This window comes from Pseudomonas xanthosomatis (assembly GCF_019139835.1).
Classification (GTDB): domain Bacteria; phylum Pseudomonadota; class Gammaproteobacteria; order Pseudomonadales; family Pseudomonadaceae; genus Aquipseudomonas; species Aquipseudomonas fakonensis.
In genome coordinates, this window is record NZ_CP077075.1 from 2,337,420 (window position 1) to 2,393,232 (window position 55,813).

The window sequence follows — 55,813 nt, forward strand, 5'->3', positions numbered from 1 at the left end:
ACGTCTGTGCTGGTGCGCGTATCGGCAAAGGCGTGTCGCTGGGGCAGAACGTGTTCGTCGGTAACAAGGTCAGCATTGGTGACCACTGCAAGATTCAGAACAACGTGTCGGTGTACGACAACGTGACCCTCGAAGAGGGTGTGTTCTGCGGGCCGAGCATGGTGTTCACCAATGTCTACAATCCGCGTTCGCTGATCGAGCGTAAAAGCGAATACCGCGACACACTGGTGCGCAAGGGCGCCACCCTTGGTGCCAACTGCACCATCGTCTGTGGCGTGACCATCGGTGAATACGCGTTCGTCGGGGCGGGTGCTGTGGTCAACAAGAATGTGCCGGCCTATGCCCTGATGGTCGGGGTGCCGGCGCGACAGATCGGCTGGATGAGTGAGTTCGGCGAGCAGCTCGATTTACCCTTGCAGGGGCAGGGTGAAGTGGCGTGTGCACATAGCGGCGCGCGCTACCAGCTCGAAGGCAATTGCTTGCGCAAGCTTTGCCAGTAACCGCCCTGCGTTAACGGACCAATGGATTCAAACTGCTTTGGGTGCGTGCGCGGCGTCAGCCGCCTGCGCACTGAAAGCCCTTGACAGGACTTTGCGAGTCTCATGGATTTTATCGACCTAAAAACCCAGTACCAGCAGCTGAAGAGCCAGATCGACGCTGGTATTCAGCGAGTGCTGGCCCACGGGCAATACATCCTGGGGCCGGAAGTGGCTGAGCTGGAGCAAAGGCTCGTCGCGTTCACTGGCGCCAGGCATTGCATCAGTGTGGCCAATGGTACCGATGCTCTGCAGATCGCCCTGATGGCACTGGGGGTCGGGCCGGGCGATGAAGTCATCACTCCGGGCTTTACCTACATCGCGACGGCCGAAACCGTGGCGCTACTGGGTGCCAAGCCGGTTTACGTCGATGTCGACCCGCGCACTTACAACCTCGACCCATTGTTGCTGGAAGCGGCGATCACGCCTCGCACCAAAGCCGTCATCCCGGTTTCGCTGTACGGCCAGTGTGCCGATTTCGATGCGATCAACGCCATCGCCGCCAGGCACGGCATTACCGTCATCGAGGACGCGGCGCAGAGCTTCGGGGCCCGCTACAAGGGCAAGCGCTCTTGCAACCTGTCCACGATCGCCTGTACCAGCTTCTTCCCCAGCAAGCCGCTGGGCTGCTACGGCGATGGTGGGGCGATCTTCACCAGCGACGATGAGCTGGCGACCATCATGCGTCAGATCGCACGACATGGGCAGGACCGCCGCTACCACCATGTTCGGGTAGGTGTGAACAGCAGGCTGGATACCCTGCAGGCGGCGATTCTGTTACCGAAGCTTGCGGTGTTCGATAGGGAGTTGGCACAGCGTCAGCAGGTGGCAGCCGCTTATGCCGAGGCGTTGCAGGCCGTCGGCATGGCATCCCCCTTCGTCGAGGCGCACAACAGCAGTGCCTGGGCGCAATACACTGTTCAGGTCGACGAGCGCGACAAGGTACAGGAAACGCTGAAAACCTTGGGGGTGCCGACCGCCGTGCATTACCCTATACCGCTGAACCGCCAGCCGGCCGTGCGTGACGATACGGCTTGCTTGCCCATTGGCGACCTGATTGCTAGCCGGGTCATGAGTTTGCCGATGCATCCGTACATGACCGCTGAAAACATCAGCCTGGTTGTTTCGCATCTGGCTGCCAGCCAATAACGATTGTTCGAGCCTGTTGCCGCTGCGTATCGCGCAGTGCGATGGGTTCGATTCTTATACTTTTATGGAAGTTTTTGAGGTGCCGTATGCGGGTTATCGCAAAGCTGGACGTCAAGCCGCCTCAGGTGGTGAAACCCGTTCATTTCGAAGGGTTGCGCAAGATCGGGCTGCCAGAGCAATTGGCCCGTACCTACTACGAGCAGGGGGCTGACGAGGTCTTCTACGTGGACATCGTCGCCAGCCTGTATCGCCGCGAAATCCTGCTTGAGCAAATTGCCGCAACTGCCCGCAACCTGCTGGTACCCTTTGCCGTGGGCGGCGGGGTGCGCACTGTCGAGGATTTCACCCGGCTGTTCCATCATGGCGCTGACAAGGTCGTGATCAACACAGGCGCCCTCAGCGACCCAGGCATCATTGATGCTGCCGCCCGTGTGTTCGGCGGGCAGTCGGTGGTACTTAACGTCGAAGCCAAGCAGCTGCCCCAGGGCGGCTGGACGTGCTACAGCGACTGCGGGCGCATTCCCTCCGGGCGCGACCTGCTGGCATGGGTCAAGGAAGCCGAGGACCGTGGTGCCGGTGAGATCCTGCTGCAGTCGGTCGACACTGATGGCCGTCGCCGCGGTTTCGATGTCGAACTGGTCGGTGCGGTAGTCGATGCGGTGCGTATTCCGGTCGTCGCTGCCAGCGGTGCGGGTAACCTCGATCACATTCTGGACGTGGTCCTGCAGGCCAAACCCAGTGGTATCGCCGTGGCATCCGTGTTGCACTATGGTCAGGCCGACATTGGTCAGATCAAGCGTCATCTGAAAGAGAACGGTGTGGAGGTAGCCCTGTGAGTCAGTGTGTAGGCGTAGTCGATTACGGTTCGGCGGGGAATACCTTCAGCATCGTGCGTGCACTGGAACTTGCCGGCGCGCAGCCACGCGTCGTCAAAACCCCGCAAGAGCTGGCCGGCGTAGACAAACTGGTATTGCCAGGTGTCGGTAGCTTTACCGACGGTATGGCCGAACTGAATGCTTCCGGCATGGCCGGGGCGGTACGTGAGTGGGCGGCAAGCGGGCGCCCTCTGCTGGGTATCTGCCTTGGCATGCAGATCTTGTGTGATGTCGGTTTTGAGTTTGGGGAAACCCAGGGCCTGGGCCTGATCCGCGGTGAAGTCCGTGCGATGCAGTGCAAGGGCGTTGTGCCTCACATGGGGTTCAGCCGCGTAGCGGTACAGGGTGAATCCCCACTGTTCAAAGGGCTCGCCAGCGACGAGGCCCTGTATTTCATGCACACCTTTGAAGTACAGAACTACACCAACATCATCGCCTTGACCGAGTATGCCGGGCATCAGTTCGTGTCTGCGGTGCAACGCGATAACGTGTTCGGTGTGCAATTCCATCCGGAGAAAAGCCGCGAGGTCGGTATCCGGATTTTCCAAAATTATCTGTCGCTGTGAGCCCGGTATGACTGATCAAGCACGCTATGGCCGCTACGGCCTGCCATTGGATATCCAGTTCTGCAAGAAGTGCGCGATGAACAACCAGCGCCCTTCTTCCACGGTTGAGTTCAAGAACAAACCGGGTGAAATCAAGAAAGCCATTTTCTTCGATGAACACGGCGTGTGTGATGCGTGCAACTTTGCCGAAAAGAAAAAAAGCATCGCCTGGGCGGATCGCGAACGCGAACTCAAGGAACTGTGCGATCGCCACCGTCGCTCCGACGGCCGCTACGATGTGGTCGTGCCGGGCAGTGGCGGCAAAGACAGCGTCATGGCCGCGCACGTGCTCAAGTACAAGTATGGGATGAATCCCATTCTGGTGACCTGGCCGCCGGCCATCTACACCGATATCGGCCGTCGCAATTTCGATGCCTGGATCAACGCAGGCTTTGCCAACTACACCTATCACCAGAACAAGAAGGTACACCGGACCCTCACCCGTCTGGCCTTCGAAAAGCTCTGCCACCCTTTCCAGCCTTTCATCCTGGGGCAGAAGAACCTGGCACCGAAAATGTCGGCGTTGTTGGACATTCCGCTGGTCATCTTCGGTGAAAACGAGGCCGAGTATGGCAATGCCATTCAAGACAACGACAAACCTACCCGTGACCCCAAGTACTACACCGCGCAAAACCAGATGGCGGACCTGTACCTGGGCGGCGTAAGCGCTCAGCAGCTCATGGAAGAGTACAAGTTCACCCTGGCAGACCTTGAAGCCTATCTGCCGGTGGACCCGTACCGCATCGAAAAAGTCGGCACCGAGGTGCACTACCTGGGTTACTACCTCAAGTGGCACCCCCAGGAAACCTATTACTTCTCGGTCGAAAACACGGACTTCATGCCCAATGACTTCCGCACCGAAGGCAGCTTCAGCAAGTACAGCTCCCTCGACGACATGATCGACTGGCTGCACTACTACACCACCTACACCAAGTTCGGCATTGGCCGTGCCACCTATGATGCGGCCCAGGAAATTCGCAACGGCGACATTACCCGTGACGAAGCGATCGCCTTGATCAAGCGCTTCGATGGCGAGTTCCCGGAGATTTACCAGCAGCAGTGCCTGGATTACATGGGGATTACCCAGGATCGCTTCCTTGAAGTGATCGAGGAATTCCGCACGCCGCACCTGTGGGAACAGACCTCTAGCGGGTGGGCGCTCAAGAAGCCTATCTGGAAAGCCTGAATCAGCGAAATAGGAACGTCATGAAAGCATTAGTTACCGGCGCCGATGGGTTCATCGGCTCCCACCTCACCGAACTGCTGGTTCGTGAGGGTTACACCGTCCGCGCACTGTCCCAGTACAACTCCTTCAACAATTGGGGCTGGCTGGAAGACGTCGACTGCCGCAATGCGATCGAAGTGGTCAATGGCGATGTGCGCGACCCGCATTTCTGCAAGCACATCACCCGCGATGTGGATGTGGTTTTCCACCTCGCCGCCCTGATCGCCATCCCGTATTCCTACGTTGCACCCGACAGCTATGTCGACACCAACGTCAAAGGCACGCTGAACATTTGCCAGGCGGCCAAGGAAAACGGCGTCAAGCGCGTGATCCATACCTCCACCAGCGAGGTCTATGGCACTGCGCTGTATGTGCCGATCGACGAAAAGCACCCGCTGCAGGCCCAGTCGCCCTACAGCGCATCAAAGATCGGTGCCGACGCCATGGCCATCAGTTTCTTTAACGCGTTCGATCTTCCTGTCACCATCGCCCGCCCGTTCAATACCTACGGGCCGCGCCAGTCTGCCCGGGCGGTGATTCCGACCATCATCACGCAGATCGCCAGCGGCCAGAAGCAGATCAAGCTTGGCGATGTATCGCCCACCCGTGACTTCAACTACGTGGCCGATACCTGCCGTGGTTTCCTCGAACTGGCGCGCTGCGACCAGGCCATTGGCGAGACCGTCAATATCGGCTCCAATTTCGAGATATCCGTCGGCGACACGCTGAACCTGATCAAGGACATCATGGGCAGTGACGTCGAGTTCCTGACCGACGACCAACGCCTGCGCCCAGGCAAGTCCGAAGTGTTCCGGCTGTGGTGCGACAACAGCAAGATCAATGGCATGACCGGTTTCAAGCCGGCATACAGTATCCGTGAGGGGCTGGAGAAAACCATCGAATGGATGGTGCGCCCGGCAAACCTGAGCAAATACAAGGCCGACATCTACAACGTCTGAGTGCACACCATGTTTGATGCCCTTGTCCGCTTCGTTCGCGAGCAATACCGAACTCAGGATTTCATCCCGCTGCATGCACCGGTTTTCAAGGGGCAGGAGTCGGGCTATGTCCAGGAAACCATCGAGTCGACTTTCGTTTCCAGCGTGGGGGCCTTCGTCGACCGTTTTGAAAAGGACGCAGCGGCCTATACCGGCGCTGCCCGTGCGGTCGCCACCGTCAACGGGACGGCCGCCCTGCACGCGGCACTGCTGCTTGCCGGCGTACAGCGTGATGAGCTGGTGATTACCCAGGCATTGACCTTCGTCGCCACCTGCAACGCCATTGCCTATTGTGGTGCGCAACCGGTGTTCGTCGACGTCGACCGGCACACCTTGGGCATGTCGCCGAAGGCGTTGCAGGGCTGGCTGGAGGAGCATGCGCGGCTCGATGTGGACGGCAATTGCCGCAGCAAAGCCGATGATCGGCGCATCGCGGCGTGCCTGCCGATGCACACATTTGGCCACCCGGCAGACCTGGACGGCCTGGTTCGCGTCTGTGAGCGCTGGAACCTGCCGCTGGTCGAAGATGCTGCCGAAAGCCTGGGCAGCCTCTACCGAGGCAAGCACACCGGCTCGTTCGGTTTGCTCGGCACGCTGAGTTTCAATGGCAACAAGATCATCACCACCGGTGGTGGAGGGATGATCCTGACCAATGAGGCGCTCGGCGCGCGGGCCAAGCACTTGACCACCACGGCCAAGCGCCCGCACCCGTTCGAGTACGTGCACGACGAAGTCGGCTTCAACTACCGCCTGCCCAACCTCAATGCGGCACTGGGCTGTGCCCAGCTTGAGCAGTTGGAACATTTCATCGCCTCCAAGCGCGAGCTGGCGTTGCGGTATGCTGCACATATGGCTGGCAGTGAGCTGACCTTCGTGCAGGAGCCTGAGCATTGCCGGTCCAACTACTGGCTCAATGCCGTGGTCTGCCCAAACCGCGAGCAGCGTGACAACCTGCTTCAAGCCAGCAATGGCGCCAACGTGATGACCCGGCCGATCTGGCAGCTGATGTGCGACCTGCCGGCGTACGCCCATTGCCAGCATGATGGCCTTGAGCAGTCGCGCTGGTTGGCCGAACGCATCGTCAACCTGCCGAGCAGCGTGCTGCCAGAGCACCTGTCGTGACACGCAAGGTCGCCGTCTTCACTGCTACACGGGCCGAATACGGCCTGTTGTACTGGTTGATGAAAGACATCCAGGCGAGCCAGGCGCTGCAGTTGCAGGTGCTGGTCAGTGGTATGCACCTGTCCCCTGAGTTTGGCGAAACCTGGAAAGACATCGTTGCAGATGGCTTTGCCATCGATGCCAAGGTCGAGATGCTGCTGTCGTCCGACACGGCGGTGGGGGTGGCCAAATCCATGGGCCTTGGCGCGCTCGGCTTTGCCGATGCCTTGGAACGCCTGGCGCCGGATATGCTGGTGGTGCTGGGCGACAGGTTCGAAGCCTTGGCCGTGGTGCAGGTCGCTGCGGTGATGCGCATCCCCGTGGCGCACCTGCATGGCGGGGAAATCACCGAAGGTGCCTATGACGATGCGTTCCGGCATGCCATCAGCAAACTGTCGTACCTGCATTTTGTCGCAGCCGAGCCCTACCGCCAGCGCGTGATCCAGATGGGCGAGGCGCCGCAGCGGGTATTCAACGTTGGTGCCTTTGGCCTCGATCACCTGCTGCGTACGCCGCGCCTGAGCCTTCAGGCGCTTTCCGAAAGCCTGGGGTTCACGCTGGACCGGCCGTTCCTGCTGGCCACCTATCACCCGGAAACTGCTGTCGAAAGCGATGCCACCGCGGTGTTCAGCGCCATGCTGGCGGCCTTCGATGCATTTGCCGGGTATCAGGTGATCCTGACCTACCCCAATGCAGACAACGGCGGGCGGGCGATCATCCCCCTGCTCGAGGCGTACGCGGCCGCCAATCCCCGGCGCGTGCTGGCCATTCCTTCGCTGGGCTTCAGGCGCTACCTCAGTGCCGTGGCCCTGGCCAGTGCAGTGGTCGGCAATTCATCCAGCGGTATCATCGAGGTGCCGGCATTCGGTGTGCCGAGCGTGAATATCGGTGCGCGCCAGCAGGGCCGGCTGGCCGCCGATTCAGTTGTGCATTGCCAGGCCGAGGCTGTTTCGATTCGCGAGGCATTGGCCAAAGCCTTGAGCCCGGACTTTGCCGAGCAATGCCGGCATGTCGTCAACCCTTACGGGCAGGGCAGGGCTGCGGCAAGCACGGTCCAGGTGCTTGAGCAACTCGATGCGGTTACCCCAAAATCCTTTCACGATCTGGTTTGAGCAATGAATTATTTCGAGCGCGGCGGTGTGTACATCATTGCCGAAGCGGGTGTTAACCATAACGGTGACTTCGACAAGGCGATGGCGCTGGTGGACGCGGCGGCGGCGGCCGGTGCCGATGCCGTCAAGTTCCAGACCTTCAATGCCCGCTTGCTGGCCTCGGCCAGCGCCCCCAAGGCCGCTTATCAGAAGCGCAACACCGGTGAACAGGACAGCCAGCTCGAAATGCTCCTGAAACTGGAGCTTCCCCACGCCTGGCATGCGCCATTGCAGGCGCGCGCCCGTGAGCTGGGGTTGGATTTCCTGTCCACGGCGTTCGATCACGAAAGCCTGCAGTTTCTCAATGGCCTGGATCTGCCGGTCTACAAGATCGCCTCCGGCGAGATCATCAACGGCCCGATGTTGTGGCATGTTGCCCGGGCCGGTCGGCCGATGATCCTGTCCACGGGCATGTCCACGCTTGGGGAGATCGATCAGGCGCTGGCGGTGCTCGCCCATGGCCTTGAATTCGATCAGCCACCGGCCAGCCTTGAGGATGTGTGGGTCAACTGGGCGCGCCCTCAGGCCCGTGCGCTTGTCGCCGAGCGGGTTGCGCTGTTGCACTGTACCTCGCAGTACCCGGCGCGGGCGCATGAGGTCAACCTGATGGCCATGGACGTGTTGCACAAAACGTTCGGCCTGCCGGTCGGCTATTCCGACCATACCGAAGGCGTACTGGCCTCTGTTGCCGCGGTTGCGCGTAGTGCCTGTATCGTGGAAAAGCACTTTACCCTGGACCGCAGCTTGCCGGGCCCAGACCACGCCGCATCCCTGGCACCGGACGAACTCAAGGCCATGGTTGCGCAGGTTCGCCAGGTTCAGCAGATGCTGGGGCAGGCGGTCAAGGCACCCCAGGCCAGCGAGTGGGATACCCGCAAGGCGGCGCGTCAGAGCCTGGTGTTCGCACGGGCCGTTGCCTGTGGCCAGCGCATCGTCGCCGAGGACCTGACCACGGCCCGGCGCGGTGCGGGGGTGTCCCCGATGCAGGCGTGGGACTTGGTCGGCCAGCTTGCCGAGCGTGATTACGCGGCAGGCGACCCGGCGTGAGCAGCTTGCCGGTAGTGCTGTTGGGCGCCGGTGGCCATGCACGGGTCGTGCGGGATGTGATCGGCCTGCGCGGGCTCACGCCGGTAGGCGTCAGCGCCCCGGAGTTGGCCAAGGGCATCGCTTGGCATGGCCTTGTGGCGGTTGGTGACGATGACGCGGTGTTGCAGATGGGCGGGCAGCAGGTCCTGCTTGCCAATGGCATCGGCGTGATCCCCGGGCAAGCGGTGCGCGTGCGCGTGCACCAGCGGTTTCAGGCGCAGGGGTTTCGGTTCGTGACCTTGGTGCACCCATCGGCGGTGCTCGCCGCTTGCGTCGAGCTGGGCGAAGGTGTCCAGGTCATGGCGGGTGCGGTCATTCAGCCCGGTAGCCGAATTGCCGACGGGGTTGTTGTGAATACCGGTGCGCTCGTTGATCATGAGTGCCATATCGAACAACACGCATTTATTGGCCCAGGTGCCACGCTTTGCGGCCAGGTCCGGGTCGAGGCGCGGGCGTTCATTGGTGCAGGTGCCGTAGTGCTTCCCGGCGTTACGGTGAAAAGGAATACGGTGGTGGGCGCTGGTGCCGTTGTCGTGTGTACCGTTGAAGCCGGTACCACGGTGGTGGGCAATCCAGCCCGCTGCGTGAGTTAGATCATGAAGAATTGGAAAAACATAGTCGTTTCGCCTCAAGCATCCTTGCGTGAGGCGATTCTCCGCATTGATGCCTCGGGAATCCAGATGGCCTTGGTGGCTGAGGAGGACATGCGCCTTGTGGGGCTGTTGACCGATGGTGATGTCCGTCGTGCCATCCTCAATGGCCAGGACCTTGATGGCCCGGTTGCTGCGTGCATGAACCCTCGCCCCAAGACCGGTTCAGCCCTTCTGCCGCGCGCTGAAGTGCTGGCGATGATGAGGCGCTTCACCTTCCATCACCTTCCGCTGGTCGATGAGAAAGGGTGCCTCACCGGGTTGGCAACGATAGACGATTTTCTCGGTGTGGAAGCCCGCGACAACTGGGTCGTGTTGATGGCCGGCGGGTTGGGCTCGCGCTTGCGCCCGCTCACCGAAAGCTGTCCGAAACCCCTGCTTGCGGTGGGTGGCAAGCCTATTCTGGAAAGCATACTGGAAGGCTTTCTCGAGCATGGTTTCCGGCGGTTCTTCATCTCGGTGAATTACAAGGCCGAGATGATCATGGATTACTTCGGCGACGGTGAGCGCTGGGGAGCCCGGATCGAATACCTGCATGAAAATGAGCGGTTGGGGACGGCCGGGGCTTTGTCGTTGCTGCCTGAGAAGCCCACGGCGCCATTGTTCGTGATGAACGGTGATTTGATCACGCAGGCGAACTTTGCAAAGATTCTGGACTTTCATGAGCAACATCAAGCCACTGCGACCATGGCGGTGCGTGAATATGATTTCCAAGTGCCCTACGGTGTCGTGAATGTCGAAGGCGTAAATATCACCGGTATTGAAGAAAAGCCGACTCACCGTTTTTTTGTCAACGGCGGGATCTACGTGCTTTCTTGCGAGGCTGTCGAGGCTATTCCTCAGCATACGTTCTTTGACATGCCGAGTTTGTTCCAGCGCCTGGGGGGCGAGCGCAAAAAGACAGCCGCTTACCCACTGAGGGAGTACTGGCTGGATATCGGCCGCCTTGAGGAATACGAACGTGCCCAGAGAGAGTGGGGCTAAGCATGTACCTGGGTAAACGTATTCTGGGTTTGATCACCGCGCGTGGCGGTTCGAAAGGCATACCACGGAAGAATCTGGTCAATGTAGGCGGCAAGCCATTGATTGGCTGGACCATTGACGCAGCGCTTCGATCCAGATTGCTGGACCGCCTCGTGCTGTCGAGCGACGATGAAGAGATCATTGCCGTCGCCCGCTCGCTGGGCTGCGATGCGCCCTTCGTTCGCGAAGCCGCGCTGGCCGGGGACACGGCCGGCAGCGCAGACGTTGTCATCGATTGCCTTGAGCGTGTGCCGGACTATGACTACGTCGTGTTGTTGCAGCCGACCTCGCCTTTGCGCAGTACCGAAGACATCGATGGCGTGATCCGTCAGTGCCTTGATGCGCAGGCGCCAGCCTGCGTTTCGCTTTGCGAGGTCGATGAAAGCCCGTTCTGGATGTACGCTGTGGGTGCGGATAAAACGATCGACCCCATCTTTAAAAACAGCTACGCCCGCCGTCAGGACTTGCCCGCCGTCTACAGTTTGAATGGTGCGGTCTATATCGCCGAAGCCGACTGGTTCAAGCGCACGCGAACCTTTTTGTCTGATGACACATGCGGTTATGTCATGCCCAGAGGGCGTTCCCTGGACATTGATACCCCGTCGGATTTGCAGTACTTGCAGTATGTCCTGAGCACGCCTCAATGAAGTTCGGTGTGCTCGGTAGCAATGTGGTGATCTATTTCCTGAGTAATGTCGCCAACGCTCTCGTCCCGTTCATTTGCTTGCCGGTGCTCACCCGCGTGCTGGGGCCGCTGGAGTATGGTTATGTTGCGGCCTTCACCATACTGTGCGCGTGTGCCACAGCCCTGATCAGCCTGGGTGTGGGCGGGGCTTTTACACGGCAGTTCTATCACCTGGATCAAGCGAAGTTTGCCGAGTTCGCGGGGACTGCGGTATTGCTGATTGCTGCGCTCACGCTGGTGGGCGCGCTGTCTTTCCATTTGCTTTCACCGTTGCTGGACGGCCGGCTGCCGCTGCCGGCCACCTGGATCAGTGGGGCCATCATCTCTGCCGGTGCGCTGGCGATCTGCAATGCCTGGCTCGCGTGTGCCCAGGTGCGCTCGCGGGCGTTGAGCTACGGGGCATTTCAAGTGTCGATGACACTGGTGAATATCTCGTTGTCCTTGTTGCTGGTCTTGTATTTCAACCTACAGGGAGCCGGCCGGGTTGTCGGGCAGGTTGCTGCCTTCTGCCTGTTCGCTGCCGTTGCAGTATTCAGCTTGTGGCGCTCCGGTTGGCTGGTGTTCACCGTGAAGCGCACCCACCTGCACTGGCTGCTCATGTTCGGGATACCTATCATTCCGCACTCGATCAGCGGTGTCGTCATTGCCATGTCGGACCGAATGGTCCTGGGCCATGTGGCGGGGCCGGCAGTGCTGGGTGTATATGCGGTGTCGGCTCAATTGGCCATGGCCATGGCGCTGATTGTCGACTCGGTGAACAAGGCCTATGTGCCCTGGCTGTACTCACGCCTTGCGCTGGATCAGCAGGCAATCAGGCGCCAGTTGGTACGCATTTCTTATTTGTACTTTGCCGGGGTGTTGTGCCTTGCCGCGCTTTTGTCGCTGGTGGTGCCGCCGTTCATCGGCCTGATTGCCGGCGCCCAGTTTGTCGAAGCTGAGCAGTATCAGGCGTGGTTGTTCTTCTCCGGTGCATGCACGGGCATGTATTACATGGTCGGGCTGTACATCAATTACGCTGCCAGGAACAAATACCTTTCCTTTGCGTCGGGGCTGGCGGCCTTGGTGACCCCGGTATTCTGTTACCTGCTGGTCGCATGGAACGGGCCGGTGGGCGCCGCGCAAGGGGCGCTGCTGGGGCAGGGGGTGTTGTTCTTGGCAACTTGGTATTTTTCAATGCGGGCCTATCCGATGCCATGGTTTAAAAAAGATGCGTAGGATATTGCTGTTGTCCGATAGCCTGGCGTTGGCGCGGCAAACTCCGGAGTCTCTTCAATTGGAAGACGCCTGGCCCATGTTGCTGCGCGAGCAAGTAGCCGACGCCGAGTGGTTGCAATTTTCCATGGGCGGGGCGACCTCCAGCGATTTGCTGGCGCAGTCGGAGTATTGGCTGCATGCCCGGCAGGATGTGAGTTGGCTGATCGTGCAGGCCGGCATCGTTGACTGCGCACCTCGGGCGTTCTCGCGCAATGAACTGGTTCAACAAAAAGCGCTGGCGTTGTTCACCCGGGTCTTTCCACGCAGCGGCCGGCGCCTGTTCGAGTGGCTACGACGCCGCCGAAATGTTTCCTATATCGGGCCTGAACGGTTTCGCCAGAACGTGCAAGCGTTTCGTGAGCTGGCCAATCGGCGCGGTATCCGGCTTTTGTGGCTCCCGGTACTGGGCGCCGAATTTTATGAAGGTATCCTGCCAGGTGTGACGGAAAAAATTGCGCAGACCAATGAGATCCTGCAGCAGGAGCTCGGCGGTGCGCTGGTGGATACTCGTTTGCCGGAGGCTTGGTACATGGCAGACGGCCACCATTTGCGTCTTGAGGCACACAGGCATCTGGCACACGTGATCTTGAAGCATATAAACGAGGAGCGGTATTGATGAGGTTTGCAATCATCGGCTTGGGGCGCATGGGGCGTCGTCATATCCAAGTGGCAATGAACCTGGGGTTTGAGGTGGTCGGTATCTACGACCTGTTCCAGGGCGCGATCGATGAGACACTCAAAGAGTTCCCCGCGCTGGCGGACAAGGTGTTCTCGAGTGCCGAGGCACTGCTGGATAACGCCCAAGGCGAGCTGCTGGCGGTTTCGACCACTGCGCCCAGCCATGCGCAGTTCGTTTGCCATGCTGCCCGTAGCGGGTTCCGCTACATCCTCTGCGAGAAACCGATGGCGGTGTCCCTGGCAGAAGCAGACGCTATGATTTCTGCATGCGAGGCGTCAGGCGCGGTGTTGGCCGTGAACCACCAGATGCAGTTCATGGAGCAGTACACCAAAATACGTGAGGCCATCGCGACCGGCGAGTATGGCGATCTGCGCAGCGTCACGGTGCATGCGTCGAATTTCGGCTTGGCCATGAACGCCGTGCATTACTTTGAGATGTTCCGCTACGTCACGGGCGAGAACCTGAAGTCTGTCCAGTGCTGGGTGGATGACGAGAAAGTGCCAAACCCACGTGGCCCTCAGTATTCGGATTACTCCGGCCAGGTGCGTGCGCTCAGCGATAGCGGTATTCGCTTCAACCTCGAAGCGGGCGGTGATCTCGGTCACGGCATTCAGGTCATCTATGGCTGCCGCAACGGGCAGATCATTGTCGATGAACTGGCAGGCCGTGTGCGGGCGATTCGCCGTCAGGAAGAGTTCCGGGACCTGCCAACCACGCGTTACGGTATGCCAGTCGTGGTTGAAGAGTTCTCGATCGCGCCGGCTGATGTGCTGACCCCCACTGCTGATGTCTGGAAGGCCATGCTGTCCGGAGCGTCGTTCCCCAACGGCGCGATTGGCCGGCATGCAATGGCCACACTGGTGGCGTGCTATGCCTCCGGTGAGGCCGATGGTCGCTTGACGGCAGTGGACGATTCGCTGCCTGCGCAAAAAACATTCAACTGGGCCTGACCGATGACCAAAAAAGTGAAAGTTGCGATTGTGGGTGCCGGTTACATGGCGTCCGAACATCTGAAGGCCTTTGAGGCTACCGGCGAGGCGCAAGTTGTCGGCATTACCTCCAGAACCCGGGAGCGTGCACAAGCCCTGGTCGCGGATCATGAAGGCATCGAGGTATTCGATAGCCTTGAGGTGATGTACGAGAAGACCCGTGCCGACATTGTTGTGGTCACGGTGACCGAGCTTCATATGGCCGACGTCGCCAAGCGTTGCTTCGAATTCCCATGGTTGGTACTGCTGGAGAAACCGGCAGGTTACAACCTGGCTGATGCCCGTGATATTCAGCAGGCTGCGCATGCCAAAAAGGCACGTGTTCATGTTGCGCTTAATCGCCGCGCCTATTCGAGTACCCGCCAGGCGTTGGACGTACTCAAGGGCAATGAGGGCCCTCGCTTCATCAAGGTGCTCGACCAGCAAGACCAGCATGCGGCGCTGACCATTCACAACAACCCCCCGCTGATGGTCGAGAACTACATGTTCGCCAACTCGATCCACCTGATCGATTACCTTCGGGTGCTGGGGCGTGGTGAGGTTGTTTCGGTAGAAAACATCGTCAAGTGGGACCCGGCAGCACCGGGTATCGTGTTGGCCTCGATCACGTTCTCCAGTGGCGATACAGGCCTTTATGAAGGCGTGTGGAATGGCCCGGGGCCTTGGGTGATTACCGTTAATACACCGGATAATCGTTTGGAAATGCGCCCACTGGAGCAGGTTTCGGTTCAGCTCAAAGGTGAGCGCCGTAGCCAGGCGCTGGACATCGAGGAAGCGGACTCCCTTTACAAGCCAGGGCTGCTGTTCCAGGCACAACAAGCCATTCTGGCCTCACAAGGGCAGGCCAACGTCTTGCCGGATATCGACGACTCCTTCAAGTCCATGGAGTTGGTGGCCAGCATTTTCAACATGGACGGTTGAAGGGCTCACGGGTGCTTACCGAAAAAGAAATCGCACGGCGGTTGGCTGATGCAGAATCGTCACACGGTTTGTTTGCCTTCGAGTACAACGGCATTGCACTCTGGCGCCTGGTCCGTTCGCGGACCGGGTTTGCCATGCAGGGTCATGGCCTGCAACCGCGGGCACTGGACGATCGGCTAGCACTGCTGGTTCGAGGCCTGCGTTCGTGTCTCGATTATGGGCTAGCCCTGTTGAAAGGCCGGCGGCGTTACGTTGTGAAGACCTACAGTTCCGCACTGCGCACACTACGTGAGGGGCGCTACGAGGACATCTACTTCGATGCACTTATGACGCAAGTCGCTGGCGGCAGCAAGTGGTCGTACTGTAACAGCGTGGCCTTTGCCAGCAGAGAGAAGCAGGCCCGGGTCAGGATCGAGTTCGATACCTCGTTTGTGCAAATCGCTTCGGCATTGTTGGCACGTGTCTGGTCATTCAGTCGCGACCCGCACCCGTTCGGCGCGCTTGCCAATGCGGTTGAGCAGGCCTTGGGCCCGGGCATTCTGAGCGCCAGCCAGGCGCGTTTCCTGTATGCGAAGTTCCGCTGGCAGGTGTGCTTCTATTCGCTGTTGCTGCGCCGGCAGCGGCCGGCGGTCGTCTGTGTTGTGAATACGGGTGAGTATGCCTTGATGCATGCGGCGCAGCGCAGCGGGATTCGCTTCATTGAATTGCAGCATGGCATCTTTTCCGCAGACCATCCTGATGCACTGCCCGAAGCGGCTTTGGACCAGGCAAGGGGCGACTTGCTGCTGCCGGACGTCCTTGCGGTGTACGGTGAGTATTGGCGCAATTACTTGAGCGGCACTGCCATCGCAAGGCTTGAACGCATAGTGCCCTGCGGCTGCGCCGTCCTCGAAGAGTATCGTGGCGTGCGGCGTGCTATTAGCGACGGGCCGCCAAGCGCTCAGCCCTTGCAGATACTACTGACCACACAAGGGCTCTCGGTCGGCGAACTTGTAGGTTGCGTGTCGGCCTTTCTTGATGCCTGCGCTCGGCCATTGACCCTGAATATGAAGCTGCACCCGATTTATGACGATGAAGCGGCCTACCAGGTTCTGGCTCAGGATTCACGGGTTCGCATTCTTGGGGCCACCGACGCCACGCCAACGCATCTGCTTATGGCGCGGGCGGACATGCACGTGAGCATTTCCTCGGCTTGCCACTATGATGCGTTGGCTGTCGGGGTACCCACGGTTGTCCTGAGATTGCCGGGCCATGAACTCATGTTGCCGCTGATCGAGTCAGGTGATGCCGTGCTCGTTCGCTCTGCCAGTGAACTTTCCGAATACGTGGGCCAGCTTGTTGAAAATCCATCCTCTGCTGAGCATGCCGAATATTTCTGTCGTACAGGGTTTGTCCAGAACTTGCGTGAAGTGGCAGGCTTGGTCGAATGACATTGCGGAGTGGTAGTTGTTGAACGTCTTGTATCTGCACCCTGCGGCAGCGTTCGGCGGTGCATCGAAAAGCCTCATTGAGCTGTACGCCTTCTTGCACCAGGCCGGTGTGCGCGGCACGGTTCTGACCCCCCGGGGGGCAGTCTGCCAGTCGTTTGCCGAGGCTGGCATGCAGGTCCGTGCGGTTCGGGGCCTTAGCCAGTTCGACAATACCCGGTATGGGTATTACCGCAAGTGGCGCTGGATCATTTTGTTGCGTGAACTGTTCTTGCTGCCGGGCTCGCTGCTCGGCGTGTGGCGCTTGCGCCGCGAAGCGTTCGATCTCATTCACGTCAATGAAATCACCTTGTTACCGCTTGGCCTGTTAGCCCGTTGGCTGCTGAGCGTGCCGCTGGTGGTCCATGTACGTTCGTTGCAACGCAAGCCCGGCGAGGGCCTGCGCACGCGCTGGCTGAACGGCCTGTTGCGTCGCTATGCCGATGCCGTGGTGTGTATCGACCATACCGTAGCCGGTACGGTTGCCGGTGATTTGGCGCCGCAGATCATCCACAACGGCCTGAAAGTCTCGACACCTGTAGACGTTACGCTGGGCAAAGGTAACGATGATGTGGTCAAAGTCGGCTTTCTCGGTGTGCTGATCCCTTTGAAGGGTATTTTTGAGCTGGTCGAGGCGATGCGTATCCTCAAGCAGCGCGGTGTACGCATCCAATGCCTGGTCGCAGGCGAGAACGCCCGTCAGTTGTCCGGGCTCAAGGCATGGGTGCTGGGCAAGCTCGGCTTCGCCCGAGATGTGCGGGCCGAAGTCGATCAGATCATTGAGCGTGAGCGGTTGACGGAGCAGGTCAGGATGCTGGGGTTCGTCGGCGATGTCCGCACGCTCTATCCTGAACTGGACATCCTGTGTTTCCCCTCGCATCTGGATGCCGCCGGTCGCCCGGTGTTCGAGGCGGCGTTCTACTCGATACCCAGTGTGGTGGCCGTCAAGGACCCGGTGCCCGATGCGATCGTCCACGAGGTCACAGGCCTTGCAATCGACCGGCCCGACCCGGTGCAGATCGCCGATGCCTTGCAGCGCTTGGCCGAAGCGCCGCAATGGCGGCGTCAATTGGGTGCCCAGGCCAGAAGTTGGGCCGAGCAGAACTTCTCGATCAGTGCCAACGCAGAACTCATGCTCGAACTGTATCGACGCATCCATTCCAATCAGGCGAGGCATTGAGCTGTGCGCATTTTGGTGCTGTCCCAGTATTTCTGGCCGGAAAGCTTCATCATCAACGATATCGTCCGCACTTTGGGCGAGCAGGGACATGAGGTCGTTGTGGCAACGGGCAAGCCCAACTACCCGGATGGCCAGGTTTTCCCGGGGTATCAGGCATCCGGTACCCAGCGCGAGCTGTTCGAGCAGCGCATCGAAGTGGTGAGGGTGCCGCTGTGGCCGCGGGGCAAGGGCGGAGCCCGCAACCTCATCCTCAACTATCTCTCATTCGTATTCAGCGGCACGCTGTGCCTGCCGTGGCTGCTTCGCGGGCGAACGTTCGATGCGATCCTGGTGTTCGCGCCCTCACCGATCACCCAGGCCATACCGGCCATTGCATTGAAATGGCTCAAAGGCGCTCGGCTGGCCTTGTGGGTACAGGACCTGTGGCCGCAAAGCCTGGCTGCCACCGGGTTCGTGCGTAACCGGCATGCGCTGCGTGCGGTCGGCTGGATGGTGCGTGGCATCTACAAGTGCTGCGATACGCTGCTGGTGCAATCCCGTGCCTTCATTGAGCCGGTGGCCCGTTATGCTGCCCGCAGCAAGATCGAGTATTACCCGAACTCCATGTCCCTGCAGGCCTCGCAGCCACAAGGCGAGGTCGACACAGCGCTTGCCCGCTTGCTGGACGATCATTTCTGCGTGGTGTTCGCCGGCAACCTTGGCACGGCGCAGGCTTTGCAGACCTTGGTCGATGCTGCCGTACAACTGCGCGATGACCCGCAGGTTCGTCTGGTACTGGTGGGCAGTGGCAGCCGGCTGGACTGGCTTAGGGAGCAGCAGCAAGCCCTTGGCCTCGACAACCTGGTCTTGCCTGGGCGTTTTCCCATGGCTGCAATGCCGGGCATCTTTGCCCGCTCCTCGGCACTGCTGGTGTCGCTTAACGACGAGGAAGCCTTCGCCCAGACCATCCCGAGCAAGATCCAGGCGTACTTGGCGGCCGGTCGCCCGATCCTGGCCAGCATGAACGGCGAGGGTGCACGTGTGGTGTGCGAGGCCGGTGCAGGGCTGGCATCACCTGCCGAGCAGTCCGCTGGACTGGTGGCCAATATTCGCCGCCTGAAGGCCATGCCGGCGACGCAGCGCGAAGCGATGGGGCAGGCTGGCAAGGCCTGTTTTGATCGGGAGTTCGAAATGGGTAGCCAGGTTGCCCGCTTGGTCGAACTGTTGCAGCGCTGATGGCGCTGCAATCGTCCATGGCAACGAGGCTGTAAATAGGGGGATTGAATCCCTGTGAAAGCCGGCAACGCACGCAATGGCACCGGCTGTTCCGATATGCGGTACGCCAGAACTGGCAGCCCCGGCGGGATTGTGCTGGGCATCTCGTACTCGTCCAACAAGACATTCAGCGCTGTCTGGTTGTGGTGCCCGGACAGTGTTCTTGGCCTCTGGTAAGCAGAGGCCAAGAACTGTGACTCGAAAAGCGCAAGTGTAGGAAAGTTCTGATTTTCTGACCGGGGCGTGTGCAGCCTGTGCCGCTGTATTATAGTTTCGCCTCTTGTGCGACACCTTAAAAAGAAAGATGGAAATTGCATTAGTTTGGCATGGCGCTCTATCAGAGCTTGCTCGGACTATGGTTTTTGTTGTTCGCGTCTTCTTGCGCTGAAATACAAGTCTCCAGGTTTTTCTGGTGCTTTTACTTGCCTGTTTTTCATGGCTTGGTAGTTGTGGTTTGGCGTTTCTTTCTTTAGTGAAGGCTGTTTTTCACAGTCCTGCCTTGGTTCAGCATTCATTGAAACGGTCACCGTTTTTGATGGTGCGGGCGTGTCAAGACGAGCGTCTGCAAGCCTAGCCATGGCAGGGCAGGGCAGTTGATCCGGGATGAATCAATGCAGTTGTTCATGTATCCAATGGCGGCCATGGCGAACCTGTTTTCCATGATGCTTCTGGCCGTTGGCCTAAGCCTGCTGGGCAAACTGGAGCTGGCCGCTGAAGTCGGCCTGGTGCACGGGGCGACCGTCGCCGTGTTCTACTCCTTCTCGGGGAATGCGCGCAGCTTGATACTTTCAGGTTGCGCCGGTTTATCAGCGCAGCGCATTCTTCGCTTGCGCTTGATGTTGTTGCTGCCTTTATGTGTGCTCACATGGTCGCTCTGTGCAGGATTTATCAGTGACGGCTTGCTGTTTACCGCTATGCTGGTCGTACGTCGCGCCTGTGAATGGTTGGCCGAAGTATTTCTGAGTGAGCAGGAGCTGCGTGCGGCATACGGCGGGCTGGTCGGTTTCATTCTGCTTCAGGCGTGCGGCCTTTGTGCAGTGCTGCTGGCAGTCTGGCTTGATTTCGAAGTGCTGACGGTGGTTTTCCTATGGGCCTGTTCGCCCCTGGCAGGTTGTTTGGGCGTTCGGGCGCTGTGGCGCGAGGCCGGGCGCAGCCGGGTATCTTTCCTGACCTTGAAGCAACTGCTGCCGCACTTTGGCTCGACATTGGCAATCGGGGTATCGGTCTATGTATTCCGGCTTTCCATCGTGCTGCTGGCAGGCAAGCAGCTGGCGGGTGACCTGTTCGCAGCGTTCGCGCTCGGCGGCATGCTGGGCGCCGTGTTTTCCCAGGCGCTGGGGCCGTCCATGGTTTTTCAGGAGCGACTTCAGGGTGATGCCAGCCAGCGGCGGTTGATACGGCTGTTCAAGGCGCTACTGCTGGCAATGGCATTGTCCGGCAGCGTGCTGACCCTGATCGTGTGGGCCGTGCCTGGGCTTCTGGGGTGGACGACCAAAAGCGACGCCTTCTGGGCAGCTGCGGGCTGTTCGCTGGTCGGGGGCGTGGTCATGGTGGTGGCTCAGGTCGTGCGCCTGCGACTGCTGCAGCATGGCGCCGGGCGTGATGTTTTCGGTTCCGATGTGTTGGCCAACCTGCTGCTGGTCGCGTGTGTTCCGTTGTCGTTCTTGTTCCTCGATGAGAAGTACCTGGCAACCCTTTATCTGGTGGGCGCTTTGCTGTCGCTGGCTTTTTATTTCAGTGAGGACTGGCGCGGCGTGATGGCTAATTGGTGCGCTGTACCCAGGGTTGCAGGTGCCGTTCCGGCCATTGCGCAGCGCGGGCTCTGGTGGGTGCCGGTCTTGGTACTCGGCTTGTTTACACCTATATTCTTCCAGGCCGGTGGTGGCTTGTACCTGGGGAGCGGCTATTTCAACAGTGGCGGTGATTTTGCCAAGTTGCCTGTCCCGTTGTCGTTGCTCTTCTGTTGCTTGGGGATGCTGCTGCTGGCGGGATATGTCCAGGTGCGATTGGTGCTGGTAGTCGTATTCCTTACCTTTCTCGGCCTGTGGATCAGTGCGCTGTTGACGGCCAGCGGCGGTGTGCAGGGTGTCGAAAAAAGTAATCTGGTCTTGTTGGTTCAGTACATGATTCCGCTGTTCGGTTTGGTCGTTGGGGCACAGGCAGCAACATCGCAGGGCGCACTCAAAGGGCTGGCCTGGGCGTTGCTTGGCGTGTTGCTGGTGACCATGCCATTGCAGCTCGGGGCAACCTGGTGGCGGGGCGAGAGGTTGTTGAGTTCTTCGGCGGTGTTCTTCGGCGTTTATCAGCACCTGCAGTACGTACCGGTCATTTTCTGCGGCATCTACCTGATCGCGTTGTACTCCTTGTGGAGGGATCAGCGGTCTCATGCGAGCTTGATCATCGCGTCCGGTTTGATAGGGGTATATACAGCGCTGTCGGTCTCCATCTTGGCGTTGGTGCTGCTAGGAGGGGGCGCTCTGATGTTCTTGCTGCGCAATCTTGTACTGAAGGTGTGGCCAATACGTGCAGCGATACTTGTGGCTTTACTGGCGCTCGGGACATCGAGCGGTTTCATGTACATATCTGGCAACCCGCTGGTTGCCGCCAAGTTCAGCTTTCCAGCTAGTTCCGAGTTCGCAAATGCTCCTGAGAAACTGAGCAGCTCGGTTACGCCCACTGAAATCGGTGAGCCGATAGCCCCGCAGGTTGTCATTGCAGCGATTGGTCACGATCAAGCAGCGGCTCGGGCTGTAGCTCCTTCCGCCACATTGGTCGCGCCGCCCCTGCCAGCAATAGGCTCTCTTGCGCAAGTTGGGCAGGCCGCTGGCGGGGCCCCAAGGAACCTGGTGGAACGCATGAGCTTCTGGCGCTTTTACCTCGACGGCGTGCAAGAAAGCTGGACGGTGTTTCTGTTCGGCCACCCTCAGCCTCCCGATCGCAACCTGTTCCCCAGCGCGCATAATTACTACCTTGATTTTGTGTATAATTTCGGCCTTGTTGCCATGCTGCCGTTGCTGGCACTCATCCTGCTGACCCTCTACAAGGTCCTGACGAATCTCGGCCGAATCTTTGCCGAACCTGGCATTTTGGCGGTGGCTGGAGTAGTGGCTTTTCTTTTGCTGGTCGACAATATTTTCAAAGTCGGCATGCGTCAGCCGTACTCTGGGATTGCAGCCTTTTTTCTGTGGGGTTTCCTGCTTTCCTGGCTGTCCCGAACAGGCAGGCAAGAGGCCGGCACACAGGGCCGCAACCCTACTAACTGATGGAACTCGTGATGAAAGTCTTGGTATTGGGCGTGACCGGAATGTTGGGTAGCGCAGTGTTCCGTGTTTTTGAAGACGATGCTGAGCACCAAGTCTGGGGCACCCTGCGCGCTACTTCGTCGCTTGGCCGTTTTCCGGCGAGCAGCCAGCCCCGCCTGTTGGCAGGGGTAGATGTGCTGGACGCCGACTCCCTGGCGGCGGCGTTTGCCAAGGTGCGCCCGGATGTCGTCATCAACTGCGTGGGGTTGATCAAGCAGCTTGCCGATGCCAACGATCCGCTGACCGCACTGCCGATCAATGCCATGTTGCCGCATCGCCTGGCGCGCCTGTGCGAGCTGGGTGGCGCCCGGTTGATTCACGTCAGCACCGATTGCGTCTTTTCGGGACGCAAAGGCAGCTATCTGGAGACAGACGTTTCGGATGCCGAAGACCTGTACGGCAAGTCCAAGTACATCGGCGAGCTGCACGACCTAGCCCACGTGATTACACTGCGTACCTCCATCATTGGCCATGAACTGGCATCCAGTTACGCGCTTGTGGACTGGTTCCTTGCCCAGCAGGGTGCTATCAAGGGGTTCACCAAGGCCGTTTTCTCCGGCTTGCCCACTGTCGAGCTGGCTCGGGTCATGAAAGACTTCGTTTTGCCGCGCGCCGGCTTGCATGGCTTGTATCATGTGGCCGCCGCGCCGATCGCCAAGTATGACTTGCTGCGCCTGGTGGCCGCCGAATACGGCAAGCAGGTCGAGATTCGCCCTGATGACAGCCTGGTGATCGACCGTTCGCTGGACGGTAGTCGCTTCCAGCAGGCGACCGGCTATGTTGCGCCCGCCTGGCCCGAGTTGGTCCGACGCATGCATCTCGGGCGATGATATCCAGGGTGAGCGTCTGGAGCGAGTAACACGCCGGGCACGAATGGCATCATATCGCCATGTATCTATTTCATTTCGTTCGGTCTGCGGGCCTTACGCACCAGTTGGGAAGGTTTTATGTTCGATGACAAGGTATTGATGATCACCGGAGGCACCGGTTCCTTCGGTCACACGGTGTTACGGCGTTTCCTCGATACCAATGTGCGTGAAATCCGCATTTTCTCGCGCGACGAGAAAAAGCAGGAAGACATGCGCATCGCCTTGGCCAATGACAAGGTCAAGTTCTACATCGGCGATGTCCGCGACAGCGACAGCCTCAAGCAGGCGATGGTCGGCGTCGACTACATCTTCCACGCTGCGGCCCTCAAGCAGGTGCCTTCGTGCGAGTTCTACCCGATGGAAGCCGTGCGCACCAACGTGATCGGTACCGAGAACGTGCTCAACGCGGCAATCGCCTGTGGCGTGAAGCGAGTGGTGGTTCTGTCTACCGACAAGGCGGTGTACCCGATCAACGCCATGGGCATTTCCAAGGCCATGGCCGAGAAGCTGGTAGTGGCCAAGTCGCGGATGATTCCCCAGGGCGGCACTGTGGTGTGCTCCACCCGCTACGGCAACGTCATGGCCTCCCGCGGCTCGGTGATTCCGCTGTTCATCGAGCAGATGCGCAGCGGCGAGCCGCTGACCGTGACCGACCCGGCCATGACGCGTTTTCTGATGTCCCTGGAAGACTCTGTAGACCTGGTGTTGCATGCCTTCGAACACGGCGAGCAGGGTGACCTGTTCGTGCAGAAGGCACCGGCCTCCACCGTGGGCGACCTGGCCCAAGCCCTGAAAGAGATGTTCGCCAGTGACAGCGCGCTGAGGGTCATCGGTACCCGCCATGGCGAGAAGCTCTACGAGTCGCTGGTGTCGCGCGAGGAAATGGCCAAGGCCGAAGACATGGGCCGCTACTACCGCATCCCGGCCGACAACCGCGACCTCAACTACAAGAAGTACTTCGTCGAGGGCGAGGAGAAGATCTCCGAACTCGAGGACTACACATCGCACAATACCGAGCGCCTGGACATCGAGGGCGTCAAGCAGTTGCTGCTGAAACTCGACTACATCAAGGAGCAACTGAATGCTTAAGGTCATGACCCTGGTCGGCACCCGCCCGGAGCTCATCAAGATGAGCCGGGTAATCGCCGAACTCGACCGCCAGGTCAGTCACGTGCTGGTGCACTCGGGGCAGAACTACGACTTCGAGCTCAACCAGGTGTTCTTCGATGACCTGGAAATCCGCAAGCCAGACCACTTCCTCGGTGCTGCCGGCGAAACTGCAGCGCAGACCATCGCCGAGGTGATCGCCAAGGCCGATGCGGTGTTCGAGCAGGAACAACCCGATGCGCTGCTGCTGTACGGTGACACCAACACCTGCCTGGCGGTGATCGCCGCCAAGCGCCGCAAGATCCCGGTTTTTCACATGGAAGCCGGCAACCGCTGCTTCGACCAGCGTGTGCCAGAAGAGCTGAACCGCAAGGTGCTCGACCACCTTTCGGACATCAACATGGTGCTGACCGAGCATGCCCGTCGCTACCTGATTGCCGAAGGCATCCGCCCGGAAACCATCATCAAGACCGGCTCCCACATGCATGAAGTGCTCGAGTACTATATGCCGAAGATCGAAGCCTCCGACGTGCTTGCCCGCAGCGGCCTGGAGGCCGGCAAGTTCTTTATCGTCAGCGCCCATCGCGAAGAAAACGTCGACAGCCCGAACAACCTGCGCGACTTGCTGGCTACCCTGCGTGCGCTGGTGGAGCAATATGGCTACCCGGTGATCGTTTCGACCCACCCGCGCACCCGCAAGCGCCTGGAAAGCCTGGGCGAGAGCCTCGATCATCCGCTGATTCGCTTCGTCAAGCCGTTCGGGCTGCTGGATTACATAAAGCTGCAGATGTCGGCGTTCTGCGTGTTGTCCGACAGCGGAACCATCACCGAAGAAGCCTCGCTGCTCAACCTGCCGGCGGTAACCCTGCGCAATGCCCACGAACGCCCCGAAGGCATGGATGAAGGCACGCTGATCATGAGCGGCCTGAAGGCCGAGTCGGTACTGAGCGCTGTGAAGGTGATCACCAGCCAGCACCAGGCCGGCCAACGGCAGATTCCGGTCGTGCCGGACTACGAGGGCGGCCCGGTATCGCAGCAGGTGGTACGGGTGGTGCTCAGCTATACGGATTACATCAACCGTACCGTCTGGCGTAAGTCCTGAGTGGCGGGCGTGGCTGAACGGGTGCTGCTGACTGGCGCCACAGGTTTCGTTGGCGCAGCCGTGGCCAGGCGTTTGCTGGCTGACGGCGGATGTGAGCTGATTTGCCCTGTGCGCAACGATGCTGCGAGCGTGCCGGCCGCGGCGCAGGCTGTGGTGTGTCGCGATTTTGCTGTCAACGATGGTTGGCAGGCAGCCTTGCAGGGCGTCGATGTAGTGGTCCACTGCGCCGCACGCGTGCATGTGATGAACGACAACGAGGCCGACCCCCTGGCAGCGTTTCGCCACGTCAACGTGGCGGGTACCGTCAACCTGGCCCGCCAAGCTGCGGCTGCCGGTGTCCGGCGTTTTGTCTTCGTCAGTTCGATCAAGGTCAATGGCGAGGGCACCGCGCCTGGGGCCGACTACCGTGCAGATGATGCACCGGCCCCTCAAGACCCTTATGGGGTGTCCAAGCATGAAGCCGAACAGCAGTTGCTGCAGCTTGCCGAGCAGGGCTTGATCGAGGTGGTGATCGTGCGCCCGGTGCTGGTCTATGGGCCCGGCGTGAAGGCCAACTTTTTGTCGATGATGCGCTGGCTGGACCGCGGTGTGGTGCTGCCATTCGGCGCCATCGACAACCGCAGAAGCCTGGTCGCACTGGATAACCTAGTGGACCTGGTGATCACTTGCACTACCCACCCGGCAGCGGCCAACCAGGTATTTTTGGTCAGCGATGGTGAAGACCTGTCCACTACCCAGCTGCTGCGCCGCATGGCCAATGCGCTGGGAAAACCGGCCAGGTTGTTGCCGGTTCCAGCATGGATGTTACGCCTGGCTGCCACCTGCCTGGGACGCAAGGCGCTGGCCCAGCGCCTGTGCGGTTCATTGGCGGTCAATACCGATAAGACTCGCACACTGCTTGGCTGGACTGCGCCGGTCACGGTGGATGCAGCGCTCAAGGCCACGGCCCGGCATTATCAGGATTCCCTACGCAAATGATTTACTGGTTACTCCCGCTCGTGGCGGTCTTCTCTCTGGCGATGACTGCCTTGCTGCGCCGTTATGCCCTGGCGCGCAGCATCATCGACATTCCCAATGCCCGCAGCTCCCACAGCCTGCCGACCCCCCGTGGGGGCGGCGTGGCGATTGTCGTGGCGTTCCTGCTGGCGCTGCCGCTGCTGGCCTGGGGGGGGCTGCTCGACAGTGCGGCGCTGTTCGCCCTGTTTGGCGCCGGGCTGTTGGTGGCAGTGATCGGCTTCATGGATGACCATGGCCATATCGCCGCGCGCTGGCGCCTGCTCGGGCATTTCTGCGCTGCCATCTGGGCGCTGGCCTGGCTCGGCGGCCTGCCACCGCTGCAGGTGTTCGGTTTCACCCTGGCAATGGGCTGGCTCGGTCATGTACTGGCTGCGTTCTATCTGGTGTGGATGCTCAACCTGTACAACTTCATGGACGGCATCGACGGCATCGCCAGCGTCGAGGCGATTACCGCTTGCCTGGGTGCCTGCCTGCTGTACCTGGTGGGGGGCGCTGACCAGCTAATCTGGGCGCCACTGTTGCTGGCCGGGGCGGTTCTGGGGTTCCTGTTCTGGAACTTCCCGCCGGCGCGGATCTTCATGGGCGATGCCGGCAGTGGTTTCCTGGGTATGGTGCTCGGGGTGCTGACGTTGCTGGCCGCCTGGCAGTCCAGCGAACTGCTTTGGGGCTGGCTGATCCTGCTTGGGGTGTTCGTGGTCGATGCCACCTTCACCCTGCTACGCCGCCTGCTCAGGGGCGAGAAAGTCTACGAGGCGCACCGCAGCCATGCCTACCAGTTCGCCTCGCGGCGCTTGCGGCGACACCTGCCGGTGACCCTTGGGGTGCTGGCGATCAACCTGTTGTGGTTGTTGCCGGTGGCGGTGGCGGTAGTCGTGCAGCAGATCGATGGTCTGGCCGGCCTGCTGCTCGCCTACGCGCCGTTGCTCGCCCTGGCATGGTTCTACCGCGCGGGCACCCAAGAAGTATGACAAAGTGTCGGCCTTGACCGACACACGTGCACCTACCGTGCTATCTGGAGTTAACGTCATTTCCCGCGGGATGCGGGGGCGGGACAAGTCTGATGATGGAAAAACTGAGAACAGGCCTGTTAGGCCTGCCACGTCGCTACAAGCGGGCACTGCAGGTACCCGTCGATCTGCTGTTGGTCTGGCTGGCGCTGTGGATGTCGTTCGTTGTGCGCCTGGGGTGGGATGACGCAGGTCTGCCCTTCCTGAGCCATCCGTGGCTGTACCTGGCCGCGCCGGTCATCGCCATACCCATCTTCATCCGTTTTGGGATGTATCGGGCAGTCATGCGTTATTTCGGTAACGATGCCCTGATGGTCATCTTCAAGGCGGTCACCCTGTCGTCGCTGATGCTGGCGCTGGTTGTCTACTGGTATAGCAACCATACCACCCTGGTTCCGCGCTCGATCGTGTTCAACTACTGGTGGTTGAGTCTGGTCATGCTCGGCGGGCTTCGTCTGCTGATGCGCCACTATTTTATGGGCGACTGGTTCGCTGCCACCCAGCACGTACCTTTCGCCAACCGCGACGACGGCCAGGTGCGTGTTGCCATCTACGGCGCCGGTGCAGCAGGCAACCAACTGCTGGCGGCCCTGCGCATGGGCCGCTCGATGCGCCCGGTGGCGTTCATCGACGACGACCCGGGCATCGCCGACCGGGTCATTTCCGGTTTGCAGGTGTTCAAGCCAGGCAAGATCCAGCGCATGATCGATGCCACCGGCGCCCAGGAAATCCTCATGGCCATTCCGTCGGCCAGCCGCGCCCGCCGGCGCGAGATTCTCAACGACCTGGAGGCCTTCCCGCTGCATGTGCGCAGCGTCCCGGGCCTGATGGACCTGGCCAGCGGCCAGGTCAAGGTGGACGACATCCAGGAAGTCGATATCGCCGACCTGCTGGGGCGCGATGCGGTACCGCCCGAGGAGGGCCTGCTGCAGCGCTGCATTACCGGCAAGGTGGTGCTGGTAACGGGGGCCGGTGGCTCCATCGGCTCGGAGCTGTGCCGGCAGATCATGGGCCTGGGCCCGACCACGCTGCTGCTGTTCGAACACAGCGAGTTCAACCTTTACAGCATCCTCAGCGAGCTGGAGCAGCGCTGCCAGCGCGAATCGCTGAGTGTGCGCCTGCTGCCGATCCTGGGCTCGGTGCGCGACGCCGGCAAGCTGTTGCACGTGATGCAGACCTGGCAGGTACAGACCGTCTACCACGCGGCCGCCTACAAGCACGTGCCAATGGTCGAGCACAACATCGCCGAAGGCGTACTGAACAATGTCATGGGCACCTTGCACGCGGCGCAGTCGGCGTTGCAGGCCGGGGTGGCCAACTTCGTGCTGATCTCCACCGACAAGGCGGTGCGGCCCACCAATGTGATGGGCAGCACCAAGCGTTTGGCCGAGATGACCCTGCAGGCCCTGAGCCGCGAGAGTTCTCCCGTACTGCTGGGCGACAGCCACCATGTGCCGCGGATCAACTCGACCCGCTTCACCATGGTGCGCTTCGGTAACGTGCTGGGGTCCTCCGGTTCGGTGATTCCGCTGTTTCGCAAGCAGATCAAGGCCGGTGGCCCGCTGACCGTGACCCATCCGAAGATCACCCGCTACTTCATGACCATCCCCGAGGCGGCGCAGCTGGTGATTCAGGCAGGCTCCATGGGGCAGGGCGGTGACGTGTTCGTGCTGGACATGGGCGAGCCGGTGAAAATCGTCGAGCTGGCGGAGAAGATGATTCACCTGTCGGGTTTGAGCGTGCGCAACGAGCGCAACCCTGCTGGCGACATCGCTATCGAGTTCAGCGGCCTGCGCCCAGGTGAGAAACTCTACGAGGAACTGCTGATTGGTGACAACGTCGACGCCACCCGTCACCCGATGATCATGAGCGCCCATGAGGATCACCTGCCCTGGGAGGTGCTTAAACAGCGCCTGGAGCAGTTGCTGGCTTCGGTCGCGGACGATGACTACGGGCGTGTACGGCAGTTGCTGCGCGAGACGGTCAGTGGCTATACGCCCGATGGCGAAATTGTCGACTGGATATACCAGCAGCGGCGATTGGAGCCCTGATTCCGAAAAAGCCCGGCCATCTGCCGGGTTTTTTTGTAGGTATTTTTACCTGGTTCAACCCTTTGAATTATCTGGAAAAAGTTGCTTGTGGTGGGCTGTTTGCGCAGCGCGAATGGCGTGGCTAGGGTTGGCTGGGCAACCAAGAAGGTTGCATACCCTACCGACTCAAGGAGTGTCGAACCATGCGCAATACCGTCCTCAGCTACCTGTTGCTCCCGCTGCTGGGCCTGTCGTTTTCCTTGCAGGCCGCACCTCCGTCGACGAACCTGCCAGCTACCGAGGTCACTGCGCCGTCAATGGGCATGGCAAGCGATCAGCCCGGCACTGCCACGCTCGACCTGAACAGCGCCGATGCCGGCACCTTGCAGCGTGAGCTCAACGGCATCGGCAAGGCCAAGGCCGAAGCCATCGTCGCCTACCGGGACGCCAATGGCCCATTCACTTCGGTGGATGAGCTGCTGGAGATCAAGGGAATCGGCAATGCGCTGCTGGAGCGCAACCGTGACAAGCTGATGATCAAGTAATTACGCCCATGGCCGGTCATCTCCCGCAGGAGTGGCCGGCCTGCTGTGTGTCAGCGGTCCTGGGCTTCCTTGGCGTCCATTTCGGCATTGCGCTCATGGACCTTTTTCAACTGTTCCTCGGTCAACGGCAGCTTCTTGGCCGTATCACGCAACATCATCAGCCCGCCGACGATCGAGCCGAGGGCAACTATCAGTATCAACCAGGCATACCAAGGCATCGATGTTCTCCTGCAAAGCGTGTGGGGCGGCGCTTGTAGAACATTCGAACCGCGTGCGCCAGCGATGGTTCAATTATAGGATTGGCCACCGCCACGGCCAATTGTTCGTGACCTGTGGCCCCCAAAGCCTGCCCCACTTCGTTTACAATGCGCGCCGTTCAAGACTTGCCAAGAGACCGCCGCCCATGCCCGCCTGCCAGACGCCCCTGATCGTCGCCCTGGATTTCCCCACCCGTGAAGCCGCCCTGAAGCTGGCCGACCAGCTCGACCCCGCGCTGTGCCGGGTGAAAGTCGGCAAGGAGCTGTTCACCAGCAGTGCGTCCGGCATCGTCGAGACGCTGTGCGGCAAGGGCTTCGAGGTGTTCCTCGACCTGAAATTCCACGATATCCCCAATACCACCGCCATGGCGGTCAAGGCAGCAGCCGAGATGGGCGTGTGGATGGTCAACGTGCACTGCTCCGGCGGCCTGCGCATGATGTCGGCCTGCCGCGAAGAGCTGGCCAAGCGCAGCGGCCCGCAGCCGCTGCTGATCGGTGTGACCGTGCTGACCAGCATGGAACGCGAGGACCTGGCGGGTATCGGCCTGGACGTCGACCCGCAGGAGCAGGTGCTGCGCCTGGCGGCGCTGGCGCAGAAGGCCGGCATGGACGGCCTGGTGTGTTCGGCCCTGGAAGCCCCGGCACTGAAGGCTGCGCACCCGTCGCTGCAACTGGTGACCCCGGGTATTCGCCCGGCCGGCAGCGCCCAGGACGACCAGCGCCGTATCCTCACCCCGCGCCAGGCACTGGATGCCGGCTCCGACTACCTGGTAATCGGCCGCCCGATCAGCCAGGCAGCTGACCCGGCCCAGGCGCTGGCGGCGGTGGTGGCAGAGATTCGTGGTTAACCGCTGACGGCCTCATCGCCGGCAAGCTGGCTCCTACAGGAGCGGGGCTTGCTGGCGATGCCTCACACCTTCAACACCAGCTTGCCGAAGTTCTCCCCGCTGAACAGCTTGAGCAGTGTTTCGGGGAAGGTCTCAAGCCCCTCCACCACATCCTCCTTGCTCTTCACCTTGCCACTGGCCAGCCAGCCGGCCATCTCCTGTGCGGCTTTGCCGTATTCCTTCACGTGGTCCATCACCACAAAGCCTTCCATGCGCGCGCGGTTCACCAGCAGCGAAAGGTAGTTGGCCGGGCCCTTGACTGCCTCCTTGTTGTTGTACTGGCTGATGGCGCCACAAATCACCACCCGTGCCTTGAAGTTCAAACGCGACAGCACCGCGTCCAGAATGTCGCCGCCAACGTTGTCGAAATACACATCGACGCCCTTGGGGCATTCACGCTTCAGGCCCGCCAACACATCCTCGGCCTTGTAGTCGATCACCCCGTCAAAGCCCAGCTCGTCCTTGAGGTACTGGCACTTCTGCGCGCCGCCGGCAATGCCGACCACGTGGCAGCCCTTGAGCTTGGCGATCTGCCCGGCGATGCTACCGACCGCGCCGGCAGCGCCGGAAATCACCACGGTTTCGCCGGCCTTGGGCTGGCCGACCTCCAGCAGGGCGAAGTAGGCGGTCATGCCGGTCATGCCCAGCGCCGACAGGTAGCGCGGCAGCGGGGCCAGATGCGGGTCGATCTTGTGCAGGCCCTGGGGCTCGCCGGTGAAGTAATCCTGTACGCCAAGGGCGCCGCTGACATGGTCGCCGGCTTTGTAGTCGGGGTGTTTCGAGGCCACTACCTCGCCCACGCCGAGGGCGCGCATCACCTGGCCAAGGCCCACCGGCGGGATATACGACTTGCCTTCGTTCATCCAGCCACGCATGGCCGGGTCCAGCGACAGGTAGAGGTTTTTCACCAGCACCTGACCCTCAGCCGGCTCGGCAGCCGGCACCTGCTCGTAGGTGAAGTCTTCGCGGCGCACGGCGCCGACCGGGCGTTGGCTGAGCAGGAAGCGGCGGTTGGTATGGGGCATGGCGAATTCTCCTGAAACGGGGCATGGGGGTTGATGATCGACCGCGCTGATGCGCTGCGTCACGCAAGATCACCGGCAACGATAGTAGTACAACCGCGCCCCTGATGATGCTGCCCAGGCCGACGCGGCCCTGACTAGACTCAGCCCCGACCCTAATGCCTGGCAGTTAATGAAATTGGGGCCGCTGTGCGGCCCTTCGCGGGCAAGCCCGCTCCCACAGGGGACGCGCAAGGTTTCAAGATGGCGCTGTACCTGTAGGAGCGGGCTTGCCCGCGAAGGGCTGCGAAGCAGCCCCATTTATGACGCTACTGATTGGCATTAGCCCCGACCCGATCTTTCATTGCAGGAGCCCGTGATGAGCATGACTTTCTCCGGCCAGGTCGCCCTGGTCACCGGTGGTGCGGCCGGTATTGGTCGCGCCACGGCCCAGGCGTTTGCTAACGAAGGCCTGAAGGTGGTGGTGGCTGACCGCGATGCCGCCGGTGGCGAAGCCACGGTAGCACTGATTCGCCAAGCCGGCGGCGAGGCGCTGTTCGTGGCCTGTGATGTCACCAAAGACAGCGATGTACGCCAGCTCCACGAGCAAGCCATCCAGGCCTATGGCCGCCTGGACTACGCCTTCAACAACGCTGGCATCGAGATAGAAAAGGGCCGCCTGGCCGAGGGCAGCGAAGCCGAGTTCGACGCGATCATGGGCGTCAACGTCAAGGGCGTATGGCTGTGCATGAAGTACCAGTTGCCGCTGCTGCTGGCCCAGGGCGGCGGGGCAATCGTCAACACAGCCTCGGTGGCCGGCTTGTCGGCAGCCCCCAAGATGAGCATCTATGCCGCCTCCAAGCATGCGGTGATCGGCCTGACCAAGTCGGCGGCCATCGAGTACGCGAAAAAAGGCATTCGGGTGAATGCGGTATGCCCGGCGGTGATCGATACCGACATGTTCCGCCGTGCCTACGAAGCCGACCCGCGCAAGGCCGAGTTCGCGGCGGCGATGCACCCGGTGGGGCGTATCGGCAAGGTGGAGGAGATCGCCAGTGCGGTGCTGTACCTGTGCAGCGATGGCGCGGCGTTCACCACCGGCCATAGCCTGACCGTCGACGGTGGTGCGCTGGCGATCTGAGCCTTCTTGCTGAATTGAGCGGTAGCGGGGGAGCGGGCTTGCCCCGCGATGGGGCCCGCACGGGATCATCGCGGGGCAAGCCCGCTCCCACGGTGTCATTCAATCCAACGGCAACCGCCGCCGATGTCGCCTACGGGCAGGCCCGGCGGGCCCAGGCGCTGTTCCGGCACGCAAGGCGACCTCCATCAGCCTGAAAGCGACACGCTCATAGCCAAATGACACCATTCTGGCGCCAAGCCCTTGTGACAGGGGCGCAGGGGTTGTCACTCTGTTGATAAAGGTCGGGGGCCGCTTGGCGGTTGCCCGCGCAACGGGAGGATCGCTGATGGCAACGCGCAGACAGGGTGTTCTGGCCAACCTGGGCATGGCCCGCAAGCTCGGCCTGGGCTTTGCCCTGGTGCTGCTGCTGACCCTGGTGGTGGCCGCCCTCGGCGTCTACGCCCTGAGCCACGTTGGCCAACGTTTCGACGGCCTGCGCCAGATGGCCCAGTTCAATACCGACCTGCTGCGCCTGCGCCAGCACGAGCAGGCCTTTGCCCTGCGCTCCGACATCAAGGAGGCCGACGCCCTGCGCAGCGGCTTGCAGGCCCTGAGTGAACGCGCCCGCAGCCTGCCGGCGCTGGCCGCTGCCGAGGGCGAACTGGCCGCCTACGGCCAGGCTTTCGATCAGTTCGTCCAGGCGGTACAGGCCAAGGAGCTGGCGCTGGACATGGCCAGCTGGTCGGTCTCCAGCGTCGCCAACAACCTCGATGTGCTGCAGTCGGGCCTGGCCGACGACGGCGCCTATACCCTCAAGCAGTCTCAAGGCCAGCAGGGCAGCGAGTTTCTCGAGCAGTCCGCCCAGGTGGCGCAGGTGTCGCGGCTGATGCTGCAGGCCATGGATGAGGCCCGCGTGCGCCTGGAGCAGAGCCGCAAGGGCAGCGAGGAGGGTGGCCAGGGGCGCATCGCCCAGACCGTCGAGGCCGCAGGGCTGGTGGAGCAGCTCAAGGGCAGCATCGACGATGCCGGCTACCAGAGCGTACTCGGCGAGGTGGCCGGGCACATTGCCAGTTTCTCCGACAAGCTCAACGAATACACCGACCTGCTCGGCCAGGAGCAGGGCATCAAGGCGCAGCTGCAGGCGCGCGCCGGGCAAGCCACCGCCCGGGTCGACCAGGCGTACGCCGCCCAGGAGCAAGCCATGCAGGCCGAGCTTGCGCGCAATGCCGTGGCGATCATGGTCGCCACCGGCCTTGCGCTGCTGGTGGGCATGCTGGCCGCCTGGCTGATCACCCGTGCAGTGGTGGCGCCGCTGCGCCGGGTGATCGAGCGCGCCCGGCGCATCGCCGCAGGCGAGCTGGCGATCGAGGCCGAGGCGCCGCGCAAGGACGAGGTGGGGCAGTTGCAGCAGGCCATGCAGCAGATGGCTGAAGGCCTTACCGGCATTGTCGGTGGCCTGCAGCAGGGTATCGAGCAACTGGCCGGCAGCGCCCAGGCGCTGTCGGCGGTGACCGAGCAGACCAACCGCGAGGTCGGTAGCCAAAAGGACGAAACCGAGCAGGTGGCCACCGCCATGCAGCAGATGACCGCCACCGTGCACGATGTGGCGCGCAACGCCGAGCAGGCGGCTCAGGCGGCCCAGGCCGCCGACGACAAGGTCGGCAGCGGGCAGGAGGTGGTGCGCCAGAGCATGCAGCGCATCGAGCAACTGGTGACGGCGGCTGAAACCGCCAGCAGCGGCATCGACAGCCTCAGCGCCGAGATTCACACCATCGGTGACGTGCTGGAGGTGATCAAGAGCGTCGCCGAGCAAACCAACCTGCTGGCACTCAACGCAGCCATCGAAGCGGCCCGGGCCGGCGAGCAGGGGCGCGGTTTTGCCGTGGTGGCCGACGAGGTACGGGCCCTGGCCCGGCGTACCCGGCAGTCAACCGAAGAGATCGAGCGCCTGGTGGCCAGCCTGCGTGGCAATGCCCAGCAGTCGGTGACGCAGATTCGTGGCAGCACCGAGCTGGTGCGCCTGGCGGTGGCCGATGCGCTGCAGACCGAAAGCGCACTGGGCAGCATTGCGGCGGCGGTGTCGTTGATCCAGCAGATGAACCAGCAAATCGCCGCCGCCGCCGAGCAGCAGAGTTCGGTGGCCGAGGAAATCAGCCGCAGCGTCACGCAGATTCGCGGCAGCGCCGATCAGGCAGCGTTGGCCATGGCCGACAACGCCCGCTCAAGCATCGAGCTGGCGCGGTTGGGGGATGACCTGAAGGGGATGGTCGGGCATTTCAGGTTGTAAGGGGCTGCCTGCCCCGGCCCCATCGCGGGCAAGCCCGCTCCCACAGGGGGCGAAGCCGATTGCTACGGGGCTTTCAGATCAACTCCCAGCTGATCGGCGTACCGCGCTTTATCGCCTGCCGGGCACGCCGGCCCATGACCTGGTCGACATGCTTGGGCGCAAGCCCAAGCCCCGGGCGGATGATGCGCACGTTGGCCGGCGACAGCAGCTCGCCCTCGGCAATGTCCTCGCTGGCATACAGCGAGCGGCGAAACACCCGGCTCTTTTCCTCGGCCGGCGTGGCTCCGTAGCTGACCGTGCCGATCGACTGCCAGGCGCGTTCGGTTTCCACCACCAGTTGCTGCATTTCGCCAGGTTCCATCGAAAAAGCACTGTCCACGCCGCCGTCCGCACGGTCGAGGGTGAAGTGCTTTTCGATCACCGTCGCACCCAGGGCAACGCTGGCAACGGACACCCCGACCCCCAGGGTATGGTCCGAAAGCCCCACCTGGCAGCCGAACAGTTCGCGCAGGTGCGGGATGGTCGAGATATTGGTGTTCTGCGCTGATGCCGGGTAGGTGCTGGTGCACTTGAGCAGCACCAGGTCGCGGCAACCGGCTCCGCGGGCGGCTTGCACCAGCTCCTCAAGCTCCGCCACGCTGGCCATCCCGGTGGAGACGATCATCGGCTTGCCGGTGGCGGCAACCCGGCGAATCAACGGCAGGTCGGTGTTTTCGAACGAGGCGATCTTGTAGCAGGGCACGTCCAGCGTTTCGAGAAAGTCCACGGCCTTGGCGTCGAACGGCGTGCTGAAGGCGATCATGCCCAGCTCCCTGGCCCTGTCGAAAATTGGCTGATGCCACTCGTAGGGCGTCGCCGCCCGTTGATACAGCTCATACAACGACACCCCGGCCCACAGGCTGCCCGGGTCGCTGATGTGGAATTCCCGCTCGTTCAGGTCGAGGGTCATCGAGTCGGCAGTGTAGGTCTGGATCTTCAGGGCATGGGCCCCCGAGCGGGCAGCGGCCTCGACGATCTCCAGCGCCCGCTGCAGCGACTGGTTGTGGTTCCCCGACATTTCCGCAATCACCAACGGTGGGTGCTGCGGGCCGATGGCGCGGTGGGCAATCTTGAATTCAGACATCACGCTTGAGCTTCCTGATGAATCGGGTGTGGTCGACGTCGAAGCCTGCCGCCTTGAACAACCCATTGGAGGGCATATTGCCGCCTTTGACCTGGGCGTGCACACCTGTCACCTCGGGGTGCCGCGCAACCAGCCAGCCCAGCGCGCAGCGCAGCAGGTCGATGCCACGGCAGGGCAGGGCTGCATCGGGAACCTTGTAGATCGAGACTTCGGCTTCATCGGCTTGAACATCGAAGCGCACCACGCCCGCCGGCTGCCCCTCGACTTCACCGATCAGCAGGTGCCGCTGCGGGTCGGCCAGCACCCCGTCGAGCCATCGGCAGTGGTCTGCCCAGGCAATTTCATCGCAATTATTGGATACCGCACGTATGGCCGCGTGGTTTCGCCAGCTGTGCAGCGCGACGGCATCGCGCTGCTCGGCCACACGCATCGAAATACCCGTGCAACCCATGTGTCCGGCGATACGCAGCCGGCCGGCGCCATCGACTGCGGCCATCCCATTGATGGACAGCAGCCGACGCAGCGCCGGGTTGCCGATAAGGGCCTGCAGGTGCAGTTTCAATGTCTCTGCCAGGTTGTCCGCAACCTCGATGCTGTAGAGCAGCCCGTGGCCTGCCGCATCCTTGAGCTGTTGCGTCTGGTTGGCGGCAGTGCTCAGCGCCAAGGTGGGCAAGCCTAAGCAGCAGCGCTCCCAGCAGGCAATGCCGCCTGCGCCGATGGCCAGGTCCGCTTTGCTCATCAGTTCGGCCATGGCCGGTGTTTGTACATGGCAGGTATACCCCTGCGCCTGGCACAGCGCTTCGATGGCCAGCCGCTTCGGGTGCTGCTCGCCAATCACCACATCGACCTGCACGCCGGGCAGGGCCAGTTCGGCCAGTACAGCCAGGGCCTTGCCAGTGAAGTCCTGTGCGTCCATGCCGCCAAAGAACACCAGCAGCCGCTTGAGCGCACCGGTGCGTGGCTGCGCGGTCTTGCCCAGCAAGCGAAACTCTTCGCGCAACAGGGCAAAGCGCGGGCCCAGCAGCAGTTGGCAGGCTTGGGGCACCTTGCCTTGATAGCGGGTGTGCAGGTCGGTGTAGAAGTTCTGGTCCAGCAGCACATCGCACTCATGCTGACGGTCGGCAAGGTCATCGATGACCAGGATGCGCCGTACTGCAGGCCTTAGCAGCGTCTCCCAGCGGGCATCGAGTGCGTAGTGATCGACCACCAGCCAGTCCCAGCGGGTGCCTTGCAGGGCCGCCAGGCTGTCAGCCGCGTCGCCAGGCTGGCTGGCACCCAGCCAGTTGCCGTGGGCCAGCTCCGTGTCGCAAGGCTGGTCAGGGTGAAGGGGCAGGGGGATCAGGCTGTGACCACGTGCCTGCACCCACTGAACGAGGTAGGCCGGCAGGCCGCGGCACAGGAACACGCAGCGCCCACCACGCTTTGCCAGCGTATCGGCCAGGGTCAGGCAGCGCACCAGGTGCCCGGTGCCGATCTGCAGCCCGGCATCCACACGAAAGGCGATGTTCACGCCTGCGCCCCGGCTTGTGCCTGGATGGCCTTGAAGATCAGCTCGGCACGCACCCAGTCATCCATGTCGTCGATGTCCTGAACCCGCCAGCGCGGGAGCCGTACCGGCGTTGAATGGGCATCGAAGATGCGCAATTGTTGCAGCCAGGCGTCCGGGCGTCCCCAGTAGAACTGCGCTGCATCGTGCAGGGCAGCCGGCAGGTCCTGGGAGCGGGTCGGGAAGTGTTCGGGGAACAGCATGCCCAGCCCGCCTTCAGGCAGGGCCTGAAAGGCGCGAAACACCGAGGAGGCAAATTCGGTAACCGAAAACGCGTAGGCCCAGTTGCCCGACTGCAGTGCCTCCAGGCCCCGGGACAAGTCGGCAGGGTGCAGCAGTGGGGCGGTCGCGTAAATGCAGCACAGCGCATCGAAGGCAACGCCTTGCTGCTGCAGCCACTTTGCTGCATGGGCCACCACCTCGGTGGTGCCGGCGTGGTCGTCGGATAGCTCGGGCGGCCGTACGAAGGGTGTTTCGGCCCCGTAAGCACGGGCCAGCTCGGCAATTTCCAGGTCATCGGTCGAGACGATGATCCGCTCGAACAACCCGCTTTGCTGCGCCGCCAGGATCGACCAGGCGATCATCGGGCGGCCGCAGAACGGTTTTATGTTCTTGCGCGGGATGCGTTTGCTGCCACCCCGGGCAGGAATTACTGCAATGTTCACCGCAAAGCCTCGCGCAACGTGTTGACCACGTGTAACTGCTGCTCATCGGTAAGTTCGTAGAACAACGGCAGGCTGAACGCTTCGCTGAAATACCGCTCGGCCTCCGGGAAGTCGCCAGGGCCGAAGCCCAGTGCGCGGTAGTACGGCTGGGTGTGCACCGGAATGTAATGCACCTGCACCCAGATCCCGGCGGCGCGCAGGGTGTTGAATAGCTCCAGCCGGCGCTCGGCGGGTACCCGGATCGGGTACAGGTGCCAGGCCGACTCTTCGCAGGCTTGTGGCCGCACCAGCGGCAGGTCGGCCAGCAGGGCGTGGTATTGGCGCACCAGCTGCCGGCGACGGGAAATGAACGCATCCAGGCGGGCCATCTGGCTGACCCCCAGGGCGGCCTGCAGGTTGGTCATGCGGTAGTTGAAGCCCAGTTCGACCTGCTGATACTCCCAGGCACCTGCAGGCTCGCTGACCAGTTGTTCGGGGCCCTGGGCGATGCCGTGGGAACGCAGCCTGGCAAGGCGTTTGGCCAGGGCGGTGTCGTTTGTGGTCAACAGGCCGCCTTCGGCGGTGGTGATGATTTTCACCGGGTGGAAACTGAACACGGTGATGTCGCTGTACTGGCAGGCGCCCACGGGCACACCTTGATAGCTGGCACCCACGGCATGGGAGGCGTCTTCGATGACGGCAAAGCCATACTCTTGCGCCAATGCGGCGATGGCCTGCATGTCGCAGCTGCGCCCGGCGAAGTGCACCGGGATGACCACCTTGGGCAGGCGCCCGGTTTCGCGCGCGGCCTTGAGTTTCATGGCCAGTTTTTTCGCGCAGAGGTTCAAGGTGGCGGGGTCGATATCGACGAAATCGACATCAGCGCCGCAATAGCGTGCGCAGTTGGCGCTGGCCACGAAGGTGTTGGGGCTGGTCCAGACCAGATCGCCCGGCCCGACGCCCAGGGCCAGACAGGCGATATGCAGGGCGGAGGTTGCGTTGCACACCGCCACCCCATGGCTGGCCTGGCAGGCTTGGGCCACGGTGCTTTCGAATTCGGCGATACCGGGGCCCTGGGTCAACCAGGTCGACTGGAGTACCTCGACCACTGCCGAGATGTCCGCATCAGTAATATTTTGTCGACCGTATGGAATCATAAGCCTGCCACGTCACATGTTTGCCGGGTGAGGGTGGCTATGGTAACCGCCACAGCTCCTGTGCAGGGTATCGGCAGGCAAAGGCCGATCCTGAGGGGGCTGCGGCGAATCGATGGGGGCAACTGTCTGGTATGGCCTGTACCGGCTAGCCCTTGCGCGGGCTCAGGATCAGCAAGGTGATCACGCCGGCCACGATGCCCCAGAACGCCGAACCGATGGAGAACAACGTCAGCCCCGAGGCCGTCACCATGAAGGTGATAAGCGCTGCCTCGCGCTCGCGGGCCTCGCCCATGGCCACGCTGAGGCCGTTCATGATCGAGCCGAACAGCGCCAGTGCGGCGATCGACAGCACCAGTTCCTTGGGCAGGGCGCCGAACAGGGCTGCCAGGGTGGCGCCGAAGATGCCGGCAATGCCGTAGAAAATCCCGCACCACACCGCTGCGGTGTAGCGCTTGTTCGGGTCTTCATGGGCATGCGGGCCGGTGCAGATGGCCGCGCTGATGGCCGCCAGGTTGATGCCGTGGGAGCCGAACGGTGCCAGCAGCAGCGAGGCAAGGCCGGTGGCCGAGATCAGCGGCGAGGCCGGCACCTGGTAACCATCGGCGCGCAGCACCGCGACGCCGGGCATGTTCTGTGAAGTCATCGCCACCACGAACAGCGGGATACCGATGCTGATGGTCGCCGCCAGCGAGAAGCTCGGCGTGGTCCATACCGGGGTCGCCACCTCCAGCTTGAAGCCGCTGAAGTTCAGCAGCCCCAGCGCGCCGGACAGCGCGGTACCCACCAGCAGCGCGGCCAGCACGCAGTAGCGCGGGGCCAGGCGCTTGGCCACCAGGTAGCTGATGAACATCGCCAGTACCAGCAGGGTCTGGTGCTGCACGGCAACGAAAATCTCGCTGCAGATGCGGAACAGGATGCCGGCCAGCAGCGCCGAGGCCAGTGACGCCGGGATGCGCCGCACCAGCCGTTCGAAGCTGCCGGTCACTCCGCAGATCAGCACCAGCAGGGCGCAAGTGATGTAGCCGCCGATGGCTTCGCCGTAGCTCACCCCGCCCAGGCTGGTGATCAGCAGCGCCGCACCCGGCGTCGACCAGGCCACGGTGACCGGCGTGCGATAGCGCAGTGACAGGCCGATGGTGCATACCGCCATGCCGATCGACAGCGCCCAGATCCACGAGGAGATCTGCCCCTGGGTCAAACCGGCGGCCTGGCCTGCCTGGAACATCAACACCAAGGTACTGGTATAGCCGGTCAGCATGGCGATGAAGCCGGCGACGACCGCCGAGGGGGAGCTGTCCGCGAGGGGCCGCAAGCGGGCGGAGGTGACTTCGGTCATGGAGGGAATTCCTTGTACAGGTGTAAGCAGTTTTTTCAGGCTACCGCTGCCTGGCGTGATCCTTGCCATACAGCAGGCATTGCATTTAGCCGTACAGTCGCCAACTATTGGCGACTACTGCGCAATTGCGTTAAAGGGGAGGGGCGATGTACAAGGTCTATGGGGATTACCAGTCGGGCAACTGCTACAAGGTGAAGCTGATGCTCAGCCTGCTGGGCCGCCCGTACGAGTGGCACGCGGTGGACATTCTCAAGGGGGAGACCGAGACCGCCGAGTTCCTGGCCATGAACCCCAACGGCAAGGTGCCGGTGCTCAAGCTCGAGGACGGTACCTGCCTGTGGGAGTCCAACGCGATCCTCAACTTCCTCGCCGACGGCAGCGAGTTCCTGCCCAGCGAGCCGCGCCTGCGCACGCAAGTGCTGCAATGGCAGTTCTTCGAGCAGTACAGCCACGAGCCTTACATTGCTGTGGCCCGATTCATCCAGTTCTACCTGGGGCTGCCGGATGAGCGGGTGGAGGAATACCGCAAGCTGCACAAGGGCGGCTACAAGGCGTTGAGGGTGATGGAGCGGCAGTTGCAGATGACGCCGTACCTGGTCGGTGAGCAGTATTCGATCGCTGACGTGGCCTTGTACGCCTACACCCACGTGGCTCACCAGGGCGGCTTCGACCTGGCCGAGTACCCGGCAGTACGCGCCTGGCTGGCGCGGGTGGCCAGCCACCCACGGCATGTGCCGATGGTCGACTGAACAACGCGGCCCCCGTAGGAGCCGGCAAGCCGGCTCCTACGGGCCCTGTGAGAGTGGGGCCCTCAGGCGTTGGCGAAGCGCTTGTCCAGATAAGCGATGATGTCCTTGGACTCGTACATCCAGGTCACCTTGCCGTCTTCCTCGATACGCAGGCATGGTACTTTCACCCGGCCGCCGCCCTCGAGCAGCGCCTGGCGGTGCACTTCATCGTTCTTCGCATCACGCAGCGCCACCGGCACGTTCAAGCGGTGCAGGCTGCGGCGGGTCTTCACGCAGAACGGGCAGGCATGGAACTGGTACAGCGCCAGGCCCTTGGCCTGCTGCTCGACCGCCGCCTGGGCGGCAGCATCACGCTTTTTCTTCGCCGGGCGGCTGATCCAGTCGCCGAACACGATGAGCTGGCCGAGGCCGACCCGCAGGGCTTTGACGATCATGGGCAACTCCTGAAAATGAAAAGGCCGACCCCGAGGGCCGGCCTGAAACCTGCGCCGATCACTTGATCAGGCTGAGGAACTCGCTGCGGGTGGCGGCATTTTCACGGAACTCGCCGAGCATCACCGAGGTGAGCATGGTCGAGTTCTGCTTTTCGACACCGCGCATCATCATGCACATGTGCTTGGCCTCGATCACCACGGCAACCCCGGCGGCACCGGTAACCTGCTGGATGGCCTCGGCGATCTGGCGGCTGAGGTTCTCCTGGATTTGCAGGCGGCGGGCGAACATGTCGACGATGCGCGCCACCTTGGACAGGCCCAGCACCTTGCCCTTGGGCAGGTAGGCAACGTGGGCCTTGCCGATGAACGGCAGCATGTGGTGTTCGCACATCGAATACAGCTCGATGTCCCGGACCAGCACCATTTCGCTGTTGTCGGAGGTGAACAGCGCGCCGTTGGTGACCTCTTCAAGCGTCTGTTCGTAACCGCGGCAAAGGTACTTCATGGCCTTTGCAGCCCGCTTGGGCGTGTCGAGCAGGCCCTCGCGGGAGACGTCCTCGCCCAGTTGGCTGAGGATCTCGGTGTAGTTCTGTTCCAGGGACATGGATCTACCTGTGGAAAATTTCGCAAAGGCGAAGGGTACGGCGGCGGCGGCGGCGCTGCAAGCGCGATGTCACTCGTCGCGGCCTTCGAGCATGGTTCGTTTGAGCATTACGTACACCGCGCCGGTGCCGCCGTGGCGGGCCTGGCACGAGGCAAAGCCGAGCACTTGCGGGTGCTGACGCAGCCAGGTATTGACGTGGCTCTTGATCATCGGCCGTTTGCCGTCGATGCGCGCGGCCTTGCCGTGGGTGACGCGCACGCAGCGTACTTCCAGCTTGGTCGCCTCGGCGATGAAGTCCCACAGCGTCTCGCGGGCCTTCTCGACGCTCATGCCGTGCAGGTCGAGGCTGCCCTCGAAGGCGATCTGGCCCAGCTTGAGCTTGCGTAGCTGGGTTTCCTGCACGCCGTCGCGGCGCCACATCAGCTCGTCTTCGGCGGCCACGTCGATGACGAACTGATCGGACAGGCCGTCGATCACCAAAGGCTGGTCACTGCGAATGGTCGCCGCCTGGCGCAGGCCGGCCAGTTGCTTGCGGTCGGCCTTGGGTTTGCCGACTTCGGCGCGGTCGTGCTTGATCGGCTTGACGCCGCGCACCTCGGCACTGAACAGGGAAAAATCGTCGTCTTGCATGCTGCCTCCACGTGGGCGGCGTAGTTTACGCGAGTGGGGCAGGGTTGTGTTGCCTGTGGCGGCCTAGTGCCGCTCCTCTGTAGGAGATCACCCAGCCCTTCCGGCTGCGCTGTCGCGCAGGGAACTAGTTTCGCAGATGCACCGCAGCCCTGTGGGAAGCGGCCGGTACAGGTCAATCGTGCTTTTTCATCAGGTGCGGCGACAGGTTCAACCCGCTGGCCCGACGCAGGCGAATGCGGCTGCGCCGCCAGAAGCGCACGCCGAGGTACAACAGCAACAGCCCGGCAACGGCGAGGGTTGCCGCCAGCGGGCGGTTGGCGTTGAGTTCGGTGAGTGCTGCGTAGTTGCCTAGCAGGCCGGCGACGCCGGCCATGGCCAGAAGGATACCCAGAGTGGCCAGCAGCACGCTGAAGGCCGCGGCCAGGCGCGCGCCCCAGTTGCCGGGTTCACGCTGGCGCAGGCGCCTTGCATCGAAACTGCCTTTGAGCTTCATGGGTTTTCCTCGGAATCTGCTGTAGCTGATCCGGAGTTCGACCTGCGCCCGGCTTTCGGGTTCCGCCCGTCCGCCAGGCGGTGCGGCTCAGACCAGGCTGGCGGTGGGGGCGACGCAGGCGAAGTTGTCGGCCATCACGGCCATTTCGCACTGGTGGATCTGCGCAGCCGGGATGACCTGGTCCTTGAGCGCCAGGTCACGGGTGGCCGAGGCGTCTTCCACCAGGGTGCAACGGTAACCATAGTCCTTGGCGCGGCGCACGGTGGTGCTGACGCTGGAATGGCTCATGAAACCGCAGACGATCAGGTCGAGGTGGCCAAGCTCCTGCAGCGTCTCGTGCAGCTGGGTGTTCTTGAAGGCGTTGGGCATGCGTTTTTCGATGACGATTTCGCCTTCACGCGGCTCCAGGCCCGGGATGAATTCACCGGCCGGGCCCTGGGGGTCGAAGCGACCGCCGACGGTGCCGAGGTGGCGAACATGGATGATCGGGCGGCCGGCCTTGCGGGCGGCGTCGAGCAACCGGGCAATGTTCGCCACGGCCTCGTCCATGCCCGACAGCGCCAACGGACCGCTCAGGTACTCCTTTTGCGCGTCGATGACGATCAGGCTGGCCTGGGCCAGCTTGGCCGGCGGGTAGTCGCGGCCAGTGAGGCGGAACATCGTGGTTGGAACGGACATCAATGGCTCCTTGGGTAGGGCTTTTGTATACCTATTCTCCCTTGCCTTGGCGTCAATGTGAATGGTTGACAACGCAGATGGCGTGGTTACTGGCCTGTGGCTACCCGTTCGGCTGTCGCGGCGAACATTTGTGGGGTGTGGGCTGTTAGACTTTTGTCCTGTCTGAAAAGGAGTCCCCCGTGATCACATCCCGTCTGCGCACCCTGCGCGACCATATCCGCTGGGCGGTCAGCCGCTTCCACGAGCATGAGCTGTTCTTCGGCCACGGCGCCGACAATGCCTGGGACGAGGCGCGCCTGCTGGTGCTCGGCTCCGTGCACCTGCCGTGGGAAGTGGCCGACAGCTACCTGGACTGCGCCCTGGAGGATGACGAGCGGGTACGCCTGCAGCACCTGCTCAAGCGCCGCATCGAAGACCGCGTGCCCACCGCCTATCTGCTGGGTGAGGCCTGGTTCTGCGGCATGTCGTTCATCGTCGACGAGCGTGTACTGGTGCCGCGCTCGCCCATCGGCGAGTTGATCGAGAAACGCTTCGAACCTTGGCTTGCCGCGGAGCCTGCACGCATTCTTGACCTGTGCACCGGCTCTGGTTGCATCGGCATCGTCGCCGCCGACGTGTTCCAGGACGCCGAGGTGGTGCTGGCCGATCTGTCCTTCGACGCGCTGGAGGTGGCCAACCAGAACATCGAGCGCCACGGCCTCGATCAACGCGTATTCACCGTGCAGGGCGACGGGTTTGCCGGCCTGCCGGGGCAGCGTTTCGACCTGATTCTGTCCAACCCGCCGTATGTCGATTCAGAAGACTTTGCCGACATGCCGGCCGAATACCACCACGAGCCCGAGCTGGGCCTGGCCTGCGGCAACGATGGCCTGGACCTGGTGCGGCGCATGCTGGCCGAAGCCGCCGACCACCTGACCGAGAAGGGCTTGATGATCGTCGAGGTGGGCAACAGCCAGGTGCATGTCGAGGCACTGTACCCTGAGGTGGACTTCGCCTGGCTTGAGTTCGAGCGCGGCGGGCACGGGGTGTTCATGCTGACCGCCGAGCAGTGCCGCCAGCATCAGGAGCTGTTCGCTTCGCGGGCCTGACCCTGAAAAATATCGCGGGGCAATCCCGCTCCCACGAGCGTACCCGTGGGAGCGGGATTGCCCCGCGATAGCGTCAGAAGTGGTTCAGCGGGTAGCAATCCAGATCAATAACCCCGCCTGAAACACCGCAAATGCCACCAGACAGGTGATGGTAAAGCGCAAACCGCTGTCTTCGCGGCGGTACTTGGCCACGCGCTCGTCGCGCTCGCGCAGTTGCGCTTCCTTCTCCATCAGGTTCTGCTCGGCCTGCTGCAGCATGCCGGCGGCTTCCAGAATGTCGACGCGCTGGACCTTCTCGGTGTTCCAGCCGCCCTTGAGTTGGCTTACCGCGGTCTCCTTGATGCGGCCCTTGAGCAACTGCCCCTCGACATACTCCACCTCAAGCCCGACGCTGCGCAGCACGTGGTCGCGGCGCAGGCGCGTGTCTTCGTTCAGCGCGTCCTTGTTGGGCAGGTTCATGCCCTCGATGCGGTACTGCGCGCAGCGGTGCTGCAGCCACTGCACGACCTGGGCCAGCAGGTAGCGGCCGACGCCACGGTTGAGTGGCTCCAGTTGCAGGCCGGCATCGCTGCCGATGGTCACCAGGCGCTGGGCGTGGTCAACCCGTACGTCCAGCTGGTTCTGCTCCTTGCGCACCTTCTGCCCGGGCAGGCGCACTTCCAGGCGCAGCAGGCTGTGGGCCTTGTCGTGGCGCTCGGCGTAGCCGAACTGCACGAAACGCAATGGGCGCGCGCCGCTGTTGCGGTCGGTGGGCAGCGCGTTCAGGCGCAGCAGCTGGAAGTGTTCGACGGCCAGGTCCGCCCACGGCTGCGGGGCGCTTTCCGGGGCTTGTTCTTCGTTCGCCTCGGCGGCGGGGGCATCGGTCATCAGGGCAATCCTCAAGTGCTCGGCGCGCGGTTGATCGTCGACACTCGCCGCAGATCACCGCTTCTTGGCTGAGTTATCGGCAGCCTTTGCCCATACCTGAGTGCCGGCGGGGGAAAACCTCAGGCCGCCGGCAGATGCTGAATGAACTGCACGATGCGCTCGCCCAGTGCCTGGGCCAGGGGCAGTTGCGGGTTGCTGTAGCTGTCGCGCTGCTCGCTCATGCCCTTGGGGCTGATGCGCAGCACATGGTTCATGCCGTCGATCAGCGCCAGTTGTGCGTCGGGCTTGGCCGCCTTGAGCTGCTCGGCATCGGCCACCTCCACCTGCACATCGTTGCGCCCCTGCACGATCAGCGCCGGCACCTTGAGCCTGGCGAAGGCCGCCGCCGGGTCCTGGCGCAGCAAGGTGATCAGGTAGGGCTGCACGCTGGGGCGGAACACCTGGCGCAGCAGGGGCGGCACATCCAGGCTGGTCTGCCCGGCCTGCAGCCGCTCGATCAGCGCCACGCCGCTGGCCAGTTGCGCCGGCGGCAGGCGCTGGGCCAGTTGCTCGCGCAGTACATCGCCGATCGGCCGGCCGCTGCCGGCCAGGGTTATCACCGCGCTGGCGCCGGCCTGCTCGGCGGCCAGGCTGGCAATCAGTGCGCCCTCGCTGTGGCCGACCAGAATCAGCGGGCCGAAGCGCGGGTCGTGGCGCAACTTTTGCCCCCAGGCCACCACATCGGCGACGTAGCGCTCCACGCTGAGATCGCGCTCGTCGGGGGTGGCCGGTTGGCTCGCGGCCACTCCGCGCTTGTCGAAGCGCACGCTGGCGATGTGCTCGCCAGCCAGAAGCAGGGCCAGGCGCTTGAGGTTATCGATACGCCCGGAGGCCGGGTTGTTGCCGTCGCGGTCGGTGGGGCCGGAGCCTGCGATGATCAGCACCACCGGTGGCGGGGTGGCCTGCTGGGGCAGCAGCAGGCTGCCGTGCAGGATGCCCTGGCCGGTGTCCAGGTCGATGGGGCGTTGCAGCACGGTGGGGGCAGCCTGGGCGAGGCTGGCGCACAGCAGCAGGAGCAGGGCGGTGAGGCGGCGTTTCATGGAGGGGGTACTGCGTGGGGGAGGTGAAGTTAAGACAGAGATGGCGGGAGAAGGTTCTGGCTGGCGTGTTGCCTGTGCGGGCGTCATCGCGGGGCAAGCCCGCTCCAACGTTATCAGGCCAATTCAGACGTGTGGGAGCGGGCTTGCCCCGCGATAACGCCCGCACAGGCCAGCCTGATTTACGTATACTGCCGCTTTCGTTCACCTCAGGCAGATTTCGCGGAGCGTCCATGTCCGGCAATACCTACGGCAAGCTGTTCACTGTCACCACCGCTGGCGAAAGCCATGGCCCGGCGTTGGTCGCCATTGTCGACGGGTGCCCGCCGGGCCTGGAAATCTCCCTGGCCGACCTGCAGCACGACCTCGACCGGCGCAAGCCCGGCACCAGCCGGCACACCACCCAGCGCCAGGAACCGGACGAAGTGGAAATCCTCTCCGGGGTGTTCGAAGGCCGCACCACCGGCTGCTCGATCGGCCTGCTGATCCGCAACACCGACCAGAAGTCCAAGGACTATTCGGCGATCAAGGACCTGTTCCGCCCGGCCCACGCCGACTACACCTACCACCACAAGTATGGCGAGCGCGACTACCGCGGCGGTGGCCGCAGCTCGGCCCGCGAAACCGCCATGCGCGTGGCCGCCGGTGCCATCGCCAAGAAGTTTCTGGCCACCCAGGGCATCCGCGTGCGCGGCTACATGAGCCAGCTCGGCCCGATCGAAATCCCGTTCAAGACCTGGGATTCGGTAGAAGACAACGCCTTCTTCAGCCCGGACCCTTCCAAAGTGCCGGAGCTCGAGGCCTACATGGACCAACTGCGCCGTGACCAAGACTCGGTCGGTGCCAAGATCACCGTGGTCGCCGAAGGGGTGATGCCGGGCCTGGGCGAGCCGATCTTCGACCGCCTCGACGCTGAGCTTGCCCACGCGCTGATGAGCATCAACGCGGTCAAGGGCGTGGAAATCGGCGCAGGCTTTGCCAGCGTCGCCCAGCGCGGCACCGAGCACCGCGACGAGCTGACCCCGCAAGGCTTCCTCAGCAACAACGCCGGCGGCATCCTTGGCGGCATTTCCTCCGGCCAGCCGATCGTCGCCCACCTGGCGCTCAAGCCGACCTCCAGCATCACCACCCCGGGCCGCTCCATCGACATCCACGGCAACCCGGTGGAAGTCATCACCAAGGGCCGCCACGACCCGTGCGTGGGCATCCGCGCCACACCCATCGCCGAGGCGATGATGGCCATCGTGCTGATGGACCACCTGCTGCGCCACCGCGCGCAGAATGGCGATGTGAAGGTCAACACCCCGGTGCTGGGCCAGCTCTGATTTAGCCAGGCCCGGCGTTTTCGCGGGCAAGCCCGCTCCCACAGGTACAGCGTTGTCCTCAGGATTTGCGCGGTCCCTGTGGGAGCGGGCTTGCCCGCGAAGAGGCCGGTACAGGCTCACACGAGGCCCACCCATGCCCGCCATCCCCTACTGGCGCCTGTCCAGTTTCTACCTGTTCTACTTCGCCCTGCTCGGCTCCACGGCACCGTTTCTGGCGCTGTATTTCGACCACCTGGGCTTCTCCCCGGCGCGCATCGGCGAACTGGTGGCCATCCCCATGTTGATGCGCTGCATCGCCCCCAACCTGTGGGGCTGGCTGGGCGACCGCAGCGGCCAGCGCCTGCTGATCGTGCGCCTGGGCGCGCTGTCGACCCTGGCCACCTTCTCGCTGATCTTCTTCGGCAAGAGCTACGCCTGGCTGGCGCTGGTGATGGCCTTGCACGCGTTCTTCTGGCACGCGGTGCTGCCGCAGTTCGAGGTGATTACCCTGGCCCACTTGCATGGGCAAACCTCGCGCTACAGCCAGGTACGGCTGTGGGGTTCGATCGGTTTCATCCTCACCGTGATCGGCCTTGGCCGCTTGTTCGAATGGCTGAGCCTGGACATCTATCCGGTGGCCTTGGTGACCATCATGGCCGGCATCGTCGCCGCCAGCCTGTGGGTGCCCAACGCCCAGCCGGTCGAGCACACCGAACGCCGCGCGGCCGGGGGCTTTCTCAAGCAACTGATGGCGCCGGGCGTGGTGGCTTTCTACATTTGCGTGGCGCTGATGCAACTGAGCCACGGCCCGTACTACACCTTCCTTACCCTGCACCTGGAGCACCTGGGCTACAGCCGCGGCGCCATCGGCCTGCTGTGGGCGCTGGGGGTGCTGGCAGAAGTGCTGATGTTCATGGCAATGAGCCGCCTTTTTGCGCGCTTCAGCGTGCAGCGGGTGCTGCTGGCAAGCTTTCTGCTGGCCGCCGTGCGCTGGCTGTTGCTGGGCAACCTGGCCGATGTCCCCGCCGTGCTGGTGCTGGCCCAGGTGCTGCACGCCGCCACCTTTGGGTGCTTCCATGCCGCCAGCATCGCCTTCGTGCAGGCCAGCTTCGGTGCCCGCCAGCAGGGCCAGGGCCAGGCCTTGTACGCTGCACTGTCGGGTACCGGCGGGGCGTTGGGCGCGCTTTACTCGGGCTACAGCTGGAAACTGCTGGGCCCGCACTTCACCTTTGGTATGGCCAGCGTCTCGGCGCTGGCGGCAGCCGTTATCATTGGCCTTTGTTCGAAATCCAGCAGGAACCACGCCTGATGAGCATTCTCAGTGTTTTCCACGCCGCCAGCCCCGAGCTTGCGCACAAGGTGCTGACCCACCACGACGACATCAAGGCCACCTTGGCCGAGCAGGGCGTGCGTTTTGCCCGATGGGACAGCGGCGCAAGGCTGCGCCCAGGTTGCAGCCAGGATGAAGTGCTGGATGCCTGCCGCGGCCCCATCGACCGCCTGATGACCGAGCATGGCAGCGCCAGTTTCGCCGTGCTGAGCCGCGATGCTGTCGACCACACCCAGGCTGACCTGCGCGACGAGCACGTGCACGACTCTGACGAAGTGTTTGCCGTGATCAGCGGGCGCGGGCAGTTGACCCTGCGTGTGGGTGACTATGTGTATGGCGTGCTGTGCGAGAAGGATGATGTGCTGGTGGTGCCGGCCGGCACCCCGCGCTGGCTCGACCTGGGGGATAACCCGTTCTGCCTGGCGGTGCGCCTGTTTGGCAGTGAGCAGGGCATGCAGCCGCGCTTCACCGGGGACGCCGGTGCTCGGCAGTTTGCGGGTATGGATGAGCTCTGACGCGTTGCCGGTATCGCGGGCCAAGCCCGCTCCCACATCGAACGCGTGAGCATCAGGCTCGCGCCGTACCTGTAGGAGCCGGCTTGCCGGCGATGGGGCCGGTGCAGGCAACGCTAATCAACGATAGGTCGGCAGCGCAAAGCGTTGCTGGCTCTGCAGCATCGAGATCACCGGCAACTCGCTTGCCTGCTCGGCCAGGTCACGGCGGATGGCGCTGATCGCCCAAGACAACTGCTCGGCACTGTGCAATTGGCCGTAGGTCAGCACGCGGCGGGTGACCTTGCCGTCGGCGGCGCGCAGGGTCAGCAGAATGCCGCCGTCGGGGCGGGGCTGGGTGGCGACCTTATAGGCGCTGAAGACCGAGGCGAATTTTTCCTGGATGAGGTCCATATCAACTCCTGACTGTTGTGTGGGCAGACGTGGAGTTGAAGTTTGCAGCGACCGTGCCAGGCTTAGCCTTGGTAAAAAATCCTTATAAAACAATTATTTAGATGTGTTTCTCAAGGCGTGGACCATGCATTCTGCAAGGTCGTGCATTTTGCACAGTGCAATTTGCACGGTAATAGCCTCAGCCTTTGCACCCCATAGAATCTGAACCTTTGACCCGCTGGTGGTGCCTGACCAACACTTGGGCCCATTCAAATGCCAGGAGGTTCCCCATGTCCGATCAACAGCCCGCCACCATGACCGCCGAAGAATCCGCAGCCTTCGCCGACGAAGTGTTCGAGCGTGCCCGCCGTGGCGATGCACCGATGCTCGAGCGCCTGCTCGCCAGCGGCCTGCCGGCGGATTTGCGCAACCACAAGGGCGACACCTTGCTGATGCTGGCCAGCTACCACGGCCACCATGATGCGGTGCAGGTGCTGCTGGCCCATGGCGCCGACCCGCTGATCGCCAACGACAACGGCCAGTTGCCGATTGCCGGCGCGGCGTTCAAGGGTGACCTGGCGATGATCCGCCTGTTGCTTGAGCAGGGCGTGCCGGTGGACGCCGCTGCTGCCGATGGCCGTACAGCACTGATGCTGGCTGCCATGTTCAACCGCGTGGCGATTGTTGACTACCTGCTGCAACAGGGCGCCGACCCTGCGCATCGCGACGCTGCGGGCAGCACCGCGCTGATGGCTGCGCGCACCATGGGCGCGGTGGACGCCGCAGCGCGCCTCGAAGCGCTCGCCGGCTAACCGCCCGGGGGCGTTTGCGGCTATCCTTGGCGCCTTTTACGCCAATGCGCAGGGCCCCCCAATGAAAGACCAGTTGCTCGAATTCATCCGCCTGATCGGCGCCGGTTGCATGCGCGATGAAGACATCGAGCGCATCGCCGACGAGGCCGCCCAGGCCTACGCCGACCCCGCCGCGTTTCTCGCCGCCAACCCCGACATCAACTACGACGACAGTTTCCCGTTCGCCCTGGGCGAGTGGGTGGTGGTCGGCAGCCTGCCCGATACCGTGCTGTTCCAGGCCGACAGCTACCAGGACCTGTTCCAGCAGATCAGCGACTCGTTCGACAAGAGCGTGGCGTTCACCCTCAAGCCCAAGCAGCTGGCACGCACCGAAGCGCTGACCGCGCTCAATCGCATTCAGGTGCAGATGGGCGCGCTGAACAAGGAAGCCGGCGGTTATGTGCTGCTGAATTTCAGCCAGTTGCTGGACGATGAGCTGCAGATGGTGATGGTCGGCCAGCATGACCTGGCCCGGGTCCTGGAGCTGGGCGCTGCCGTGGGTATCAAGGTGGAGCCGGCGCTGGAGGCGTTGAAGGTGGCTGTGCACGTCTGAGCGGCGCGTTGACTGCAATCGCCGGCAAGCCGGCTCTCGTAGAACAAACTACAACTCATTGAATTAACACGGTCTCGGTGGGAAGCGGCCTCGTGTCGCGATGGGCTGCGCAGCAGCCCCGGCAATTTTGCATGAGGCCTAGGCCTTGGGGCCGCTTCGCAGCCCATCGCGACACGAGGCCGCTTCCCACCGGGGCCGTGGCGCATCTGCGAGATCAGTTCTCTGCGCGACAGCGCAGCCCGAAAGGGCTGGGGATCTCCTACAAGGATCTTCTGTAGGAGCCGGCTTGCCGGCGATAGGGCCAGTGGCCCAGGTGCACCTTTCTACCCCAACGCCGTATCCAGAAACATCATCACCGCAAACCCGCCCATCAACCCCAAGGTCGCCGAAGTCTGGTGCCCGTTGCGGTGGGTTTCGGGGATCACCTCGTGGGACACCACGAAAATCATCGCCCCGGCCGCCAGCCCCATGCTGATCGGGTAGGCCAGGGCAAAGCCTGTGGATATCCCCAACCCGATCACCGCCCCCAGTGGCTCCATCAGGCCGGAACCGATGGCTACCAGCGCTGCCTTGAAGTTGGAAAGCCCGGTGGCGCGCAGCGCCAGGGCCACGGCCAGGCCTTCGGGAATGTCCTGAATGGCAATAGCACTGGTCAGCGGCAGGCCGATGTTCATGTCGCCATTGGCGAAGCTCACGCCGATGGCCATGCCTTCGGGCAGGTTGTGCAGGGTGATCGCCAGCACGAACAGCCACACCCGGCTGATGCGTTCGGCGTCCGGGCCGCAGGGGCCGGTGGTTTCGTGCTCGTGGGGGGTGAAGCGGTCCAGCCCGAGCATCAGCAGCACGCCCAGGCCCATGCCCAGCACCACGGTGAACGCCGCGGCCGGGCCGCTACCAGTGATTTCGCGGGCCGCATCGAGCCCCGGCAATATCAGCGAGAACGAACTGGCGGCCAGCATCATGCCGGCAGCAAAGCCGAGCATCACATCCTGGGTGCGGGCGCTGACATCACGCAGCACCACCGCCAGCACCGCGCCAAGGGCGGTGGCGGCAAAGCCTGCCAGGCCGCCAAGCGCCGCCAGGTGCAGGTTGTCGGCGTGGTCGCCATTGACCGCATTCCAAAGGCTGGCCAACAGCAGGGCAATGATCGCCAGCAGGCTCAGGCCAAGCCCGGCGCTGAGCCACGGGGTATTCAGGGCCTGTTGCCGCCAGGCGCCGAACAGCGAGGCGGGGGCGGCGGTGGGGGAGTGTGCTGGGGGCATGCGAACCTCGAAACAGTGAATGACAGCAGTCTATCCACTGACCGGCGCTGCTGCCCAAGGATTCCCTTCTATCGACGCCATAGCCAGCTATGCTCTGCCACACATTCACCACGCAGGAGCGGCGGCATGGGCTCTACCTTCAACGGGCTGGTCGGCCTGATCATTCTTGCCCTGGATATCTGGGCGATCCTCAACGTGCTCAAAAGCAGCGCCGAAATCGGCATCAAGGTGCTGTGGATACTGCTGATCATATTGCTGCCGGTGCTCGGGCTGATCATCTGGGCCGTCGCCGGGCCGCGGGGCAACGTGCGTATTTGAGCGTTTTTCAGGCTGGGCGGGTAACCGGCTTGGGAGCGGGCTCGCCCCGCGATATCCTCAGGTCAGGCCATGTTGCTGCGCCAGGTGACGCCATCGCGGGGCAAGCCCGCTCCCACTGGCCCTATCCATCTGCTTGATAACGGCCAACCGACAAAATTTTCACACTCGATTTTCGAAAATCCGCGCCGCACAATGCTGCGTTGGTCCACTGCCATCACAGAGGGCAGGGCCTTCGGGCTGTCGGCGACGTCGCCCTTTTCGCAAACCCGCAATCCTAGGATCCCTCCATTCATGGCTAACACGGATGCCCTGAAGCAACCGGGCGTGCGAGGCTCGTTCTCGCCGACCCTGAAATCCCACCTGGCCTACACGCTGCTCAGCGGCCTGGTGATCATGCTGATGCTCAGCCTCGTGCGCCTGGCGCTGCTGGTCTACAACAGCGACATGATCGGCACCACGCCGTACGCCACGGTTGCCGAAGGCTTCCTCAACGGCCTGCGCTTCGACCTGCGGGTGGTGTTGTACATTAGCATCCCGCTGCTGCTGGCCACCCTGGTGCCATGGGCCATGGCCCGCCGCGGGCTGTTCCGCTTCTGGCTGACCCTCAGTGCCAGCGTGGTGATGTTCCTCGGCCTGATGGAGATGGACTTCTACCGCGAGTTCCACCAGCGCCTGAACGGCCTGGTGTTCCAGTACATCAAGGAAGACCCCAAGACCGTGCTGAGCATGCTCTGGTACGGCTTCCCGGTGGTGCGCTACCTGCTGGCCTGGGTGTTCGGCACCTGGCTGCTGAGCCTGCTGTTCAAGGGCATCGACCGCCTCACCCGCGGCAACGGCGTGCAGCGCGTGGCCCCGTGGTACGCCCGCGTGGCAGTGTTCATGGCGATTTTGCTGGTGGCCGTGGTCGCCGCCCGCGGCACCTTGCGCCAGGGCCCGCCGATGCGCTGGGGCGACGCGTTCACCACTGACTCGAACTTCGTCAACCAGCTGGGCCTGAACGGTACCTTGACCCTGATCGATGCCGCCAAGAGCCGCTTCGGCGAAGACCGCGCGAACATCTGGAAGCCGGTGCTGGAGCAAGGCCTTGCCACCGAGACCGTGCGCAAGCAGCTGCTGACCCCCCACGACACGCTGGTCGATGCCGACGAGGCTGCCATCCGCCGCGACTTCGTACCTCCGGCCGAGCGCACCCTGCCGATCAAGAACGTGGTGGTGATCCTCATGGAGAGCTTTGCCGGCCATTCGGTAGGCGCCCTGGGCAGCCCGAACAACATCACCCCGTACTTCGACAAGCTGGCCAAGGAGGGGCTGTTGTTCGACCGCTTCTTCTCCAACGGCACCCACACCCACCAGGGCATGTTCGCCACCATGGCGTGCTTCCCCAACCTGCCGGGCTTCGAGTACCTGATGCAGACCCCCGAAGGCGGCCACAAGCTGTCTGGCCTGCCGGCACTGCTCAGCGCCCGTG

General features: G+C 62.6%; 56 protein-coding genes and 1 pseudogene (2 of these 57 only partly in view). 40 read left to right on the top strand and 17 right to left on the bottom strand.

All coding sequences use genetic code 11. The features are described 5' to 3' along the window. From wbpD to KSS93_RS10490, 19 genes are all read left to right on the top strand, one after another. Positions 1–500: the 3' portion of a UDP-2-acetamido-3-amino-2,3-dideoxy-D-glucuronate N-acetyltransferase gene (gene wbpD, locus KSS93_RS10400; RefSeq protein WP_217888199.1), read on the top strand. It extends 82 nt beyond the left edge of the window; the window shows 500 of its 582 coding nt (coding positions 83–582); its start codon lies beyond the left edge, outside the window; the stop codon is at positions 498–500. A 102-nt stretch (positions 501–602) separates the two neighbouring features. After that, positions 603–1,685 carry a DegT/DnrJ/EryC1/StrS family aminotransferase gene (locus KSS93_RS10405; protein WP_217888200.1) on the top strand — a complete coding sequence of 361 codons (1,083 nt, stop codon included), beginning with the start codon at positions 603–605 and terminating at the stop codon, positions 1,683–1,685. A gap of 86 nt (positions 1,686–1,771) precedes the next feature. Then, on the top strand, positions 1,772–2,521 hold the full coding sequence (gene hisF / locus KSS93_RS10410; protein WP_217888201.1) for an imidazole glycerol phosphate synthase subunit HisF: 750 nt from the start codon (positions 1,772–1,774) through the stop codon (positions 2,519–2,521). Then, the gene (gene hisH / locus KSS93_RS10415; protein WP_217888202.1) at positions 2,518–3,126 is read left to right on the top strand and encodes an imidazole glycerol phosphate synthase subunit HisH; all 609 of its coding nucleotides are present in this window, start codon (positions 2,518–2,520) and stop codon (positions 3,124–3,126) included. The genes hisF and hisH overlap by 4 nt, the downstream gene beginning before the upstream one ends. A gap of 7 nt (positions 3,127–3,133) precedes the next feature. Next, positions 3,134–4,351, top strand: a complete 1,218-nt coding sequence (locus tag KSS93_RS10420; protein WP_217888203.1) for an N-acetyl sugar amidotransferase — start codon at positions 3,134–3,136, stop codon at positions 4,349–4,351. A gap of 20 nt (positions 4,352–4,371) precedes the next feature. After that, complete coding sequence (locus KSS93_RS10425; RefSeq protein ID WP_217888204.1) at positions 4,372–5,349, top strand: NAD-dependent 4,6-dehydratase LegB; 978 nt, start codon at positions 4,372–4,374, stop codon at positions 5,347–5,349. A 9-nt stretch (positions 5,350–5,358) separates the two neighbouring features. Continuing rightward, a complete protein-coding gene (locus KSS93_RS10430; protein ID WP_217888205.1) occupies positions 5,359–6,510 on the top strand; it encodes a LegC family aminotransferase in 1,152 nt (383 codons plus the stop codon). Continuing rightward, positions 6,507–7,661, top strand: a complete 1,155-nt coding sequence (neuC, locus tag KSS93_RS10435) for a UDP-N-acetylglucosamine 2-epimerase (protein ID WP_217888206.1) — start codon at positions 6,507–6,509, stop codon at positions 7,659–7,661. Before KSS93_RS10430 ends, neuC begins: the two co-directional genes overlap by 4 nt. Before the next feature lie 3 nt (positions 7,662–7,664). Beyond that, a complete protein-coding gene (gene neuB / locus KSS93_RS10440; RefSeq protein WP_217888207.1) occupies positions 7,665–8,747 on the top strand; it encodes an N-acetylneuraminate synthase in 1,083 nt (360 codons plus the stop codon). Beyond that, a complete protein-coding gene (locus KSS93_RS10445) occupies positions 8,744–9,379 on the top strand; it encodes a NeuD/PglB/VioB family sugar acetyltransferase (RefSeq protein ID WP_217888208.1) in 636 nt (211 codons plus the stop codon). The genes neuB and KSS93_RS10445 overlap by 4 nt, the downstream gene beginning before the upstream one ends. 3 nt (positions 9,380–9,382) lie before the next feature. After that, positions 9,383–10,420 (top strand): nucleotidyltransferase family protein, encoded by a 1,038-nt coding sequence (locus KSS93_RS10450; RefSeq protein ID WP_217888209.1) that lies wholly within the window; start codon positions 9,383–9,385, stop codon positions 10,418–10,420. 2 nt (positions 10,421–10,422) lie between these two features. Continuing rightward, positions 10,423–11,106 carry an acylneuraminate cytidylyltransferase family protein gene (locus KSS93_RS10455; protein WP_217888210.1) on the top strand — a complete coding sequence of 228 codons (684 nt, stop codon included), beginning with the start codon at positions 10,423–10,425 and terminating at the stop codon, positions 11,104–11,106. Continuing rightward, positions 11,103–12,359 (top strand): oligosaccharide flippase family protein, encoded by a 1,257-nt coding sequence (locus KSS93_RS10460; protein WP_217888211.1) that lies wholly within the window; start codon positions 11,103–11,105, stop codon positions 12,357–12,359. The genes KSS93_RS10455 and KSS93_RS10460 overlap by 4 nt, the downstream gene beginning before the upstream one ends. A gap of 10 nt (positions 12,360–12,369) precedes the next feature. Further along, entirely contained in the window at positions 12,370–13,014 is a 645-nt protein-coding gene (locus tag KSS93_RS10465; protein WP_217888212.1) for an SGNH/GDSL hydrolase family protein, read from the top strand. After that, positions 13,014–14,027 carry a Gfo/Idh/MocA family protein gene (locus tag KSS93_RS10470; RefSeq protein ID WP_217888213.1) on the top strand — a complete coding sequence of 338 codons (1,014 nt, stop codon included), beginning with the start codon at positions 13,014–13,016 and terminating at the stop codon, positions 14,025–14,027. Before KSS93_RS10465 ends, KSS93_RS10470 begins: the two co-directional genes overlap by 1 nt. 3 nt (positions 14,028–14,030) lie before the next feature. Next, positions 14,031–14,987 (top strand): Gfo/Idh/MocA family protein, encoded by a 957-nt coding sequence (locus tag KSS93_RS10475; protein WP_217888214.1) that lies wholly within the window; start codon positions 14,031–14,033, stop codon positions 14,985–14,987. Between the two features lie 11 nt (positions 14,988–14,998). Beyond that, complete coding sequence (locus tag KSS93_RS10480; RefSeq protein ID WP_217888215.1) at positions 14,999–16,417, top strand: glycosyltransferase family protein; 1,419 nt, start codon at positions 14,999–15,001, stop codon at positions 16,415–16,417. 16 nt (positions 16,418–16,433) lie between these two features. Then, positions 16,434–17,633 carry a glycosyltransferase family 4 protein gene (locus KSS93_RS10485; protein ID WP_217888216.1) on the top strand — a complete coding sequence of 400 codons (1,200 nt, stop codon included), beginning with the start codon at positions 16,434–16,436 and terminating at the stop codon, positions 17,631–17,633. Positions 17,634–17,636: 3 nt separating this feature from the next. Continuing rightward, positions 17,637–18,848: a glycosyltransferase family 4 protein gene (locus tag KSS93_RS10490; protein ID WP_217888217.1), complete on the top strand. Its 1,212-nt coding sequence runs from the start codon at positions 17,637–17,639 to the stop codon at positions 18,846–18,848. A 392-nt stretch (positions 18,849–19,240) separates the two neighbouring features. Here KSS93_RS10490 and KSS93_RS10495 read toward each other — a convergent pair whose 3' ends face one another. Further along, a complete protein-coding gene (locus KSS93_RS10495) occupies positions 19,241–19,402 on the bottom strand; it encodes a hypothetical protein (RefSeq protein WP_217888218.1) in 162 nt (53 codons plus the stop codon). Between the two features lie 96 nt (positions 19,403–19,498). Between KSS93_RS10495 and KSS93_RS10500 the strand changes: the two genes are divergently transcribed. The 8 genes from KSS93_RS10500 to KSS93_RS10535 all read left to right on the top strand — a co-directional run bounded on the left by KSS93_RS10500 (position 19,499) and on the right by KSS93_RS10535 (position 29,866). Further along, positions 19,499–22,150 carry a hypothetical protein gene (locus KSS93_RS10500; RefSeq protein ID WP_217888219.1) on the top strand — a complete coding sequence of 884 codons (2,652 nt, stop codon included), beginning with the start codon at positions 19,499–19,501 and terminating at the stop codon, positions 22,148–22,150. A gap of 11 nt (positions 22,151–22,161) precedes the next feature. Further along, the gene (locus KSS93_RS10505) at positions 22,162–23,019 is read left to right on the top strand and encodes a dTDP-4-dehydrorhamnose reductase family protein (protein WP_217888220.1); all 858 of its coding nucleotides are present in this window, start codon (positions 22,162–22,164) and stop codon (positions 23,017–23,019) included. Between the two features lie 117 nt (positions 23,020–23,136). After that, positions 23,137–24,147, top strand: a complete 1,011-nt coding sequence (locus KSS93_RS10510; RefSeq protein ID WP_217888221.1) for a nucleoside-diphosphate sugar epimerase/dehydratase — start codon at positions 23,137–23,139, stop codon at positions 24,145–24,147. Further along, entirely contained in the window at positions 24,140–25,267 is a 1,128-nt protein-coding gene (gene wecB / locus KSS93_RS10515) for a non-hydrolyzing UDP-N-acetylglucosamine 2-epimerase (protein ID WP_217888222.1), read from the top strand. Before KSS93_RS10510 ends, wecB begins: the two co-directional genes overlap by 8 nt. Before the next feature lie 9 nt (positions 25,268–25,276). Beyond that, positions 25,277–26,245, top strand: coding sequence for a UDP-glucose 4-epimerase family protein (locus KSS93_RS10520; protein ID WP_217888223.1), 969 nt, complete (start codon positions 25,277–25,279; stop codon positions 26,243–26,245). Then, entirely contained in the window at positions 26,242–27,252 is a 1,011-nt protein-coding gene (locus KSS93_RS10525) for an MraY family glycosyltransferase (RefSeq protein WP_217888224.1), read from the top strand. Before KSS93_RS10520 ends, KSS93_RS10525 begins: the two co-directional genes overlap by 4 nt. A gap of 95 nt (positions 27,253–27,347) precedes the next feature. After that, positions 27,348–29,342: a polysaccharide biosynthesis protein gene (locus KSS93_RS10530; RefSeq protein WP_437182123.1), complete on the top strand. Its 1,995-nt coding sequence runs from the start codon at positions 27,348–27,350 to the stop codon at positions 29,340–29,342. A 182-nt stretch (positions 29,343–29,524) separates the two neighbouring features. After that, the gene (locus KSS93_RS10535; protein WP_217888226.1) at positions 29,525–29,866 is read left to right on the top strand and encodes a ComEA family DNA-binding protein; all 342 of its coding nucleotides are present in this window, start codon (positions 29,525–29,527) and stop codon (positions 29,864–29,866) included. A 50-nt stretch (positions 29,867–29,916) separates the two neighbouring features. Here KSS93_RS10535 and KSS93_RS10540 read toward each other — a convergent pair whose 3' ends face one another. Further along, on the bottom strand, positions 29,917–30,084 hold the full coding sequence (locus tag KSS93_RS10540; RefSeq protein ID WP_217888227.1) for a DUF2897 family protein: 168 nt from the start codon (positions 30,082–30,084) through the stop codon (positions 29,917–29,919). 185 nt (positions 30,085–30,269) lie between these two features. Here KSS93_RS10540 and pyrF point away from each other — a divergent pair, with 185 nt between their 5' ends. Further along, positions 30,270–30,971, top strand: coding sequence for an orotidine-5'-phosphate decarboxylase (pyrF, locus tag KSS93_RS10545; protein WP_217888228.1), 702 nt, complete (start codon positions 30,270–30,272; stop codon positions 30,969–30,971). A gap of 62 nt (positions 30,972–31,033) precedes the next feature. Here the strand turns inward: pyrF and KSS93_RS10550 are convergent, their stop codons facing one another. After that, positions 31,034–32,035: an NADP-dependent oxidoreductase gene (locus KSS93_RS10550; RefSeq protein WP_217888229.1), complete on the bottom strand. Its 1,002-nt coding sequence runs from the start codon at positions 32,033–32,035 to the stop codon at positions 31,034–31,036. 355 nt (positions 32,036–32,390) lie between these two features. Here KSS93_RS10550 and KSS93_RS10555 point away from each other — a divergent pair, with 355 nt between their 5' ends. From KSS93_RS10555 to KSS93_RS26910, 3 genes and pseudogenes are all read left to right on the top strand, one after another. Beyond that, positions 32,391–33,152 carry an SDR family oxidoreductase gene (locus KSS93_RS10555; RefSeq protein WP_217888230.1) on the top strand — a complete coding sequence of 254 codons (762 nt, stop codon included), beginning with the start codon at positions 32,391–32,393 and terminating at the stop codon, positions 33,150–33,152. 1,249 nt (positions 33,153–34,401) lie between these two features. Next, a pseudogene (locus tag KSS93_RS26905) lies at positions 34,402–34,557 on the top strand (HAMP domain-containing protein); the annotation flags it as partial. Next, positions 34,555–35,418: a methyl-accepting chemotaxis protein gene (locus tag KSS93_RS26910; RefSeq protein ID WP_437180003.1), complete on the top strand. Its 864-nt coding sequence runs from the start codon at positions 34,555–34,557 to the stop codon at positions 35,416–35,418. The pseudogene KSS93_RS26905 and the gene KSS93_RS26910, both read left to right, overlap by 3 nt. Before the next feature lie 73 nt (positions 35,419–35,491). Here the strand turns inward: KSS93_RS26910 and pseI are convergent, their stop codons facing one another. From pseI to KSS93_RS10585, 5 genes are all read right to left on the bottom strand, one after another. Next, a complete protein-coding gene (gene pseI / locus KSS93_RS10565; RefSeq protein ID WP_217888232.1) occupies positions 35,492–36,541 on the bottom strand; it encodes a pseudaminic acid synthase in 1,050 nt (349 codons plus the stop codon). After that, the gene (gene pseG, locus KSS93_RS10570; protein ID WP_217888233.1) at positions 36,534–38,051 is read right to left on the bottom strand and encodes a UDP-2,4-diacetamido-2,4,6-trideoxy-beta-L-altropyranose hydrolase; all 1,518 of its coding nucleotides are present in this window, start codon (positions 38,049–38,051) and stop codon (positions 36,534–36,536) included. The genes pseI and pseG overlap by 8 nt, the downstream gene beginning before the upstream one ends. Then, a complete protein-coding gene (pseF, locus tag KSS93_RS10575; protein WP_217888234.1) occupies positions 38,048–38,752 on the bottom strand; it encodes a pseudaminic acid cytidylyltransferase in 705 nt (234 codons plus the stop codon). The genes pseG and pseF overlap by 4 nt, the downstream gene beginning before the upstream one ends. Next, positions 38,749–39,888 (bottom strand): UDP-4-amino-4,6-dideoxy-N-acetyl-beta-L-altrosamine transaminase, encoded by a 1,140-nt coding sequence (gene pseC, locus KSS93_RS10580; protein ID WP_217888235.1) that lies wholly within the window; start codon positions 39,886–39,888, stop codon positions 38,749–38,751. The genes pseF and pseC overlap by 4 nt, the downstream gene beginning before the upstream one ends. A gap of 145 nt (positions 39,889–40,033) precedes the next feature. Further along, entirely contained in the window at positions 40,034–41,224 is a 1,191-nt protein-coding gene (locus KSS93_RS10585; RefSeq protein WP_217888236.1) for a benzoate/H(+) symporter BenE family transporter, read from the bottom strand. A gap of 146 nt (positions 41,225–41,370) precedes the next feature. Here KSS93_RS10585 and KSS93_RS10590 point away from each other — a divergent pair, with 146 nt between their 5' ends. Beyond that, positions 41,371–41,973 carry a glutathione S-transferase family protein gene (locus tag KSS93_RS10590; protein WP_217888237.1) on the top strand — a complete coding sequence of 201 codons (603 nt, stop codon included), beginning with the start codon at positions 41,371–41,373 and terminating at the stop codon, positions 41,971–41,973. A gap of 62 nt (positions 41,974–42,035) precedes the next feature. Here the strand turns inward: KSS93_RS10590 and KSS93_RS10595 are convergent, their stop codons facing one another. The 5 genes from KSS93_RS10595 to KSS93_RS10615 all read right to left on the bottom strand — a co-directional run bounded on the left by KSS93_RS10595 (position 42,036) and on the right by KSS93_RS10615 (position 44,812). After that, the gene (locus KSS93_RS10595) at positions 42,036–42,407 is read right to left on the bottom strand and encodes a glutaredoxin family protein (RefSeq protein WP_217888238.1); all 372 of its coding nucleotides are present in this window, start codon (positions 42,405–42,407) and stop codon (positions 42,036–42,038) included. 58 nt (positions 42,408–42,465) lie between these two features. Then, a complete protein-coding gene (folE, locus tag KSS93_RS10600; protein ID WP_217888239.1) occupies positions 42,466–43,011 on the bottom strand; it encodes a GTP cyclohydrolase I FolE in 546 nt (181 codons plus the stop codon). A gap of 69 nt (positions 43,012–43,080) precedes the next feature. Beyond that, the gene (locus tag KSS93_RS10605) at positions 43,081–43,641 is read right to left on the bottom strand and encodes a Smr/MutS family protein (RefSeq protein WP_217842346.1); all 561 of its coding nucleotides are present in this window, start codon (positions 43,639–43,641) and stop codon (positions 43,081–43,083) included. 172 nt (positions 43,642–43,813) lie between these two features. Then, the gene (locus KSS93_RS10610) at positions 43,814–44,134 is read right to left on the bottom strand and encodes a hypothetical protein (RefSeq protein ID WP_217888240.1); all 321 of its coding nucleotides are present in this window, start codon (positions 44,132–44,134) and stop codon (positions 43,814–43,816) included. Positions 44,135–44,221: 87 nt separating this feature from the next. Beyond that, positions 44,222–44,812: a cysteine hydrolase family protein gene (locus KSS93_RS10615; protein WP_217888241.1), complete on the bottom strand. Its 591-nt coding sequence runs from the start codon at positions 44,810–44,812 to the stop codon at positions 44,222–44,224. A gap of 179 nt (positions 44,813–44,991) precedes the next feature. On the opposite strand from KSS93_RS10615, the gene prmB reads away from it, so the two are divergent. Next, positions 44,992–45,900, top strand: coding sequence for a 50S ribosomal protein L3 N(5)-glutamine methyltransferase (prmB, locus tag KSS93_RS10620; protein WP_217888242.1), 909 nt, complete (start codon positions 44,992–44,994; stop codon positions 45,898–45,900). 84 nt (positions 45,901–45,984) lie between these two features. On the opposite strand, the gene KSS93_RS10625 is transcribed toward prmB, so the two are convergent. After that, positions 45,985–46,767, bottom strand: coding sequence for a hypothetical protein (locus tag KSS93_RS10625; RefSeq protein WP_217888243.1), 783 nt, complete (start codon positions 46,765–46,767; stop codon positions 45,985–45,987). 119 nt (positions 46,768–46,886) lie between these two features. Beyond that, a complete protein-coding gene (locus KSS93_RS10630; RefSeq protein WP_217888244.1) occupies positions 46,887–47,846 on the bottom strand; it encodes an alpha/beta hydrolase in 960 nt (319 codons plus the stop codon). A gap of 230 nt (positions 47,847–48,076) precedes the next feature. Between KSS93_RS10630 and aroC the strand changes: the two genes are divergently transcribed. The 3 genes from aroC to KSS93_RS10645 all read left to right on the top strand — a co-directional run bounded on the left by aroC (position 48,077) and on the right by KSS93_RS10645 (position 50,992). After that, complete coding sequence (gene aroC / locus KSS93_RS10635; protein ID WP_217888245.1) at positions 48,077–49,168, top strand: chorismate synthase; 1,092 nt, start codon at positions 48,077–48,079, stop codon at positions 49,166–49,168. 133 nt (positions 49,169–49,301) lie between these two features. Further along, positions 49,302–50,456, top strand: a complete 1,155-nt coding sequence (locus KSS93_RS10640; protein ID WP_217888246.1) for an MFS transporter — start codon at positions 49,302–49,304, stop codon at positions 50,454–50,456. Beyond that, positions 50,456–50,992 carry an oxidase gene (locus tag KSS93_RS10645; protein ID WP_217888247.1) on the top strand — a complete coding sequence of 179 codons (537 nt, stop codon included), beginning with the start codon at positions 50,456–50,458 and terminating at the stop codon, positions 50,990–50,992. The genes KSS93_RS10640 and KSS93_RS10645 overlap by 1 nt, the downstream gene beginning before the upstream one ends. Before the next feature lie 117 nt (positions 50,993–51,109). Here the strand turns inward: KSS93_RS10645 and KSS93_RS10650 are convergent, their stop codons facing one another. After that, entirely contained in the window at positions 51,110–51,382 is a 273-nt protein-coding gene (locus tag KSS93_RS10650; protein WP_217842355.1) for a DUF3509 domain-containing protein, read from the bottom strand. 269 nt (positions 51,383–51,651) lie between these two features. Between KSS93_RS10650 and KSS93_RS10655 the strand changes: the two genes are divergently transcribed. Together KSS93_RS10655 and KSS93_RS10660 are read left to right on the top strand one after the other, a co-directional pair. After that, complete coding sequence (locus KSS93_RS10655; RefSeq protein ID WP_217888248.1) at positions 51,652–52,173, top strand: ankyrin repeat domain-containing protein; 522 nt, start codon at positions 51,652–51,654, stop codon at positions 52,171–52,173. Positions 52,174–52,234: 61 nt separating this feature from the next. Continuing rightward, complete coding sequence (locus tag KSS93_RS10660; protein ID WP_217888249.1) at positions 52,235–52,765, top strand: hypothetical protein; 531 nt, start codon at positions 52,235–52,237, stop codon at positions 52,763–52,765. A gap of 323 nt (positions 52,766–53,088) precedes the next feature. On the opposite strand, the gene KSS93_RS10665 is transcribed toward KSS93_RS10660, so the two are convergent. Next, the gene (locus KSS93_RS10665) at positions 53,089–54,027 is read right to left on the bottom strand and encodes a ZIP family metal transporter (protein WP_217888250.1); all 939 of its coding nucleotides are present in this window, start codon (positions 54,025–54,027) and stop codon (positions 53,089–53,091) included. Between the two features lie 126 nt (positions 54,028–54,153). On the opposite strand from KSS93_RS10665, the gene KSS93_RS10670 reads away from it, so the two are divergent. Together KSS93_RS10670 and KSS93_RS10675 are read left to right on the top strand one after the other, a co-directional pair. Continuing rightward, positions 54,154–54,345, top strand: coding sequence for a PLDc N-terminal domain-containing protein (locus tag KSS93_RS10670; RefSeq protein WP_217842358.1), 192 nt, complete (start codon positions 54,154–54,156; stop codon positions 54,343–54,345). 291 nt (positions 54,346–54,636) lie between these two features. Further along, positions 54,637–55,813: the 5' portion of an LTA synthase family protein gene (locus KSS93_RS10675; RefSeq protein ID WP_217888251.1), read on the top strand. The gene runs 881 nt beyond the window's last position; only the first 1,177 of its 2,058 coding nucleotides appear in the window; it begins with the start codon at positions 54,637–54,639; its stop codon lies off the right edge, out of view.

Coding starts and splice junctions, on each gene's coding strand:
- KSS93_RS10405 (WP_217888200.1), top strand. CDS start 603: ATGGATTTTATCGACCTAAAAACCCAGTACCAGCAGCTGAAGAGCCAG.
- KSS93_RS10550 (WP_217888229.1), bottom strand. CDS start 32,035: ATGCCCCATACCAACCGCCGCTTCCTGCTCAGCCAACGCCCGGTCGGC.
- KSS93_RS10640 (WP_217888246.1), top strand. CDS start 49,302: ATGCCCGCCATCCCCTACTGGCGCCTGTCCAGTTTCTACCTGTTCTAC.
- KSS93_RS10420 (WP_217888203.1), top strand. CDS start 3,134: ATGACTGATCAAGCACGCTATGGCCGCTACGGCCTGCCATTGGATATC.
- KSS93_RS10505 (WP_217888220.1), top strand. CDS start 22,162: ATGAAAGTCTTGGTATTGGGCGTGACCGGAATGTTGGGTAGCGCAGTG.
- pseC (WP_217888235.1), bottom strand. CDS start 39,888: ATGATTCCATACGGTCGACAAAATATTACTGATGCGGACATCTCGGCA.
- KSS93_RS10610 (WP_217888240.1), bottom strand. CDS start 44,134: ATGAAGCTCAAAGGCAGTTTCGATGCAAGGCGCCTGCGCCAGCGTGAA.
- KSS93_RS10670 (WP_217842358.1), top strand. CDS start 54,154: ATGGGCTCTACCTTCAACGGGCTGGTCGGCCTGATCATTCTTGCCCTG.
- KSS93_RS10500 (WP_217888219.1), top strand. CDS start 19,499: ATGCAGTTGTTCATGTATCCAATGGCGGCCATGGCGAACCTGTTTTCC.
- aroC (WP_217888245.1), top strand. CDS start 48,077: ATGTCCGGCAATACCTACGGCAAGCTGTTCACTGTCACCACCGCTGGC.
- wecB (WP_217888222.1), top strand. CDS start 24,140: ATGCTTAAGGTCATGACCCTGGTCGGCACCCGCCCGGAGCTCATCAAG.
- KSS93_RS10430 (WP_217888205.1), top strand. CDS start 5,359: ATGTTTGATGCCCTTGTCCGCTTCGTTCGCGAGCAATACCGAACTCAG.
- KSS93_RS10450 (WP_217888209.1), top strand. CDS start 9,383: ATGAAGAATTGGAAAAACATAGTCGTTTCGCCTCAAGCATCCTTGCGT.
- KSS93_RS10470 (WP_217888213.1), top strand. CDS start 13,014: ATGAGGTTTGCAATCATCGGCTTGGGGCGCATGGGGCGTCGTCATATC.
- KSS93_RS10660 (WP_217888249.1), top strand. CDS start 52,235: ATGAAAGACCAGTTGCTCGAATTCATCCGCCTGATCGGCGCCGGTTGC.
- KSS93_RS10495 (WP_217888218.1), bottom strand. CDS start 19,402: ATGAATGCTGAACCAAGGCAGGACTGTGAAAAACAGCCTTCACTAAAG.
- KSS93_RS10510 (WP_217888221.1), top strand. CDS start 23,137: ATGTTCGATGACAAGGTATTGATGATCACCGGAGGCACCGGTTCCTTC.
- KSS93_RS10460 (WP_217888211.1), top strand. CDS start 11,103: ATGAAGTTCGGTGTGCTCGGTAGCAATGTGGTGATCTATTTCCTGAGT.
- KSS93_RS10655 (WP_217888248.1), top strand. CDS start 51,652: ATGTCCGATCAACAGCCCGCCACCATGACCGCCGAAGAATCCGCAGCC.
- KSS93_RS10475 (WP_217888214.1), top strand. CDS start 14,031: ATGACCAAAAAAGTGAAAGTTGCGATTGTGGGTGCCGGTTACATGGCG.
- KSS93_RS10425 (WP_217888204.1), top strand. CDS start 4,372: ATGAAAGCATTAGTTACCGGCGCCGATGGGTTCATCGGCTCCCACCTC.
- KSS93_RS10535 (WP_217888226.1), top strand. CDS start 29,525: ATGCGCAATACCGTCCTCAGCTACCTGTTGCTCCCGCTGCTGGGCCTG.
- KSS93_RS10590 (WP_217888237.1), top strand. CDS start 41,371: ATGTACAAGGTCTATGGGGATTACCAGTCGGGCAACTGCTACAAGGTG.
- KSS93_RS10525 (WP_217888224.1), top strand. CDS start 26,242: ATGATTTACTGGTTACTCCCGCTCGTGGCGGTCTTCTCTCTGGCGATG.
- KSS93_RS10530 (WP_437182123.1), top strand. CDS start 27,348: ATGGAAAAACTGAGAACAGGCCTGTTAGGCCTGCCACGTCGCTACAAG.
- neuB (WP_217888207.1), top strand. CDS start 7,665: ATGAATTATTTCGAGCGCGGCGGTGTGTACATCATTGCCGAAGCGGGT.
- KSS93_RS10605 (WP_217842346.1), bottom strand. CDS start 43,641: ATGCAAGACGACGATTTTTCCCTGTTCAGTGCCGAGGTGCGCGGCGTC.
- KSS93_RS26910 (WP_437180003.1), top strand. CDS start 34,555: ATGGCTGAAGGCCTTACCGGCATTGTCGGTGGCCTGCAGCAGGGTATC.
- folE (WP_217888239.1), bottom strand. CDS start 43,011: ATGTCCCTGGAACAGAACTACACCGAGATCCTCAGCCAACTGGGCGAG.
- KSS93_RS10455 (WP_217888210.1), top strand. CDS start 10,423: ATGTACCTGGGTAAACGTATTCTGGGTTTGATCACCGCGCGTGGCGGT.
- KSS93_RS10595 (WP_217888238.1), bottom strand. CDS start 42,407: ATGATCGTCAAAGCCCTGCGGGTCGGCCTCGGCCAGCTCATCGTGTTC.
- KSS93_RS10555 (WP_217888230.1), top strand. CDS start 32,391: ATGAGCATGACTTTCTCCGGCCAGGTCGCCCTGGTCACCGGTGGTGCG.
- KSS93_RS10645 (WP_217888247.1), top strand. CDS start 50,456: ATGAGCATTCTCAGTGTTTTCCACGCCGCCAGCCCCGAGCTTGCGCAC.
- KSS93_RS10665 (WP_217888250.1), bottom strand. CDS start 54,027: ATGCCCCCAGCACACTCCCCCACCGCCGCCCCCGCCTCGCTGTTCGGC.
- KSS93_RS10585 (WP_217888236.1), bottom strand. CDS start 41,224: ATGACCGAAGTCACCTCCGCCCGCTTGCGGCCCCTCGCGGACAGCTCC.
- KSS93_RS10540 (WP_217888227.1), bottom strand. CDS start 30,084: ATGCCTTGGTATGCCTGGTTGATACTGATAGTTGCCCTCGGCTCGATC.
- pyrF (WP_217888228.1), top strand. CDS start 30,270: ATGCCCGCCTGCCAGACGCCCCTGATCGTCGCCCTGGATTTCCCCACC.
- KSS93_RS10615 (WP_217888241.1), bottom strand. CDS start 44,812: ATGTCCGTTCCAACCACGATGTTCCGCCTCACTGGCCGCGACTACCCG.
- KSS93_RS10625 (WP_217888243.1), bottom strand. CDS start 46,767: ATGACCGATGCCCCCGCCGCCGAGGCGAACGAAGAACAAGCCCCGGAA.
- KSS93_RS10630 (WP_217888244.1), bottom strand. CDS start 47,846: ATGAAACGCCGCCTCACCGCCCTGCTCCTGCTGCTGTGCGCCAGCCTC.
- KSS93_RS10650 (WP_217842355.1), bottom strand. CDS start 51,382: ATGGACCTCATCCAGGAAAAATTCGCCTCGGTCTTCAGCGCCTATAAG.
- pseI (WP_217888232.1), bottom strand. CDS start 36,541: ATGTCTGAATTCAAGATTGCCCACCGCGCCATCGGCCCGCAGCACCCA.
- hisF (WP_217888201.1), top strand. CDS start 1,772: ATGCGGGTTATCGCAAAGCTGGACGTCAAGCCGCCTCAGGTGGTGAAA.